48 protein-coding genes, 2 pseudogenes, 1 riboswitch and 1 other annotated feature (1 of these 52 running past the window's edge) are annotated in these 57,671 nt (G+C 39.0%); of the genes and pseudogenes, 18 read left to right on the top strand and 32 right to left on the bottom strand.

Features of this window, described 5'->3' with window-relative positions; translation table 11 throughout:
• Nucleotides 1-128: 128 nt before the first annotated feature.
• The 5 genes and pseudogenes from ACEN4I_RS05510 to ACEN4I_RS05530 form a co-directional block, all read right to left on the bottom strand.
• Complete coding sequence (locus ACEN4I_RS05510) at nt 129-392, bottom strand: DUF896 domain-containing protein (RefSeq protein WP_407102310.1); 264 nt, start codon at nt 390-392, stop codon at nt 129-131.
• A gap of 120 nt (nt 393-512) precedes the next feature.
• On the bottom strand, nt 513-722 hold the full coding sequence (locus ACEN4I_RS05515; protein WP_407102311.1) for a helix-turn-helix transcriptional regulator: 210 nt from the start codon (nt 720-722) through the stop codon (nt 513-515).
• A gap of 15 nt (nt 723-737) precedes the next feature.
• Nucleotides 738-1,046 carry a DUF6442 family protein gene (locus ACEN4I_RS05520; protein ID WP_407102312.1) on the bottom strand — a complete coding sequence of 103 codons (309 nt, stop codon included), beginning with the start codon at nt 1,044-1,046 and terminating at the stop codon, nt 738-740.
• A 591-nt stretch (nt 1,047-1,637) separates the two neighbouring features.
• Nucleotides 1,638-3,356 (bottom strand): annotated as a pseudogene (locus tag ACEN4I_RS05525) (glycoside hydrolase family 3 protein).
• 54 nt (nt 3,357-3,410) lie between these two features.
• Nucleotides 3,411-3,614, bottom strand: a complete 204-nt coding sequence (locus ACEN4I_RS05530; protein WP_407096421.1) for a hypothetical protein — start codon at nt 3,612-3,614, stop codon at nt 3,411-3,413.
• Between the two features lie 753 nt (nt 3,615-4,367).
• On the opposite strand from ACEN4I_RS05530, the gene ACEN4I_RS05535 reads away from it, so the two are divergent.
• The gene (locus tag ACEN4I_RS05535; RefSeq protein ID WP_407102313.1) at nt 4,368-5,132 is read left to right on the top strand and encodes an IclR family transcriptional regulator; all 765 of its coding nucleotides are present in this window, start codon (nt 4,368-4,370) and stop codon (nt 5,130-5,132) included.
• A gap of 96 nt (nt 5,133-5,228) precedes the next feature.
• Here the strand turns inward: ACEN4I_RS05535 and ACEN4I_RS05540 are convergent, their stop codons facing one another.
• Genes ACEN4I_RS05540 through ACEN4I_RS05550 form a run of 3 tightly spaced genes read right to left on the bottom strand, consistent with a single transcriptional unit; the run spans nt 5,229 to nt 7,221 of the window.
• Nucleotides 5,229-5,411 (bottom strand): hypothetical protein, encoded by a 183-nt coding sequence (locus ACEN4I_RS05540; RefSeq protein ID WP_407102315.1) that lies wholly within the window; start codon nt 5,409-5,411, stop codon nt 5,229-5,231.
• A gap of 27 nt (nt 5,412-5,438) precedes the next feature.
• Nucleotides 5,439-6,134, bottom strand: coding sequence for an NAD(P)H-dependent oxidoreductase (locus tag ACEN4I_RS05545; protein WP_407102317.1), 696 nt, complete (start codon nt 6,132-6,134; stop codon nt 5,439-5,441).
• 37 nt (nt 6,135-6,171) lie between these two features.
• Nucleotides 6,172-7,221: a DUF6930 domain-containing protein gene (locus tag ACEN4I_RS05550; RefSeq protein ID WP_407096417.1), complete on the bottom strand. Its 1,050-nt coding sequence runs from the start codon at nt 7,219-7,221 to the stop codon at nt 6,172-6,174.
• Between the two features lie 242 nt (nt 7,222-7,463).
• Here ACEN4I_RS05550 and dhaK point away from each other — a divergent pair, with 242 nt between their 5' ends.
• From dhaK to dhaM, 3 genes are read left to right on the top strand one after another with little or no spacing between them, the layout of a single operon-like run.
• The gene (gene dhaK / locus ACEN4I_RS05555; RefSeq protein WP_407102318.1) at nt 7,464-8,453 is read left to right on the top strand and encodes a dihydroxyacetone kinase subunit DhaK; all 990 of its coding nucleotides are present in this window, start codon (nt 7,464-7,466) and stop codon (nt 8,451-8,453) included.
• A gap of 16 nt (nt 8,454-8,469) precedes the next feature.
• Nucleotides 8,470-9,063, top strand: coding sequence for a dihydroxyacetone kinase subunit DhaL (gene dhaL, locus ACEN4I_RS05560; RefSeq protein ID WP_407096415.1), 594 nt, complete (start codon nt 8,470-8,472; stop codon nt 9,061-9,063).
• Nucleotides 9,056-9,430 carry a dihydroxyacetone kinase phosphoryl donor subunit DhaM gene (gene dhaM / locus ACEN4I_RS05565; protein WP_407096414.1) on the top strand — a complete coding sequence of 125 codons (375 nt, stop codon included), beginning with the start codon at nt 9,056-9,058 and terminating at the stop codon, nt 9,428-9,430. Before dhaL ends, dhaM begins: the two co-directional genes overlap by 8 nt.
• Before the next feature lie 51 nt (nt 9,431-9,481).
• On the opposite strand, the gene ACEN4I_RS05570 is transcribed toward dhaM, so the two are convergent.
• The 4 genes from ACEN4I_RS05570 to glpK form a co-directional block, all read right to left on the bottom strand.
• Nucleotides 9,482-10,936, bottom strand: a complete 1,455-nt coding sequence (locus tag ACEN4I_RS05570) for an MFS transporter (protein ID WP_407102319.1) — start codon at nt 10,934-10,936, stop codon at nt 9,482-9,484.
• A gap of 553 nt (nt 10,937-11,489) precedes the next feature.
• Nucleotides 11,490-12,215 carry an MIP/aquaporin family protein gene (locus tag ACEN4I_RS05575; RefSeq protein ID WP_407102320.1) on the bottom strand — a complete coding sequence of 242 codons (726 nt, stop codon included), beginning with the start codon at nt 12,213-12,215 and terminating at the stop codon, nt 11,490-11,492.
• 37 nt (nt 12,216-12,252) lie between these two features.
• Nucleotides 12,253-13,911 carry an FAD-dependent oxidoreductase gene (locus tag ACEN4I_RS05580; RefSeq protein ID WP_407102321.1) on the bottom strand — a complete coding sequence of 553 codons (1,659 nt, stop codon included), beginning with the start codon at nt 13,909-13,911 and terminating at the stop codon, nt 12,253-12,255.
• A 42-nt stretch (nt 13,912-13,953) separates the two neighbouring features.
• The gene (gene glpK, locus ACEN4I_RS05585; protein ID WP_407102322.1) at nt 13,954-15,474 is read right to left on the bottom strand and encodes a glycerol kinase GlpK; all 1,521 of its coding nucleotides are present in this window, start codon (nt 15,472-15,474) and stop codon (nt 13,954-13,956) included.
• A 270-nt stretch (nt 15,475-15,744) separates the two neighbouring features.
• Here glpK and ACEN4I_RS05590 point away from each other — a divergent pair, with 270 nt between their 5' ends.
• Nucleotides 15,745-16,632, top strand: a complete 888-nt coding sequence (locus tag ACEN4I_RS05590) for a fructose bisphosphate aldolase (protein WP_407096409.1) — start codon at nt 15,745-15,747, stop codon at nt 16,630-16,632.
• A 106-nt stretch (nt 16,633-16,738) separates the two neighbouring features.
• On the opposite strand, the gene ACEN4I_RS05595 is transcribed toward ACEN4I_RS05590, so the two are convergent.
• From ACEN4I_RS05595 to ACEN4I_RS05630, 8 genes and pseudogenes are all read right to left on the bottom strand, one after another.
• Entirely contained in the window at nt 16,739-17,905 is a 1,167-nt protein-coding gene (locus tag ACEN4I_RS05595; RefSeq protein WP_407102323.1) for a cation diffusion facilitator family transporter, read from the bottom strand.
• A gap of 169 nt (nt 17,906-18,074) precedes the next feature.
• Nucleotides 18,075-18,860, bottom strand: coding sequence for a serine hydrolase (locus tag ACEN4I_RS05600; protein WP_407096407.1), 786 nt, complete (start codon nt 18,858-18,860; stop codon nt 18,075-18,077).
• Between the two features lie 217 nt (nt 18,861-19,077).
• The gene (locus ACEN4I_RS05605) at nt 19,078-19,716 is read right to left on the bottom strand and encodes a copper homeostasis protein CutC (protein WP_407102324.1); all 639 of its coding nucleotides are present in this window, start codon (nt 19,714-19,716) and stop codon (nt 19,078-19,080) included.
• Between the two features lie 22 nt (nt 19,717-19,738).
• Nucleotides 19,739-20,347: a hypothetical protein gene (locus tag ACEN4I_RS05610; protein ID WP_407096405.1), complete on the bottom strand. Its 609-nt coding sequence runs from the start codon at nt 20,345-20,347 to the stop codon at nt 19,739-19,741.
• A gap of 163 nt (nt 20,348-20,510) precedes the next feature.
• Nucleotides 20,511-21,296 carry a hypothetical protein gene (locus ACEN4I_RS05615; RefSeq protein WP_407102325.1) on the bottom strand — a complete coding sequence of 262 codons (786 nt, stop codon included), beginning with the start codon at nt 21,294-21,296 and terminating at the stop codon, nt 20,511-20,513.
• Between the two features lie 148 nt (nt 21,297-21,444).
• A pseudogene (locus tag ACEN4I_RS05620) lies at nt 21,445-22,070 on the bottom strand (SDR family NAD(P)-dependent oxidoreductase).
• Between the two features lie 51 nt (nt 22,071-22,121).
• The gene (locus ACEN4I_RS05625; RefSeq protein ID WP_407096403.1) at nt 22,122-22,451 is read right to left on the bottom strand and encodes a MarR family winged helix-turn-helix transcriptional regulator; all 330 of its coding nucleotides are present in this window, start codon (nt 22,449-22,451) and stop codon (nt 22,122-22,124) included.
• Nucleotides 22,452-22,829: 378 nt separating this feature from the next.
• The gene (locus ACEN4I_RS05630; protein ID WP_407096402.1) at nt 22,830-23,366 is read right to left on the bottom strand and encodes an AAA family ATPase; all 537 of its coding nucleotides are present in this window, start codon (nt 23,364-23,366) and stop codon (nt 22,830-22,832) included.
• A 279-nt stretch (nt 23,367-23,645) separates the two neighbouring features.
• Between ACEN4I_RS05630 and guaC the strand changes: the two genes are divergently transcribed.
• On the top strand, nt 23,646-24,620 hold the full coding sequence (guaC, locus tag ACEN4I_RS05635) for a GMP reductase (RefSeq protein ID WP_407102326.1): 975 nt from the start codon (nt 23,646-23,648) through the stop codon (nt 24,618-24,620).
• A 796-nt stretch (nt 24,621-25,416) separates the two neighbouring features.
• Here the strand turns inward: guaC and ACEN4I_RS05640 are convergent.
• The 6 genes from ACEN4I_RS05640 to ACEN4I_RS05665 all read right to left on the bottom strand — a co-directional run bounded on the left by ACEN4I_RS05640 (nt 25,417) and on the right by ACEN4I_RS05665 (nt 32,503).
• Complete coding sequence (locus ACEN4I_RS05640) at nt 25,417-26,292, bottom strand: aldose 1-epimerase family protein (RefSeq protein ID WP_407102327.1); 876 nt, start codon at nt 26,290-26,292, stop codon at nt 25,417-25,419.
• A gap of 76 nt (nt 26,293-26,368) precedes the next feature.
• Entirely contained in the window at nt 26,369-26,893 is a 525-nt protein-coding gene (locus ACEN4I_RS05645) for a biotin transporter BioY (protein WP_407102328.1), read from the bottom strand.
• Nucleotides 26,890-27,870, bottom strand: coding sequence for a biotin--[acetyl-CoA-carboxylase] ligase (locus tag ACEN4I_RS05650; protein ID WP_407096398.1), 981 nt, complete (start codon nt 27,868-27,870; stop codon nt 26,890-26,892). Before ACEN4I_RS05650 ends, ACEN4I_RS05645 begins: the two co-directional genes overlap by 4 nt.
• Before the next feature lie 206 nt (nt 27,871-28,076).
• Complete coding sequence (locus tag ACEN4I_RS05655; protein ID WP_407102329.1) at nt 28,077-28,922, bottom strand: aldo/keto reductase; 846 nt, start codon at nt 28,920-28,922, stop codon at nt 28,077-28,079.
• A 783-nt stretch (nt 28,923-29,705) separates the two neighbouring features.
• Complete coding sequence (locus tag ACEN4I_RS05660) at nt 29,706-31,427, bottom strand: Na+/H+ antiporter NhaC family protein (protein ID WP_407102330.1); 1,722 nt, start codon at nt 31,425-31,427, stop codon at nt 29,706-29,708.
• Between the two features lie 105 nt (nt 31,428-31,532).
• Nucleotides 31,533-31,709: riboswitch (Lysine riboswitch) on the bottom strand.
• Between the two features lie 92 nt (nt 31,710-31,801).
• Nucleotides 31,802-32,503, bottom strand: coding sequence for a hypothetical protein (locus ACEN4I_RS05665; protein ID WP_407102332.1), 702 nt, complete (start codon nt 32,501-32,503; stop codon nt 31,802-31,804).
• A gap of 198 nt (nt 32,504-32,701) precedes the next feature.
• On the opposite strand from ACEN4I_RS05665, the gene ACEN4I_RS05670 reads away from it, so the two are divergent.
• The gene (locus tag ACEN4I_RS05670; RefSeq protein ID WP_407096394.1) at nt 32,702-33,601 is read left to right on the top strand and encodes a DUF368 domain-containing protein; all 900 of its coding nucleotides are present in this window, start codon (nt 32,702-32,704) and stop codon (nt 33,599-33,601) included.
• A 144-nt stretch (nt 33,602-33,745) separates the two neighbouring features.
• Nucleotides 33,746-35,740 carry a type I pullulanase gene (pulA, locus tag ACEN4I_RS05675; RefSeq protein ID WP_407096393.1) on the top strand — a complete coding sequence of 665 codons (1,995 nt, stop codon included), beginning with the start codon at nt 33,746-33,748 and terminating at the stop codon, nt 35,738-35,740.
• Between the two features lie 653 nt (nt 35,741-36,393).
• On the opposite strand, the gene ACEN4I_RS05680 is transcribed toward pulA, so the two are convergent.
• From ACEN4I_RS05680 to ACEN4I_RS05695, 4 genes are read right to left on the bottom strand one after another with little or no spacing between them, the layout of a single operon-like run.
• On the bottom strand, nt 36,394-37,419 hold the full coding sequence (locus ACEN4I_RS05680) for a LacI family DNA-binding transcriptional regulator (protein WP_407102334.1): 1,026 nt from the start codon (nt 37,417-37,419) through the stop codon (nt 36,394-36,396).
• 31 nt (nt 37,420-37,450) lie between these two features.
• A complete protein-coding gene (locus tag ACEN4I_RS05685) occupies nt 37,451-38,473 on the bottom strand; it encodes an aldose epimerase family protein (protein WP_407096391.1) in 1,023 nt (340 codons plus the stop codon).
• Nucleotides 38,451-39,122 (bottom strand): beta-phosphoglucomutase, encoded by a 672-nt coding sequence (pgmB, locus tag ACEN4I_RS05690; RefSeq protein ID WP_407096390.1) that lies wholly within the window; start codon nt 39,120-39,122, stop codon nt 38,451-38,453. Before pgmB ends, ACEN4I_RS05685 begins: the two co-directional genes overlap by 23 nt.
• Before the next feature lie 18 nt (nt 39,123-39,140).
• Nucleotides 39,141-41,426 (bottom strand): glycoside hydrolase family 65 protein, encoded by a 2,286-nt coding sequence (locus tag ACEN4I_RS05695; RefSeq protein WP_407102336.1) that lies wholly within the window; start codon nt 41,424-41,426, stop codon nt 39,141-39,143.
• Nucleotides 41,427-41,721: 295 nt separating this feature from the next.
• On the opposite strand from ACEN4I_RS05695, the gene ACEN4I_RS05700 reads away from it, so the two are divergent.
• From ACEN4I_RS05700 to ACEN4I_RS05720, 5 genes are all read left to right on the top strand, one after another.
• On the top strand, nt 41,722-43,380 hold the full coding sequence (locus ACEN4I_RS05700) for a PTS transporter subunit IIBC (RefSeq protein ID WP_407102337.1): 1,659 nt from the start codon (nt 41,722-41,724) through the stop codon (nt 43,378-43,380).
• A 2-nt stretch (nt 43,381-43,382) separates the two neighbouring features.
• Nucleotides 43,383-44,198 (top strand): endonuclease/exonuclease/phosphatase family protein, encoded by an 816-nt coding sequence (locus ACEN4I_RS05705; RefSeq protein WP_407096387.1) that lies wholly within the window; start codon nt 43,383-43,385, stop codon nt 44,196-44,198.
• Nucleotides 44,199-45,059: 861 nt separating this feature from the next.
• The gene (locus ACEN4I_RS05710; protein ID WP_407102338.1) at nt 45,060-45,857 is read left to right on the top strand and encodes an SDR family NAD(P)-dependent oxidoreductase; all 798 of its coding nucleotides are present in this window, start codon (nt 45,060-45,062) and stop codon (nt 45,855-45,857) included.
• Nucleotides 45,858-45,878: 21 nt separating this feature from the next.
• Complete coding sequence (locus tag ACEN4I_RS05715; protein ID WP_407102339.1) at nt 45,879-47,102, top strand: NAD(P)/FAD-dependent oxidoreductase; 1,224 nt, start codon at nt 45,879-45,881, stop codon at nt 47,100-47,102.
• 489 nt (nt 47,103-47,591) lie between these two features.
• Entirely contained in the window at nt 47,592-49,235 is a 1,644-nt protein-coding gene (locus ACEN4I_RS05720; RefSeq protein ID WP_407102340.1) for a peptide ABC transporter substrate-binding protein, read from the top strand.
• A 99-nt stretch (nt 49,236-49,334) separates the two neighbouring features.
• Here ACEN4I_RS05720 and ACEN4I_RS05725 read toward each other — a convergent pair whose 3' ends face one another.
• A complete protein-coding gene (locus ACEN4I_RS05725) occupies nt 49,335-49,706 on the bottom strand; it encodes a DUF3899 domain-containing protein (RefSeq protein ID WP_407096383.1) in 372 nt (123 codons plus the stop codon).
• A 155-nt stretch (nt 49,707-49,861) separates the two neighbouring features.
• Between ACEN4I_RS05725 and opp3b the strand changes: the two genes are divergently transcribed.
• The 5 genes from opp3b (at nt 49,862) to ACEN4I_RS05750 (ending at nt 56,412) form a co-directional block, all read left to right on the top strand.
• Nucleotides 49,862-50,803: an oligopeptide ABC transporter permease gene (gene opp3b / locus ACEN4I_RS05730; RefSeq protein WP_407096382.1), complete on the top strand. Its 942-nt coding sequence runs from the start codon at nt 49,862-49,864 to the stop codon at nt 50,801-50,803.
• Between the two features lie 3 nt (nt 50,804-50,806).
• Nucleotides 50,807-51,856 carry an oligopeptide ABC transporter permease gene (gene opp3C / locus ACEN4I_RS05735; protein ID WP_407096381.1) on the top strand — a complete coding sequence of 350 codons (1,050 nt, stop codon included), beginning with the start codon at nt 50,807-50,809 and terminating at the stop codon, nt 51,854-51,856.
• Between the two features lie 11 nt (nt 51,857-51,867).
• Nucleotides 51,868-53,034 (top strand): ABC transporter ATP-binding protein, encoded by a 1,167-nt coding sequence (locus ACEN4I_RS05740; protein ID WP_407102341.1) that lies wholly within the window; start codon nt 51,868-51,870, stop codon nt 53,032-53,034.
• Nucleotides 53,018-53,962, top strand: a complete 945-nt coding sequence (locus ACEN4I_RS05745; protein WP_407096379.1) for an ABC transporter ATP-binding protein — start codon at nt 53,018-53,020, stop codon at nt 53,960-53,962. The genes ACEN4I_RS05740 and ACEN4I_RS05745 overlap by 17 nt, the downstream gene beginning before the upstream one ends.
• Before the next feature lie 445 nt (nt 53,963-54,407).
• Nucleotides 54,408-54,679: a binding site (T-box leader), on the top strand.
• A gap of 71 nt (nt 54,680-54,750) precedes the next feature.
• Nucleotides 54,751-56,412, top strand: a complete 1,662-nt coding sequence (locus ACEN4I_RS05750; RefSeq protein ID WP_407096378.1) for a peptide ABC transporter substrate-binding protein — start codon at nt 54,751-54,753, stop codon at nt 56,410-56,412.
• Nucleotides 56,413-57,170: 758 nt separating this feature from the next.
• Here ACEN4I_RS05750 and ACEN4I_RS05755 read toward each other — a convergent pair.
• Nucleotides 57,171-57,671 carry the 3' portion of a DMT family transporter gene (locus ACEN4I_RS05755; protein ID WP_407125923.1) on the bottom strand. The gene runs 393 nt beyond the window's last position, so only the last 501 of its 894 coding nucleotides appear in the window; its start codon lies beyond the right edge, outside the window — the gene reads right to left on this strand; its stop codon occupies nt 57,171-57,173.

Raw genomic sequence — 57,671 nt, forward strand, 5'->3', positions numbered from 1 at the left:
TGTCCTCATTTCAGTAAAAGTGCAAGGTTTTGTTTAACATCCTATAAAAAACCCTTGCATCTATTATATCAATCATTAGTTGTAAAAGGCAGCAGAATAAGCATAGTTTATTATTCAGTAGACATTATTTATTCATAAAATGAATCGGGATTTTTTTGCCATTCTTCTTTGATATCCAGTTTGCCTTGAGCCAGTTTTAATTTGGCTGGCGTAACGTCGTTTCCTAGGATATCCACTACCGTGCTGCTCAAAAGCAATTCTTTAGAGGAGCCCCTGATAACAGTCAAATACTGCTCTCTTAAAGTGGCTTGCTCTATTCTTTCATCTTTAGTTAATCCACTTACTCTAGCTTTCTTAGCCAATTCATTAATACGAGGCAATACTCTAATCATTATTTTGGCTCCTTTCTTAATGTGTAAAATTTTAGTTTTAAAGAAGGACTTCTTATTTAACTTAGCATATCATTTTACTTACTAAAAGTAAATACCTTCCGAATAAAGTCGGCACATCCGTTAAAAATAAAATAACCTTTCAAACTTTTTATCTAGAGCAATACACAATATCAATGCTAACTTTGCAGTCGGATTAAATTGACCGGTTTCAATAGAGCTGATAGTATTTCTGGACACTCCTACGATTTCAGCTAACTCTCTTTGAGACAAACCTTTTTCTTTTCTCGCCTGTTTAATAGTATTTTTTAAAACTAATTCGTCTTTTTCCATAATAACTACTCCAGTTTATATAGTTTGTACGACATACCAAATAAGAAAAGCCAGCCCTACCATTCCAGTGAATAGACTAAAGTATAAATCTCCTTTATCTTTTCTGAGTTTATACCTATAAAATCCTCCTACAGCCATAAATGCAAAAAGGAGTGCCGCAATGTCTCCAAATGGCAAATCATTAAAAATTTGATAGGTCATAAGCAGTATTGCTAAAAAACACATAGCATAAAAACCTTGGTTGTCTGAATAGTCATTATCGTAGTCTTTTCCCTCGTCTTTCTTTTCAGAGCGGTACTTCTCTAATATTTTCTCTTTATCCATTTTCTCTCCTCCATTTTTGCCAAGTTTACTTATCAAAGTTAATTATACATTTGACAAGTAAACTTGTCAAAATTAAGTTTTACAACGTTAGACATTGGTAAGTAAAAAATACGTTTTTTTAATCTAAACCTTTTAAAAACGCATTTCTAGAAATTTCCGGAAGAATATGATGTTGCTTATAGCCATACAAAGGATGCAAAAAAAAGGAAACACTGCGGGCTTACGTCCAAGTGTATTGCTACAATTGAGCCTTTTTATTGGAGGTTGGACCATATCGTTGAGGTTTTTTTATTATATGGTAGTTAAAAGGTTGGTTTGAACCATATGTGATTAAAGAGTTTGAGGATATGGTCGTTGAGAAGCTGGTTTGGACCATATGCCGTTAACTAATTTAAAGATATGGTGGTTAAGACTTTTTTCGGCTCACTGCGGTCCATTAACTTACCATAAGCAACTCAGTAGGCCGGAGGAAATTTCTTTACTAACGCTAGAAGATGAATATCCCAAAACTATACAAAAAAAACACGTACCCCACTAGCCAAAGCTAGTCGAGTGCGTGCAAGAAAGAAAAGAATTTAAACAGGCAATTAATTATAGTTTAGCTTGCCATTTATTAGCCCAAACATTTTCGTTTGGAGTTCCTTTGAATTCTGATTTACCTTCTAATTTGTCGATGACTTGTTTGATTGTTTCATCGTTATTGTGGTATGCATTCACAAATGTTTTCACCATTGTTGCATCATGCAAATGAGTCGTGAAGTTTAGAGATACGAATACAGTTGGTACTTCGTATACGAACCAAGGAACTTCATTAGACATTGCTGTACTCCATTGGATACGGTAGTTGTTTTGTGCACCATAACCAACAATATCAGAAACTTCTAAAGCTAAATCAACGTTTTCACGGTATTCTAGCGTTTTACCTTTCACACGTGTAGAACCATCGTTTAACGTTACTTCATATCCACGAGAAGTTAGCTCATCTGTAATTTTTTGAGCTACGTCAGATCCACCTTCGTAGATTCCGCCTTTTTCACCTTCAAGCAAGTATAAACGAATGCGTTTATGTGTTTCTGGGCTGATCGGCAAGTTGTTTTGAGTATCTTTTACCAAAGTGATTCCTTTATCAGCTGCATCAGCGCGCATTTGTAAATGTTCTTCGCTACCAACAACTTCTAATTCAGATTCATCTTTTAATAAAGTGCCTTCAGCTTGTTTTGTGTGCAAGTTTAACTTAGCTTTCAATCCTAGAACACGTTGTAAAGCATCCGTCATACGTTCTTCAGTGATCACACCGTTTTGGTATCCTTTTAGCATGAATCCAAAGTCTTCATCAATGTCGTTAAAGAATAAGAACATGTCACATCCAGCAGCAATTGCTTTAGGAACATAGTCTTCACGACGCATAGCGGATGTCATACCCAACATGTGAGAAGCATCTGTAATCACCATACCATTGAAACCTAATTTAGTTTTCAATAAGTCTTCGATCAATTCAGGAGCTAATGTTGCAGGTAAGATATCTTTGTCTTCCAATGTTGGATCCAAAGCTTTTTGGTACTCCGGTAAAGCAATGTGTCCAGCCATGATCATTTCAACACCATTGTCGATGTGGTTGCGGTAAACGCGTCCGAATGAATCTTCCCATTCGTCAACAGATAATTCATTGACACCTAATACTAAATGTTGGTCGCGTTCTTCAGTACCATCACCAGGCCAGTGTTTGATACATTTGATCACTTCGCTTTGGTCTAAACCTTCAAGGTAAGCGTTAGTGTATTTGATCACGTCGTCTGCGTTCGTACCGTAAGCACGAGTGTTAACGATCGTGTTTCTCCAGTTTTTCAAGATATCCACACATGGGTCAAAGTTGACGTTTACTCCCATTGCAGCTTCTTCACGTCCTGAAACGTATCCCGCATTGTATCCCACTGTAGTATCGCCAGAAGCTTCAACTTGTGCTCCAGAAGCAATATACGTACCATCATTAGCAGCTCTGTTACCACCTGCGTCACAGTTAGCAGCTACTAATAAAGGAATTTTCGTATCTTTTTGTAGCGAGTTGATCAATTCTTGAACTTGTTTAGCCGTACCACCTTGGTAACGTGCTCCTCCAATGTGGTATTTTTCTAAGATTTCTTTATTCGTCAACGTGTTCCCGCTGAATTTATCTTCTCCGAAAAAGAATAAGTTCGTGAACAATTGTCCAACTTTTTCTTCGTCTCACATGCCAGCGATTGTGTCGTTTACCCATTTGATTTGTTCTTCGTTTAAGTTGTACGGTTTTGCTGTTAAATCTACTTTCGCCATTTTATTGAATCCTCCTTAAAGTAATTACAGTTTCGGTCAAAACTTTACTTCGAATTAAGAATATTGTTTCAATAACTCATCAAATTCTTGAATAACTGAATCTTGGTATTCGCCTGTATAGGTTTTATTTGTAAAGCGTGGAGCTGCTTCACTTGATAAACGTTTCCAAGAGAAGGATTCTTTTCCAAATAAAATCGGGTAGTACAAGACACTGTTTTTAAGCGCTGCAGAAAGATCTCCAGGAGCATCTCCAACCATTAATACTTCGTCATCTGCGTATCCATTGCATCCAGCATTCTTACTTTATTCCTTACCACCTCTAACTAATATTGTGCTTCTCTTACAAACTCGATTGAACTTATTCAGGTCATTTTAACAATATGCCATCGCTTTCAATTGACTTTTGTAGATTACTTCGCATAAAAAAAGTATCATACTTCAGCATCTAGTTCCACATTATGAAACAACTTTCGGTTTTACGAAACATTTTGCCGTATTTTTTCATTAATTTCTCATTTTTCAATGTTTTTTCAGCTTTTACAGAGTTCCGATTTCTTTATCCCTATTTTAATTGGTATAGAAAATTTACATATGTTAGCAGTTTGAGAGAGAACGTCTTTTCACTTTATTGTGCTGTTTTGAACAAATTAGCAGAAAATTATTCTAAATTCTGTTAATCGTACTTTACTATCTTGTATAATGGTTTTCTTTAGTTATGTACTATGAATAACAACGTTTTCTCTTGTCCATCTTTTATACTAATTATTTTTTCACAATATAAGACAAGGTTTTTCATCCGAAAAAGTATACAAGAGGTCTAGTTGTATTTATTCTAGTCTGATATTACCTCTTATTGTCACAATTAGTTCAAATGTAGAATTATTCGTTTCAAAATTTACGTTTATTTCTTTCCATCAACTTGTACATTGAAAAGTTATCTCATATAATAAAACTTGTTAAGATTTGGAACCGGTTAAACAGCAACCCATAATTTTTTAAAGGAGTAATAATATGGCTAATAATTCCCCAGGTAAAGTACAAACCATAGATCGAGCTTTATCTATTTTGGAGATTCTTTCCAATTATGACAATTTAAGTCTAATGGAAATAAGTGAAAAAGTGCAGCTGCATAAAGCAACTACACATCGCTTAGTGAACTCTTTACTTGAAAATGGATATATTGAAAAAGATGCAACTACAAAAAAATACCGTATTTCTTTAAAATTATTTCAATTAGGAAATAGAAGAGTACAAAATATAGATTTTTTAAATGTTGCTAAAAGTATGATTCGTCAGTTATCTCAAGAAATCAACCAAACCGTTCATTTGGTCATTGAGGATGATAACGAAGTATTGTATATAGATAAACACGATTCTCAAGATTCCGAAACTCGGATGCATTCCAGAATTGGTAAAAAAGCACCTATGTATGTCACAGCTGTCGGAAAAGCTATTTTAGCTACTAAAACCAATAGCGCTATTGTTGACTATTGGAATCAAGTTGACATCCAGCCTAAAACTACTCATACCATCACAAATCTTGAAGACTTTTTAGCAGAAATCGATACTGTTCGTCAACAAGGTTACGCGATAGACAATGAAGAAAATGAGTATGGCATCGTTTGTATAGGGGCTTCATTTGCGAGCTACAAGGATTTATCTGCAGGAGCTATCAGCATCTCCTTGCCGCTTTCGGAAGTAAAAAATAAAGATATTTACATCCAAAAAATTGTCGAAACCACTCGTAAGATTTCCAGTTTATTAGGACATTTCTAACGAGAGAAACGTTGTGGTTCACTATAAAAAAGCGGTCAAACCGAGTTGTTTCAATCGGTTTGACCGCTTTTTTTATAAAATACTTAAAATACCCCGCTACTCACTCCAATTTCTTGGACTCCAAAGGGTTCCATCAAGTTCCCCTTCCATTTGCGTTACGCGCAAAGCTTCTTCTTTGATCAATTGTTGAGTCGCAGCAATCAGAGCTTTTTGTTTGTAGTCGCGACTATTTTGAAAAACACGTTCCAATTCTTCCACTATCCACTCATTTTGATCCATACTCTTCTCTCCAATTTATTGGTTTTCTTACCCGTTCATCTCATCTAAAACCATCTTTAAACCATCTATCGTATCCCGATTCTCTTCAATAGCTTCTACCGCGTGTTGTAAAATCACTTCATCACCAGGAGCTAGCGTTTCTTTATCAGTCTTCAACAATTGATCTATCAACCAATTTTCTCTCGTCAGCAAGCTATCATCAGCTGCTCGAGTTAAAAATTGTTGGTATTCGATCAGCAAGGTCATCTTTTGGATTTCTATCATATAAGAAAATTGATAAATCAAAAAGGATTTCAAATAGGACATTCCTGTTTTAACTGCCATGGCTTGAAAAGGTTTCGTCAATTCGTGGATACTGAACGCTTCTCTTCCACCAGCTTGGTATTCAGCTTCTCTTACCCCAATCGACAGCACTAATCCGAACTCTTTCCCTTTTAATTGATGTCCGTTTTTTCCATAAGCAAATCCATCCGTCAATACTTCATCTTGCCATTGCTTCAGCATCGGCGGAGAACTGTACCAGTAGAATGGAAATTGAAATACGATACGGTCATACTCTTTCAGCAACTTCTGTTCAGCAAGCACATCTATCTTTCTATCGGGATAAATTCCTTCTAAATGATGTACTTCTACTGTGTCATTATCTGCAATCGAGCTCAACAAAAATTGCTGGGTTCCCGATTCAGTTATCTCAGGATGCGAAATAATCACCAACGTCTTCATCTGTTTATTATCCCCTCCATGTATTGAATGAATGATGCTACGTGTTTTCAATCTCGTCAAAAAAGTCTACCATATCCTTTTGCACCACAGAAATCAAAGGCAATTTATACACGGGTGTCAATCCAATGCCTAATTTACTCAACATCTCCCCAAATATTCCGGAAATCTGTTTGTAACGACCAATATTCACTACTATAGTTGGCGGTTTTACATTAGTAGCAACTAAAGCTTTAAGAAAAAGGCGCTGAATACGCTCGATTTCATCAAATTCAACCAGTTCACCCAGTACGATCTCGGTGCTTTTGGCATCCACAACCATCAACATGACAGAAAAACGAGGCCGCTCAGTTGCTTCATTTTCTACTGGCAAAGCGACATAATTTAATTCCAATTCCCAAATAGAGCTGCCGATCTTTAAAGATTCTGCCCGTCTCATCTCAAAATCGGTTATTTTAATTTCTTGCTTTTCATACACTTGAACAGCTGTACCTTGTAAAACAGTCAGCGGAACGGAAAATAAATCATCTTTATACTTTCCATTTTTTTGGTATGTACGTAAAAATACCCTCTCTTTATTTTCTTCCGTGTCGTATACATCCAACTTAGAGCGGAAGTCGTGTCCCATCTTCAACAATTTTTCCATTATTTCAATCACAAATGGTATTTCGATTGGATCAACATCGTCAGGATAAAAACCTGGTTTATAATCAATCAACACTGGCCAAGCTTTTTTTCCTCTAAATACAACACCACTGCTTTTTATTCTATCATAATCTTCTTTTTCTAAATCTGAACGATTTTCATACATTAAAGAGATGCCTTTTTGCAGGAGCAAAAAATCTAACGAGGTTTCCAAATCTCTTATTTGAGTCTGCTTTGCCATTTCAAAATAATACCTTAATTCTTCTAAATTACGGTAAAAAAGAAATCCATAATTGCCATCGCTTTTTCCTAAAATAGAGATAAAAACAGGCTCAGTTCTACTTGGAAACTGTAAAGCTAAAATGTCTGTGTCCCAATAATCTTCCCAAAACGCGGCTTGATAGAGGTCTTTAGCTAATTGAAATATTTTGGTCTCCTCTTTCATTTGACACACCCCCTGTAGAACGAAGTTAAATTTCTCGTCACTTTTCTTTATTTGTTGTAAGCTTAATTTATCTTCACTTGTTGCAAGTTTAGCTCTATTTCATTATCTCAATAATTACCTTATCCTACAACTTTATTCTCAAGCTTTTTTGTCAAATCATCTCCAAGTTACTATTTGTCCTTTGCCGAGCAAACGGTTACAATAGAGATGAAATGAACTATATTGAAATGGGAGGAAGAGTCATGAAAAAAATCATTAATGAACCATCCGCAGTCGTCGATGAAATGATCAAAGGGATGGTTTTTACTTACGACGGATTAATTGAACGTTTACCTGAAACAAACGTGATTCATCGCAAACAGTCTCAAAATGGAAAAGTAGGATTGGTTAGTGGTGGTGGTAGTGGTCACGAACCTTCACACGCTGGTTTCGTAGGCAAAGGTATGTTGTCTGCAGCTGTATGCGGAGAAGTCTTCACCTCTCCTACCCCAGATCAAATTCTAGAAGCCGTTAAAGCCAGTGATGAAGGAAACGGCGTCTTTATGATCGTTAAGAATTACTCGGGCGATATCATGAATTTTGAAATGGCTAAAGACTTGGCAGACATGGAAGACATTCCTGTCGATTTCGTGGTTGTTGATGACGACATTGCAGTTGAAGACAGCACCTACACTGCAGGAAAACGCGGAATCGCAGGTACTGTATTAGTCCATAAAATTCTTGGTGCCGCTGCAGAAGAAGGTGCCTCTCTGACAGAAATCAAATCTTTAGCGGACAAATTAGTTCCCGCTATCAAGTCTATCGGAGTTGCTTTAACACCAGCTACTAACCCTGAAGTAGGTAAACCTGGATTTGATATAGCAGACGATGAGATTGAATTTGGCGTGGGTATTCATGGTGAACCCGGTTACCGCCGAGAAAAACTGCAACCTTCAAAAGACTTGGCAGCTGAATTAGTGAAGCAATTGAAGAAAGAATTCCAATGGTCCGCTGATGAAGAGTATGCTCTGTTGATTAACGGAATGGGTGCTACTCCATTAATGGAACAATTCGTTTTCACAAATGATGTCCATCAATTATTAGAACAAGATGGTTTAAAACTGCCCTTTAAAAAAGTTGGCGATTACATGACTTCTATTGATATGGCTGGACTCTCCGTTACTTTAGTCAAATTAGAAGATACAAAATGGTTAGATTATTTAAACGCACCAGTGACAACGATCGCTTGGTAAGAAAGGAGCTCACAATATGCTTTCAATTGAAAATGTAACTAAATGGATGGATCTATTTATTGAACAACTACAAGAAAATAAAGTTTATCTAAGTGAACTGGACACCGCAATTGGTGACGGAGATCACGGCAACAATTTAGCTCGCGGGGCTGCTGCGTTGAAAGAGAAACTAGCAGATAATGAATATGAAGCTTTAACTGATTTGTTAAAAGACATCGGTATGGTTTTCGTCAGCAAAATCGGCGGAGCTTCAGGTCCTCTATATGGATCTGCTTTTATCAGTATGGCTAAAGCCAGCAAGGACAATGACGGACTAGATTTAGCTGAATTATTGGAAGCCGGTTTAGATGGTATTCAGAAACGAGGCAAAGCTGTCGCTGGAGAAAAAACCATGGTCGACGAATGGATTCCGATAGTAGACGCTGTCAAAGAAAATTCCTTAACCACCGAAATCATTGAAGAAGCTGCAGCGAAAACAGAACAAATGAAAGCTACTAAAGGCCGGGCCTCTTACCTAGGCGATCGTTCCGTTGGTCATTTAGATCCAGGCGCCATGTCCAGCAGCTATCTTTTCAAAACTATGCTAGAGGCGGGTGTATACAATGGGTAAAGAAATTGGTATTTTATTGGTTTCACACGTTGAAGAAGTGGCGCAAGGCTTAACGAAACTATTAAGCCAAGTAGCAGCTGATGTCACAATCAAACCTGCTGGCGGTACAGAAGATGGCGAAGTGGGAACTAGTTTCGACAAGATTTCTGCAGCTGTGGAAGAATTTGAAGAAGATACGATCATCGCATTTTACGATCTTGGCAGTGCTAAAATGAATCTGGAAATGGCGATTGAAACTTCAGACAAAAATATCACATTATACGATACAGCGTTTATTGAAAGTGCGTATACAGCAGCTTCTCTCTTGCAAGTGGAAGTTCCTCTGGAAGATATCGATAAACAATTAGCTGAATTGAAAGTGAAATAACGCTATAAAGAAATAGGCTATCTCAACTGAGACAGCCTATTTTTTTATATCTTATTCCCCAGCTGCACGACGTTCTTGTAAGATACGTGTGTTTTCTTCCACTTGTTTTTTGCCTAAAGGATAGATGAAGGCTAAAGCAAGAGCTACCATCAAGTAACCCAATGCAGGAACTCCAGTTGCCACTCGGTAAATATTATCTGCTACTGCTTGTGATTGAGCAGCTGCACCAGAAACAAAGCCAATAGCCGTCAATGCAAAGCCCCCTAATCCACCAGCAAATGCTTGTCCAATTTTACGAGAGAAAGAGTAAACTGCATAAATCGTTCCGTCTTCATGATTGCCAGTACGTACTTCTTGGAAGTCAATGATATCGGAGATAAATGCCCAGATAATGATGTTGAAGTAGTTCATACCTAAGTTCCCTAAGAATGAAAATGTTAAGAAAGCCCATACATTATCCAGTTTTAAGAAGAATAAAATTCCATACATTACAGCACTGAAGATCAAAGCGATTGTACCGGATTCTTTTTTCCCAAAACGTGCAGCGATTTTACTTGCAAATGGAGCCAGCAATAATATCCCTACCGTTCCAAGAACACCCGCAATAGCAAGACCTGAAGTATTCGTAAAGTAAACTGTATATAGGTAAGCATTCATTGAACCTACTAACAATTGTGCCAACAATAAGAAAATGGCCGCAGTAATGATTCCCAATAAGGCTCTATTCGTTGTCAATCCTTTAACGATGGTTTTCATTTGCTCACCCATCGACTCAGTTTCAGAAGCATCTTTTTCCGGGAGTTGGATTCTTTCCGTAGACCAGAAGTACAAAAGCGCATACAATACTAAAGCAATAATAGCAAATACACCAGCAACCATTGTAAAGCGTTCAGGAATAATCACTTGATTACCAGAACTATTGGTTGTATAAACAGCTAATGGAACAGCAAACGAGATAACGATAGATGCAATACTTGCTCCAACACTACGGAATGTAGATAAAGCCGCACGCTCTTCTGCTTTGTCACTAATAACTGAAGCCATTGAACCATAAGGAATATTGATACCAGTATAGCAAAAACTACCCCAAAATAAGTAAGTTGCATAAACGTAAATCATTTTAGCTGGCATAGACCAATCTTTTACGACATAAACAAACATCAAAAAACCACCAATAACTGCAAATGGAGCTACCCGACGTATCCATGGTCTGAATCTGCCATCTTTTGCCGGTTTAAAAGTATCAACGATGCGTCCCATCCCAATATCTGTAAAAGCGTCTACAATTCGTGCTACTAAGAATAAAGTTCCGACTGCTGCTCCGCTAATCCCTAAAACATTTGTATAGTAAACCATCAAGAACGAACTAGCAAATATAAAGAACATATCGTTGGCCATATCCCCTGCCATATATCCGATTTTATCCTTCATCCCGAAAGGACGTACATCTTTTTTTGCCGCTGTAGCTAAAGTACTATTTTCTTCTACATAACTTTCTTTTGCCATTTTATTTCCTCTTTCCTTTGTGAGTGTTATAGAATACTTTTGTTTTGTAGTATCACAATGTAATACATAGCATCATCAAAGGAAACCCTTTACAAGATTAATATCTCAAAAAAGAATCCGCTTTTTTATTTTTTTGAATAAAATATGTCTTTCTTGTGCACAGAAACACAATCAAAACGTTGCTTTATCAATGATAGCGCTATTTTTAAAAACTTCAAAAATCTAAAAGAATTTTTTTACCAGTTAGTTTAGTAGTCGAGTTTTAGTTTGGAACTTTATCGAGAAAGAAATAGTCTCGGTATTCAAGTTGTAAACTTCATCATCTAGGCGGCCTAGTTGATGTTAATTCTCTGCACTTCATCGTTAAAAAGAAACCTGACAGGAAATGTTTCTCCCTGTCAGGTTTCTTTTTAATATTAGCTGACCGCCTTCCTTTTACGCGTTGCACAATTCAGCCCGCGCTGCTTATCCTACTGAAATATAAACGACGAGAGTTAGGTAAAGAACACCTAATTCTCGTCGTTTATATTTTTTTAACGCCTTGCTTAACTTTCTATCCTAATGGTAATAATTGGTATAATAACGCGGCTACTGCTGCTCCGACTAATGGTCCTACGATGGGAACCCATGCGTATCCCCAGTCAGAGTCGCCTTTATTGGCGATCGGCAAGATTTGGTGAGCGATTCTTGGACCTAAGTCACGGGCTGGATTGATAGCATATCCTGTTGTCCCCCCTAATGAAAGTCCAATAGATACGATCAATAAACCAACTACGATCGGGTTTAATCCATCTGTAAATTCACCTTGTGTGAAAGCCAATAATCCAAATACTAACATACCCGTACCGATAGCTTCACTAACGATATTGGAAATTGGACTTTTAATTGCCGGACCTGTTGAGAAAACACCAAGGATTGTTTCAGAGTCTTCTGTTGCTTTCCAGTGAGGCATATAGTGAATCCAAACGAGTACTGCTCCAACAATACCTCCTAATATTTGTGCACCCATATAAGGCAATACTAAATCCCAGCTAAATTCTCCTGCTATAGCCATTCCTAATGTTACTGCTGGGTTAATATGCGCCGGGCTTAAAAATCCTGATGAGAAAACAGCTATTGTAACCGCTAGTCCCCAACCTAATGTGATCATCAGCCAACCTGTATTAAATCCTTTTGTTTTATTTAATACAGTGCCCGCCACAACACCGTCCCCTAGTAACACTAAAATCATTGTTCCAATAAATTCTCCAATCAACTGTTGCCATAAAGTTGTGTCCATTCTCTTTCCCTCTCTTTCAATTCCATAGTTTGAATAATTAAGACCGATTTACTTCATGTATCATATCTTCCAACTCGTCACTCATCTTCCTCTTTGTTGCTTCATCCCAGTGATAAAAATCAGCCATGATTTTGATTACCGGCTCTTTGATTTCCTGTAAATGAGGATGATCAAACAATAGTGTATCTGTTCTGCGAGAAAAATAATCAGTGGGAGTCAAAGTCATTTCGTTTTCTAAAGAATACTTCAGTGATAAACCTTCTCCGTGATTTAGTCCGTATAATTCAGTAAACGGCTCCGTTTCATTAAATATGATCTCTGCATTTGAACCATACCACTCTACTAATCGTGCGGCTTCTAATTTGGACAATCCTAACTTCGCACCTCTAGCAGAGAGCTCTTCTACATACTCTCCAAAGCCACCACCTAATGGAACATTCCCGCCAGAAAGCTTGATCGTTTTCGTTTCTACTTCTGGAAATTCTTTGCTGTTTTTTTCTTTCAAGCGTTTTTCGATCAATTTGATTGAACCCTCGGCCATTCGGCGATAATCCGTTAATTTGCCTCCAGCAATTGTCAATAATCCATCGTTTGCTTCTTTCAAAGAACTTCCGCGCGATACCGCAGAAGGGTCTTTGCCTTTTCCTTCACTGATCAAAGGTCTTAACCCTGCCCAACTAGCTTCAATATCTTCCTTGGTCAAATGAACTTCTGGAAAACGCTGGTTTACAGCTTTGAGCAGATACTCTACATCGTCATCGGTCACTTGAGGATCAGCGATATCCCCTTGATAATCCGTATCTGTGGTGCCGAAATACGTTTTGTTACGCCTTGGAACAATAAATATCATACGATTGTCTTGTAAACCAGTATCAGTATAAATAGGTCCATTTACAGGCAATCGGTTCTTGTCCACTACTAAATGAACACCTTTCGTGGGCCGCATTCGACTTTCTGTTTCCGGCAAACTCATTTTTCTTATCGTGTCTGACCAAGGTCCTGTGGCGTTGATCACCACGGTCGCTTGAATCTCAAATACTTCGCCAGTCAGTACATCTTCTGCTTTCACTCCACATATTTGATTCTCTGTATCGTAAATAAAAGCGAGAGCTCGAACATAATTTGCAATGACAGAACCGTATTCATGGGCTTTTTTCAATAATTCAAGCGTTAAACGAGCGTCATCAGAAGTGTAATCCAAATAAACACCGGACTCCAATAACCCTTCCTTATTCAGAGCTGGTTCTCTACTTAAGGTCTCTTCTCGATCCAAAAAGTAATGTTTGTATTCTTCCTGCACATCCGAAAGCTCATCATAAAGTTTTAACGCCACCTTTGCTGAAAAAGAATCAAATGAAGCTCCATGTTCATCATAGATCGGAAGCGTCATTGGAGCTGGTTGGACAATATGAGGCGCGTTATTGTAGATGATTTCTCGTTCTTGAGATACATCCGCTACCAATTCAACCTCAAATTGCTTTAAATAACGCAAGCCGCCATGAATCAATTTCGTAGAACGACTGCTTGTTCCTGCAGCAAAGTCTTGCATTTCAATCAATCCATTCGAAATGCCTTTTGCTCCAGCTTCCAACGCGATACCTGCCCCGGTGATTCCTCCACCGATGATTAATAAATCTAGTTGTGTCTGTTTCAAGGTTTCTATATTTTCTTGACGAGTCTTTCCTGAAAATGCCATGTTTCCATAACCTCCTTAAAGAACAACGTCGTGTTTCATAGTTTAGTCTTCGCTTTTTCTTAACGGTTTGTGTTTGAAGACTTTTGTAGCCTCAACAGCATTTTGCCATCCTGCATATAAGTCTTCACGTTTTTCAGCATCCATTTTGGATTCGAATGTAGCGTTCTTTTCCCAATATTTTTTGATTTCTTCTTGGCTGTTCCAAAATCCAGTTGCTAACCCTGCTAGATAAGCAGCACCTAATGCTGTAGTTTCACTCACTTTAGAACGTTCGATCGTTACATCCAGAATATCCGCTTGGAATTGCATCAAGAAATCATTGTTTGCTGCTCCACCATCAACGCGCATAGTCGTTGTTTCGATGCCAGAATCTTTATTCATCGTATCGATTACGTCTCTTGTTTGATAAGCTAACGACTCCAAAGTAGCTCTGATAAAGTGTTCCTTGGTTGTTCCACGTGTAACTCCGAAGACTGCACCACGTGCATCTTGATCCCAGTGAGGGGCACCTAATCCTGTAAAGGCTGGGACAACATAAACATTGTCCGTAGTATCTACTTTTTTAGCATATTCTTCTGATTCTGGAGATGATCTGAACAGACGCATACCATCACGAAGCCACTGAATAGCAGATCCAGCTACAAAAATACTTCCTTCTAAAGCATAAGTTACTTCTCCATTCAAACCGTAAGCAATGGTAGTTAACAGTCCATTTTTAGATTTGATAGGTTCTTTTCCGGTATTCATAATAATAAACGCACCTGTACCATAGGTATTTTTGACCATACCTTTTTCGTATCCTGTTTGCCCAAACAGTGCAGCTTGTTGGTCCCCCGCAATTCCTGCTATCGGAACTTGCTCTCCATAGAAATGCTCTGCGATGGTTTTTCCGTAAACTTCAGAAGAAGATTTTACTTCAGGAAGCATAGCTTCAGGAATATTTAAAATTTCTAAAATCTCTTTATCCCATTCTAAGTCATAAATATTGTACATCATCGTACGGCTGGCATTAGAATAATCGGTAACATGAACAGCACCGCCAGTCAGCTTCCAAACAAGCCATGTATCGATCGTTCCAAATAACAATTCACCTTTTTCAGCTCTTTCTTGAGCTCCTTCAACTTTATCCAACAACCATCTAACTTTAGTAGCAGAGAAATAAGAATCGATCACTAAACCAGTTTTTTTGTGGATCATATCTGTGTAGCCGTCATCTTTTAACTTTGTAGAAATATCATTGGTTTGTTTTGATTGCCACACCACTGCATGATAGATTGGGCGGCCATTTTCTTTATCCCACACCACGGTAGTTTCCCGTTGATTGGTGATTCCGATACTATCGATTTCACCGGGTCTAAGTCCTGACTCGATCAAAGCACCGGCAATAACCGTCAACACAGAGATCCAGATTTCATTTGCATCATGTTCTACCCAACCTGGTTCAGGAAAATATTGAGTAAACTCTTTTTGGAAGGTCCATTTCGGGTTCCCTTCCTTATCAAAAATAATAGCTCTGGTACTGGTCGTTCCTTGGTCGATCGACATGACATATTTCTTTTCCATTCTCTTGCCTCCTAAATTTTTTTCGCTTACATTCTTTTAAAATGTAAGCAGTTACTTTTAAAACTACTATAACGTTCTTTATTTAAGGAGTAAAATAATAACCTTCTTATTAGGAAAAGTTTTTTTCTCTGTCACAAATGAGTCATAATGGTTATCTTTTTACGATTTAGTGTTTCATTGTTATAATCTATATGAAGAAGTTAACGGTTGAAATCAATATCCATTCGATAAACAACTTTTTCAAAAAAAAAACAAGGAGCTGAAAATATCGTGAATAAAGCACAGGTAGACATTATCAAAAATGGCAAAGGTTTTATCGCTGCACTGGACCAAAGTGGTGGAAGTACGCCGAAAGCTTTAGCACTTTACGGTGTGGATGAAAATTCATATTCTGATGAAGATACAATGTTTGATCTTGTCCATGAAATGAGAACACGTATTATTACCTCTCCATCATTTAATTCAAATTCGATACTAGGGGCTATTCTTTTTGAGCAGACTATGGACCGTAAGATCGAAGATGACTATACAGCAGATTATTTATGGGATAAAAAAGGCATTGTCCCTTTCTTGAAAATCGATAAAGGTTTGGCAGAAGAAGCTGAAGGCGTTCAATTAATGAAGCCCAATCCAACTTTAGATGACTTATTGAAACGCGCAAACGAACGAAATATTTTTGGTACGAAAATGCGCTCTGTTATCAAAGAACCCAATAGAGACGGCATCCATCAAGTAGTAGACCAACAATTTGAAACAGCAAAACAAATTCTCAATGCCGGTTTAGTGCCGATTATTGAACCAGAAGTCAATATTTACAGTGAAGACAAAGAAAAATGCGAAAGTCTTTTGAAAGAAGAACTCTTAACGTACTTGGATCAACTGGATGACTCTCAAAATGTGATGATCAAGTTATCTATTCCAACAGTCGCTGATTTTTATAGAGAATTGATCGAACATCCTCGCGTTCTGCGAGTAGTGGCTTTGTCTGGAGGTTATCCGCGCGAAGAAGCCAACGAAAAATTGAAAAACAACACCGGCTTGATTGCCAGCTTCTCTCGTGCTCTATCTGAAGGACTATACGCTAATCAATCGGAAGAAGAATTTGATGCGATCTTAAAAGATTCTATTCAAGAAATTTATGATGCATCTGTTTCTTAATTTAAAACCAATAAAAGCCCTTTTCACTAGTCAGTAGTGGAAAGGGCTTTTACTGTAGGATGAAACAAGCTTTGCTCTTTTCTTTAAAAGTACTCTATTGAATGAGTTACTTTTTCAGCAAGTACAGGCGATCAAATTCAATGGCTACTTCATAGGCTCCGACTTCTTCTTGGATTTTCTTTTGGATAGAGGCGTGGAGGGCTTGGTTAGTAGTCTTTTCAATATTATCAGGAACTACTAAATCAAAACGAATAATAGCTGTTCCATTTTTTTCTTCCACACGAAAATCATGGAACTTAAGATTCAGTTGATAGGATTGCAAGATGCGTTTGACTTGTTTGTAAATGTTCGTTTGTTCCTCATTCTGGATTGCGATCGGGTCCAAATGACACACCAACTCTACCTCTAACTGTTCTTTAAATTCTTTTTCAATAGTATCGATTACGCGATGGGCTTCTGTCAAACTCCAGCTGTCATCGATCTCGATATGAATAGTAGCAAATGTTTTGTTTGGGCCATAATGGTGGAGCAGTAAATCATGGTAACCCACGATAGCCGTATAATTGTCTAAAAACTGCGTGATTTTTTCTATTTCTTGTTCATTTGGTCTTGGACCAAGCAAGTCATCAATTGAGTCGCGTATGATTTGGATTCCATTGTATAAAATATACACCGCAATCAATGTACCAGCATAACCGTCTATTTGCCAGCCAAAAAGAACTTCTACGATGGAGGCACCTAACACAACCAATGTGGTGTAAACATCGTTGTAACTGTCTTGAGCCGCTGCTTCAATAGCATTGGAATGGATCGTATTTGCTACTCGCTTATAGAAATACCCCTGACACACCTTTATCATCACTGAGACTATCAACAGGATAAAAACAAGCGGTGTCGTGGATAAAGGCTCTGGATTCAAGATGCGTTGAATGGAAGTTAATAAAAATTGAAATCCCACAAACATGATCCCGATGGAAACCATTAGTCCGATGATGTATTCAGAACGTTCGTGACCGTATGGGTGTTCTTTATCTGCAGGTTTGGCAGCCATATGAAAACCAAATAATGTAAGGATAGAGGACGCGAAATCTGCCACGCTATTGATTGCATCTCCTATAATAGAGACGCTTCCAGATATCCAGCCTGCACTTAATTTAAACAGAAAGAGAAGCAGGTTGGAAAATAAGCCTATTTTACCAGAGAAAATCCCAATCTGAGAACGACTCCCTTTTTTTAGCTGCTGATTAAGGTAATAATCTATCCATTTTTTCATCGTTTACAAGACTCCTAAAATATAGTATTCGTCCATTATAACAAAAGAATCGAATTTTTCACGTCATTTTTCAGCTCAGATGGTTCCTTTTTAACAACAATAAAAGAATGAGAACTTTTAGTAACCCAAAAGTTCTCATTCTTTAACTGTTGTCAAACTTAGACCACATTCAGCGTTCTTCGATTTTCTGGAAGATCAATTTTCCGATGTCCTGCATCCAAGCATACATTTGAGCTTCATCTTGGACGTCCATAGCAAGAGCTGCGATATACACTTTCTTGTCTTTGTAGCGGAATAAAGCCACATCATGCAAGACAGTGTTGTCTTCATCTGTTTTATTTAATATTTCCAGAATAGGGATATTTTTTTCGGTTAATGATCCAGGCAATCCGTTTCGAAATTGTTGATTTACTAAAGGAAATTCAATTTTTTCTTGCCACTCCAGATTCTGTTCTCCTAATTGAATGATGTCTTTCATCACTGCAATGGCTCCCTTAGGAGAGATTTCATTGGTCAAGCCAGAAGCATAATCCATCAAGTAACGTCTTAGCTTCACATCTTTTTTCCATTCTTTTGTTTCGATCCATTCTTGAATCGTTCTGAGCCCAACATGGGCGATCAATTGGTTGGTCGCTTCATGATCTGAAACAGCGATCATCATTGTCAGCAAATCTTCTATGGTCCATTTTTCGATTCGGGGCAGTAAATGCAGTACCCCTTTGCCTGCGATCCGTCTTTCCGTTGGTACAATGATTTCTTCCAGCAGATCCATTTGCCCACGAACAGCTTTTTCATAGTAAAATAAATAGATGGGCAACTTGGTCAGATTCGCTGCTGTAAACAGCTTTTCTGCTTGCCACGTTACCATTTTATCCCCTACTGAGACCATCAAGCCTTTAGTGTCTAAGGGCGTATACTGCTTGTTCACAGCAATGAGTTCTTTTTCCCATTCCATAAAGATCCCTCGCTTTCACAGAAATTAGGTGTTCCTATTTAGCTACCTAACGAAGTTCTTCCTGACACAACCATTACTCTGACTGCATTTTACCTGTTGTTTCCTCACTATCATCATATAGCTTTCTTGTCTTAAAAGCCACTGATTAGTCATCGCTCAATTTACTAACTTAGGGCAACAAAAAGTGACCGCATTCCTTTAACGGCCACTTTCCTGCTTATAATATTCCAACGACTTTTGTGCCATGTACTTCTTGCACCGCTAATTCTTGTTGGATTTCTTCTAAATTATCTTGCGTGATTCCTCCACCGGGCAAAATAATGATCCGGTCTCCAGCATAATTGATCCCTTCTCTTAATTTGACAAAATGCTCTTCAATCGGAGTAGTCAAAGGACCTCCGTGTGTTAAAATACGTGAAAAGCCTGCGTCACATAACCAATCGATAGTTTTCTGCTGAAAATCTTCCGCAATCTCATCAAATGCCATATGGAATGTCTTCTCCATGGAACCGCCATACTTAACGACTTGACGTAAAAAATCTTTGTCCAGCTCTTTCTTTTCCGTTAAAGCTCCAATAACAATGCCATGAACCCCAGCATGTTGAGCCAGTTGAATGTCTCGCAGCATAATAGCCTTTTCGATATCGTCATATACAAAATTACCGCCACGAGGACGGATGATGGCCATAACCGGAACCGCCTTGGTTTTGCAATAAGCTATTGCTTGTTCCATTACACCTAAACTGACCGTTGTTCCCCCAACAGCCAAGTTATCACACAGTTCAATTCGATCGGTTCCTTGTTGAATAGCTTTAGGAATCTTGGTGAAGTTTTCTACGCAGACTTCTTTTAACATACTATCTCCTCGTTCCTTTTGATTATCCTACTAACCGTTTTTGGCAAAGCTTATAAAAATGATGTAGTGTTCCTGTTAAACCAGCTTCTCGAGAAAAATCAAACATAGGATTTTCTTTGACTAAATACTCCTGAACCGTTCCTTCATAAATCAATTCGACTTGTTCAAGTTGTCTAAAGTCATCCGGTGTCGTCAGGTGCGGAGCTTTATCATGCAGCTGAATATCGGCTTCTTTCAGTGCATGAGCTACAAATTGTGAGCAAAAATAAGCATTGTCACGATTAAAGTCTCTGTGCAGCACGATCGCTAACAGGCCTAAAAAGTTGTACTTATATTTGTCTTTGTCTTTCTCAAATTGACTCATCATAAACTGCAGCTGTTTGTATTGCAGTGGCGTGACCTCTAAACTGTAGAGCTCACAAAAAGCTTCGTTTAATAGATGTGCTGTCACATCTTCTCGAACAAAACCTCCAAAAAACGGATTATAGACATTCTTTCTTGCGAAACTGTAAACTTGAGTCAACTGATTGTCTAAAGCTAAAGAGGCATGATTGTAAGGTTTACGTGTATATTTTTTAATCGCTGTATTCAAAACAGTTCCTGTATCCGTTAAAAGCAAGTAAATTTTCATTTTTCCCCTCTGTTTTTCATTCTATGATAGTATCTTACTACTGATTATGTACTGCTTATTCGATGCGTTCTGTTCTCTACATCTAAATTTTAGTATAGCACAATTTTTTCGTGACGCGAGCACAAAAAAACGACGATTATTCGTCGTTTTTAGGCTTATTTTATTAAGGGTAACGGATATATTGTTGCTGCCCTATCATTTGCTCGACATTTATTTTAACTCCGTAATCGAAATTCAGCTGCAGCATCTCTTCACGATTTTCAGCTTCAATTAAATCTAACGTATGTAGACTATTCTTCAATCTTTCTTTATTTTTTGTTAGTTCTTTAACAAAATACCGTTGATTTTTAGTCAACTTCTTCCATTCTGCAGTAGTTTCTAAATACGCTACATAGGCTTCTATTTCAGCATTTTTTTCCAATAACAATTTGAGCGTATCGTATTGGTACAGATTGACTATCGCAGCTGTTTTTTGTGTCTTTCTAACATCGTCTACGGTAATCTCTTCCCGAATCAATACATCTTTTTCATAATAGTCCTTGTATTCTAAAATGCATTGATTGTATTCCTGGTGCCACTCCCACAGTTTTTGGTAGGCTTGATGTCCTGCAATGACCTCTGATAGTTCACTATCCACAGGAATCGCTAAAGGAAGCGTATAATAATCTAGATCGATTTTCAAGTGGTCTTCTCCAATAGAAAAAATATTTTTGCTGATATCGGCAAATGTAGACAAGTATGTCTGTGCTTCGTAAGCTTCAGCTTTCACTTCTTCTCCATCCAAAGTAAAATAAGCTGTCCCTACACTTTCTCCACCTTTAGTAAATCCTGTCATATAATACAATTTTCCATTTACACGGTAAGAAATCGGATTGATAAACGTTCCTTCTGTCCATGTTCTGAATTTCTTCATTCTTTTTGTTAACTGTTTAATGGTATTTTTATCCATTTTTTTCTCCTCATACTTTTTTTCTAATTGAATTCCAATCCAGTATAGCAAACTTTTTACTGGTAATCGTCAAAAAAGCACCGAAAGACTTCGCTGCTTTTTCACCGATAGTTATAAAATTACTATTTTGTTTGTTGGAGAGTCTACATTAATAAGCAGTTAATCCGCCATCTACAATAAACTCAGAACCTGTTGAATAGCTGGATTCATCAGAAGCTAAATACAATACAAGGTTGGTTACTTCCTCAGACTGAGCAACTCTTTTCAATGGAATTTGTTTTGCAAAAGCCTCTATAACAGCCTTTGTATCTTCTTGAACCACCATCGGAGTTGCAATCACACCTGGATGCACTGAATTAACACGGATACCATAATTGGCACATTCTCTTGCAGCAGCTTTTGTCAAACCGCGAACAGCAAATTTAGTATCAGTATAGCCAACAGCTCCCCCAACGATACCGTTCATAGAAGAGATATTCACAATAGAACCGCCACCGGCTTTTTGCATAGACGGAACCACTGTTTTCATTCCTAAGAATACAGAAACTTGATTGATCTCCACAATGCGGCGGTAATCTTCTTCCGTTGTGTCTAGTAGAGATTTGCCATTGTGATGCCCGTATTGTTGACTAAGACATCCACTGGTCCAAATGTTTCTTCCGTTTTAGCAACAACAGCAGCCCACTCTTCTGCAATAAAGCGTCTTGCATGAGACTCACCCATACCTTGAGCAGCACCAGTAATAATGATAACTTTTTCTTCTAAACGAGCCATAAAAAAACTCCAGTTCCAGTAATAAAATCATTTTTATTTTTTAATGTTATTTCAATAAACCCTAGCTTCTTTCAGTGCTTCCGTACCTTTAGGAGTAATTTCTAAATAAATCGCTCTACAATCATTCTTATCATACATCCGTTTTACCAATTCAAGCTTGGCCAGTTTTTCTGCCATTTTTGTACTCGTACTTTTGGAATACCCTAATGGTTCAGTCAAGTCAATGTGCTTTACCGGACCTTTGGCTTCTATCTTACTTAAAACACTAATGGTTGATATGCCAATAGGATAAGAAAAATCTTTAGTAAATCGAACAATATTTCCATTGATTACCTGTTCAATCATATGAGTTAGTTTGAAAATATTCGTTGCATTCTCCATTTAAACCTCCTATGAAGCTATAACCTGCGTACTAATTTTGACCAGTTTCCACGGTCAACTAAATACGCTTACAAAATAACAGTAGAGCAATGATTGTTAGGAACTTCAGACTGGTTGACCCTCCTTTATAACTCAATTGTTTCTATGTAAACAATTTAATTTAGAAGTATCTAGCTAAATTAAATTATTTGTCCTATATTTTGAGGTTCCATATTGGCACATATGCAATTAGAAGCAGATGAATGCTTTATACATTCCCCTGCCTCTAATACCCTATTTCTTTTCACATCCATACGTCACTTTGATAGCCATCTTTATGCTCTAAAGAATGTTTTACTTTTGCAGGTATTCTGTCTGTATTTCCTGCTTGAAATAACTTTAATGATATTCATCCAGAATTTGTTGGGTAATCTCTTGGGGCGTTCCGCTGGAAATAATTAAATCTGTATCTTCAGGCGATTCCAGCTCTTTAGTTGCTTGACAGAAATCGATTCTCTTTTCAATGGATTCTAAAGTATCGCCTCTATTTTTCATACGTTCTATCATTTCTTCTTCGGTAATTTGAAAAAAGATCACTTTCGTTTCCTTTGCAAATTGTTCCTTCATCACACGAGCGCCATTTTTATCTAAGGTCACTTGCACTGTGTCGTACTTTCTCAACTTGCTTTCGACTTCTCTCACAGATAAACCATAAATATTCTCAGCATAAAAAGTTTGTTCAATAAACGGTTCTTCCTTCATTTGTTCGTTGGTTCGGAAATAATAATGGATTCCATTCTCTTCTCCTAAACGCGGCTTTCTTGTCGTTGACGTTACCAATTTAGGGATACCTTTTTCGACCAGCAAATCACTCACGGTTGATTTCCCGCTGCCGCTCGGTCCAACTAAAACCAAAATCCTTTTCTGACTTGGCATTTCCTTCCTCCTTGTTATTTCTCGATAGTGTTTTTATTGTACCAAAAAAGACTTGAAAGGTTGATTAATTTATATTAAAAATCAAAAAAGAAGAGATTATGGCAAATCCATCTGTAAACAGGAAGAGACCAGTTTTTTTCTGCGTTTTTCCTTTGACAAAAGAATAAATATAGTGTAAATTGTTCTAGGTGCGAATTTTAATTAGATGCAAATCTTTAAAAGTTCGTGTTTTTTTGTGTGCTAATAGAGCAACACTAAATAAAGAAACGAGGAATAATCATGAAAATTTTTGATTACGAAGACGTTCAATTGATCCCTAATAAAAGTATTGTAAGAAGTCGTTCAGAATGCGACACTACTGTTACTTTAGGAAACCATACATTTGCATTGCCTGTTGTTCCGGCGAATATGCAAACTGTTATTGATGAAGAATTAGCTGAAAAATTAGCGGCCAACAATTATTTCTATGTTATGCACCGCTTTGATGAAGCCAGCCGTATCCCATTTATTGAAAAAATGCACGCTAAAGGTCTTTTTGCTTCTATTAGTGTAGGAGTAAAACAAAACGAATATTCATTTATCGAAGAATTAGCTGAAAAAGCATTGATCCCAGAATATATCACGATTGATATTGCTCATGGTCATTCACAATCGGTTATCGATATGATCCAACACATCAAAAAACATTTGCCAGAATCATTTGTGATCGCTGGAAATGTAGGTACTCCAGAAGCTGTTCGTGAATTGGAAAATGCTGGAGCAGACGCTACAAAAGTCGGCGTGGGTCCTGGGAAAGTTTGTATCACGAAATTAAAAACTGGATTCGGTACTGGCGGTTGGCAATTAGCGGCTATCAATTGGTGTGCTAAAGCTGCGCGCAAACCGATTATTGCTGATGGTGGAATCCGTGATCACGGTGACATCGCTAAATCAATCCGTTTTGGTGCTTCAATGGTCATGATCGGTTCATTATTTGCAGGTCACGAAGAATCTCCAGGACACACGATTGAAAAAGACGGTAAAAAATACAAAGAATACTTTGGTAGTGCTTCTGAATACCAAAAAGGCGAACGCAAAAACGTCGAAGGTAAGAAAATCATGCTTGAACACAAAGGCAGCATCAAAGATACCTTAGTTGAAATGAAACAAGACTTACAATCCTCTATTTCATACGCTGGCGGAAAAGATCTCGAAGCCATCCGTAAAGTAGACTACGTACTGGTTAAAAACTCAATCTTTAACGGAGACCGCTAGAGAGCGGAACAGAGCGTTCAGACCACTGGCTATAAGAAGGAGCAGTCCAGTTGGTGCTTTTTATCAACAGGACTGCTTCGGCTTATAGACATGTGGTCTGCTCTGTGCAGCTCGTCTTAGATAGAGAGAGTGGAGCGCGGCGTTTAGATTACCGGCTATAAGAAGAAAAGGGTCAGTTAGGTGAACTTTCCTAACAGACCCTTTTCAGCTTATCGACGTGCAATCTGCCGCGCGCAACTCGTCTAAAGAGAGCGGAACAGAGCGTTCAGACCACTGGCTATAAGAAGGAGCAGTCCAGTTGATGCTTTTTATCAACAGGACTGCTTCGGCTTATAGACATGTGGTCTGCTCTGTGCAGCTCGTTTTAACTAAAGAGTGGCTAAAAGTAGATTCTACAATATTTGACATTGGTAAGTAGAAAATACACTTCTGTTTAACTCTAACCCCATTAGAAACTCATTCTTAGAAATTACTGGAGGAATATGGGGTTGCTTATAGCCATGAAAAGGATGTAAAAAAAGGAAACACTGTGGGCGTACGCCCAAGTGTACCATGCTTGTAAGCTGCTGAAGCAGCAACAATCATGGCTTTCCATAAGCAACCCTATAGGCCGGAGGAAATTTCTTTACTAACGTTAGAAGATGAAGATCCTAAAAGTAAAAACATCAAGGAGAACCTCCTTGGTGTTTTTTTTGCAAAATGATACTACCTATCTTTTTAACTCTTCCATTGACTAGTAAAAAAAGAGGTTCTAGCCGCAATTAATCGCAGCCAGAACCTCTTTTATTTGCACAGCTTAAAATGTATCAATCGTAAAGCTGATTTGTTTCGTGTCTCCTGATTCCAGTAAAATAATGCCGTCTTTTTCTTCTAACGTGCCTATTTCACCAGCAATATCTGGAAGTCCAAAGAAGGGCTCGATACAAATAAATGGTGCGTCGATTTGTTCTTTTGTCCATAGACATAGATATGGGAAGTCACTGACGTTTAAGGTTACCCCATGTTCTTCAGGACTAGTCAAGGTAATTTGATTCAATTTTGGCTCATCAATAATAATCAAACCGTCACGGAATGTTTCATGATTCATTTGCATCACACCATCGCGCATTTCACGAAGCACTTTTCGGTTTCCACTACGATAAGGCAGTGGGTTGCTTTCGAAGTATCTAACCTCTTCTTTTGGACTGATCGTAATCGTGTAATCTTCGTAGTTGCCGGCTCCGTTTAACGGAACGTTGAAAGCAGGATGACCTCCGATAGAAAACGGCATGCGTTCTTCTGAATGGTTATCCACTTTATAGCTCACAGAGACTAGTGAACCGATTAACGTGTACTCAATGGTCAATGTAAACTTATAAGGATACATTTCCGCTGATTGTTCGTTGTTCTGTAACGTGAATACCGCTTTTTCATCCGATTCTTTGATGGCTTCAAAGTCCATTTCCTTCGCAAAGCCATGTTGCGGCAGCTCGAAGACAGCGTCGCCTTTTTTGTATTTGTACTCATTCAAACGGCCAATGATCGGGAACAAGTTCGGCGCGTGGCTGCCCCAGTATTCGGGATTTCCATTCCAAAGGTAGTCAAAACCTGCTTTCTTATTGTAAATCTTTTGCAATTCTGCTCCTTTAGATGAAATCTCAACAAGCAGTTCTTCATTTTCCAATGTAATCACGTAAATCCCTCCAAAAATAAAATCGTTTTTCTTTTTCATCATAAATCTTTTTCTACTTTTTAGCTAACAGAACATTTTAATTAAACAGAGGAATGTGTCTTCTTATTCTCATAGCGATCAAAACAGCTAACCCGGCTTTTACCAAATCGCCTGGTATAAACAAGCCCATTCCTGTCCAAAAGACTTGTGTAATGGAATAGCCTGCTCCTAAGTAACCATTTAAAATCAGAGCCATGTAAGGCATTCCAATCAAGTAAGTAAGGAAAGTCCCGACTATCGTTGCTTTCGCGTAAGAAACCATGTTGTTTTCCCACTTGAGCAACATCCTGCTCATTGCCCATGCTGCTAAAATAAAGCCGAACAAAAAGCCAAAGCTGGGACTCAGTACTGATTGACCTCCGCCAAACACTAATTTCAGCACCACATGCAGCACTTGCGTCAATAAGGCGGCTTTTGGTTTTAACAACAGACCTGTCACCAGTACAAAAAGAGTCTGCAGAGTAAACGGTACGGGTCCCATCGGAATAAGGATAAATCCGCTTATAAACGTCAAGGCAGCCATCAGACTGATTTGCGTAAGGTCTCTAACCGATAAAGTCATTTTTCATTACCTCCCACCAATCGAATGCTGATTTCTCCATAACGCAAGGTCTTCATTTGTCCATCGTTCAGTTCCACAATTAATCCGCCTTCGTCATCAATCGCTCGCGCAGTCCCGCTCATGACTTTCTGTTTGTCTGTAAACGAAACTGCCTGACCCAAAACGAAACAGCGTTTCCGGTATTCGTCCAAATACTGGATACTGTCTAAATGTTGGTATATATCATCTAGCTGGTTGATAATTTCTGCTGCTAGATGATTGCGCGTCAACGTTACTTCTTGCTCTTGGAATAAAGCGCCGATAATGGATCGAAACTCTTCAGGAACTGAATCAGAAACTTTAAAATTCAATCCGATCCCTATGATAATGGAATCAATCGTTCCCGTTTCAAAATTCAGGATTCCTTCTGTCAAAATACCGCAAATTTTGCGTCCGTCAAGAAAGATATCGTTCACCCATTTGATTACGGGTTGTTTACCAGTTAGTTTCTCAATCGCTTGACATACCGCTACTGCTGCTACTGTAGTGATGGAAGCTGCGTTCAACTGGTCCTTATTTTTGTAGATCAAGCTCATGTACAGACCTGTTTGGTGAGGAGAGTAAAACTGTCTGCCTAAACGACCTCTTCCTTTTGTCTGTTCTTCCGCTAATAAGATTCCTTTGTTGATAGAGCGCTCATTAATGATGTTTTTAGCTTCATCATTTGTGGAACCGATTTGCGGATACACTTCAATGAAATCCGGTTCTTCTTTGAGCAGGGAATGCAGAACGGTTTTAGATAAAATATCCGGCTCATTGGTCAAGAGGTAGCCTTTGTTGGTAGTGGCTTCTATTTGAAAGCCTTCTGACTGCAATGATTTGATCGCTTTCCAGACAGATGTTCTTGAGACAGCTAAATGGTCGGCTATTTCCTGACCTGACACTGCTGATTCTTTATGCTGGTTTAAATAATCCAATACACGATTTTTTGTTGCCATTTTTTCACGCTCCGTATGTCATTTCTTATCTTCAGTTTACTTTTATTCCGCTCGTTGTCAACCATATTTTTTTAAAGGGTAACAATAAGCATGAACAATCCTAACGTTAGACAGCTAAAGAAACAAATTTATTCAACGTATCGTTGGTTTGGCTATTATTCAAAAAAAACTGCAATCTTCTATATAGAAGATTGCAGTACTATTTGCTATTCAATATCCAAAGGCACTCTTTTTGTTGGAGCTGGAAATGCTTGATCCAGTCTGTCCAACTCTTCTGAAGTCAATTTGATATCTTGAGCAGCGATGTTTTCTTTCATGTGTTCCAGATTTCCGGTACGTGGAATAGCAATGGTATTTTGTTGATGAAGAATAAAGGACAAAATTACTTGCATTTCGCTTACTTGATGCTTTTTAGCGATAGCTTGAATCGTATCGTTATGCTGCAAGCCTGAATTTAAATTACCGCCTTGTCCCATTGGGCAATACGCCATCACAGGTATGCCTATACTGTCCATATAAGGTTTCAAAGCAACCTCGATACCGCGTGAGCCTAGGTGGTACAATACTTGATTGATTTGATTTTGGTCACCATCAGCTTTATTCCGCAATGATGCTACTTCTTCTAAATCAAAATTGGAGATTCCCCAAGCTTTGATTTTACCTTCTGCTTTTAATTCTTCAAAGACTTCGATCGTTTCTTGCAGCGGCACTTGTCCAAGCCAGTGCAATAAATAAAGGTCCAAATAATCTGTTTGCAATCGTTCCAAGCTGGCGTTTAAACTTTGACGCATTCTTTGTTTACTCGCATTTTGAGGCAATACTTTTGATACTAATTTAAAACTTTCTCTGTCGATACCTTGAATCGCGTCACCCACTAACTTTTCAGAATTTCCATTACCATACATTTCAGCTGTATCAATTAACGTCACACCATGTTGCAGCGCATATTGAATCACTTCTTTTTCTTGCTGGTGATTCTCTTGTCTATCCCCCAAATGCCACGTCCCTATGCCAAATTTAGGATATTCTTCCCCATTTGGTAATTTAACCATTCTATCCCTCCTTGTAGACTTACTTTATCAAATCAAATCAGGTATAGGAAACTGGAACGCGTCAGCGTGGAGAAAAAAGTTTGTTCCCTCGGAAGTATTCATCAAGTGGCACTGTATTTTGGTCTCACTTGATCACTAAATCCGCTTTATTCTTCAAGTGACGCTTCTTTTGTACCTCACTTGATCACTAAATCCACTTTATTCTTCAAGTGACGCTTCTTTTGTACCTCACTTGATCACTAAATCCGCTTTATTCTTCAAGTGACGCTTCTTTTGTACCTCACTTGATCAGTAAATCCGCTTTATTCTTCAAGTGAGGCTTCTTTTGAGACTCACTTGATCACTAAATCCGCTTTATTCTTCAAGTGACGCTTCTTTTGTACCTCACTTGGTCACTAACGCCACTTTATTCTTCAAGTGACGCTTCTTTTGTACCTCACTTGATCAGTAACGCCACTTTATTCTTCAAGTGACGCTTCTTTTGTACCTCACTTGATCACTAAATCCACTTTATTCTTCAAGTGACGCTTCTTTTGTACCTCACTTGATCAGTAAATCCACTTTATTCTTCAAGTGACGCTTCTTTTGTACCTCACTTGATCAGTAAATCCACTTTATTCTTCAAGTGACGCTTCTTTTGTACCTCACTTGATGAATAAAATACACCAGTCTTATCTGCTTCGCTTTGCAATTAAAAAAGAACCCGTCACCGAGTTCTTTTCTTTCAAAAAATTGATTCAGATACTTTTCGTTTTCGAAAAGTTCACCTATTAACACTCATTTCTACTCACCCAATTGCGCCTCTGGTTCGTCTACTGATTTCCCGAAGAAATATAGGAAAGCTGCTGTAACGATCATAGACACCGGCAACACGATCCAAATCGGCAAACCTAATCCTGCTGGCAGGAAACCAAAGAGAACAGAAATGATCCCAACAACAATCGCGTACGGCAGTTGCGTTTGCACGTGGTCTAAGTGGTTTACACCCGCTCCCATAGAAGACAGAATGGTCGTATCCGAAATAGGCGAACAGTGGTCTCCAAAGATCGCTCCAGTCAATACCGCTCCTGCTGAAATTACAATAAATTCCGGGTCTCCAGAAATCCCTGCTGCTAATGGAATCGCTAACGGCATCAAGATCCCCATCGTTCCATAAGAAGTTCCTGTAGCAAATGCAATAACGGACCCCAATATGAAAATAATAGAAGGCAACAAGAACGCTGGTAAAGAATCGGATAGTAAAGATACCAAGAATCCAGCTGTTCCTAAATCAGTGATCGAAGCACTTAATGACCAAGCCAACAGCAAAATAGCTCCTGTAATGATCAGCGACTTCATTCCATTGATCCATGTATCAACAGCTTCTCCCCACGTAAAGGTTTTTTGTTTCACACCCATTGCCATAGCCACAAGACTAGCCAGTAAAGCAGCTTGGAACAACACGATGCTGGCGTCAGAAGCACCAAACGCTTCTTGGATAGCCGAAAAAGAAATGGGACTGCTTTGCATAGATTGGATCAATTCGGCGTTTTCTCCCGCCATGATTGCATTGTATCCATTAAAGTAAAATCCGATCAATGATGCTGCAATCAATGTACCTATCGGAATGATGGCATTCCAGATACTTAATTTGACACCTTCTACTGGTTCCATTTCATCCAACTCACTGGAAGAAGGACTCGGGTTGATCTCTTCTATATTCGTTGGATCAAATTTTCTCGCTCTTCTTTCTGCCTTGAGCATCGGTCCAAATTCTTTTAAAAATAGGGCTGTACAGACGACAAACAATAGCATCAAAATGTTGTAGAAGCGGTAAGGAATCGTTTCAATAAAGACACTATAGGCATTCACCGATTGTCCGATTGCTTCATAACCATCTTGGATCAAGCCAACTTCATACCCAACCCATGTAGAGATCAACGCAATTCCGGCAACTGGAGCGGCTGTGGCATCGACAATAAAGGCCAATTTTTCACGCGAGATTTTCTTTTCATCTGTTACGGGACGCATGACCGGCCCAACGATCAACGCATTGGCATAGTCGTCAAAAAAGAGAAATAATCCCAATAACCATGAAATCACTTGCGCACTGATTGGGCCTTTAGCTTTTGAAGCCAGTGCATTTGCTACCGCTCTGGTCCCGCCCATTTTAGTCATCAAAGCGATCAAACCGCCGATGACCAATACTTGCAGAATGATTCCGGCATTATAACGGTCAGCTAGTGAAGATAAAGTATACTCCACAATACTTAAAAATGACTGAACGATTGCAAACAACACATTTCCATCCACTGAATGCAGCACCATTGCTCCTGCAAAAATCCCTAAAAATAAAGATATGATGACATTTTTTGTTACGAATGCCAGCAGTATAGACACTACAGGCGGAACTAATGAAAACCAGCCAAACTGAATGGCGCCATCTGCGCCAGTCGTAAAGTCAGCTGAAAAAGTAATAAACACAAACGCTAACGCAATTATTCCAATAACTATATTTTTTTTCACTACTAAACTCCCTTTCTTTTTGAGCACAAAAAAAGCGATACCTAGAGCTCTAATCAACTCAAGGCATCACTTTTGTACATAGCATTATATACATTATTTGACCTTTTTGCTGATAGTCCTCCACAAATTTTTGTAAATTTATGACAGTGATCAGCATATTCTGCTGACCCCCAGCTTCCAATATTTGGCCATATTGCAAACTTCGGCGATTCATCCTTTCTAGTCACTTCATCGTGCCATCTCTGTGACTGTACTTTTAAAAATCGCGCCTCTATCTTTTTTTGTATTCCATGCTATATTACACAATATTTTTATGGGTTGCAACCCATGTGCGGTATTTTTTCAGTGGACTTTCTCTTTCGGTGATTCGTACATTAATTTCTTGGTGCCTTTCTCTCTTGTTTTCTAAGATTAAGAAATCCAGCAATACACACTACAAGAGCACTTAATGCGTCTACGATCAGATCCTCCATCGTATCGACCAAAGCATCACGTCCAACCAACACCGTTCTATCCGCTGTAATAAATTTCTGCATGTTGGTTCCTAAAACAGTATCTGCTAAAAATTCATAAATTTCCCAAATCGTTCCTGCCGCCAGTGCAAAACAAAAAGCAAACAAAGCGACAAAAATCGGGCTTAAATGGATGTTCACTTTTTCTGAATCGTTAAAGAAACTGACTACCACAAAACCTAAAGCTCCTAGCATCGCTCCGCTAAACATGTGAAGAATCAAGTCCCAACTGGGAACACGATAGTAAAAATCTCGTACTTCTCCTAAATAGATTGCACAAAATAAGAATACAAAGTACATAACTTCCATGATATCAGGGATGTTCACCGAAAATTTCCGTTCAATGAGTGACGGAATAAACATGACGATCACACCTACTAAACATTGCAACAATGTCAATACATAATCACTTTTTACTTTTTCGTATCCGTTGTCTGCTACGCCTGAAGGAGCTGTAAACAACATATATACAGCATAAATAACGGATAATGCCAATAATACCAACACAACTCTACCAACTATATCTTTCCACCTGGCTGATTTGTCTTCACTTTTATGATTCACTCTTATAACTCCTCCAAAATAATCTATAAAATCTTATTTTACCACACGAATAGTACCAGAACCTATCAATTTGATAAGATTTACCTTATTTTTTGACACTTAAAAAAATTTAAAGAAAACCGAAGAAAGATTGCTATCTATTTGGTATTTCCGTACAATTATGAATGTATTTATTATCACAACATAAGGAGATTAATAATGAGTTATATATGGATGGTTTTAAAAGGTATGTTAATGGGAATAGCCAACATTATTCCAGGGGTCAGCGGAGGAACTATGGCGGTTTCACTAGGGATTTACGATGACTTGATTTATTCGATTACACATTTAGTTAAGGACTGGAAGAAAAGCTTCCGCATCTTGCTTCCTTTAGGCGGGGGATTGGTTTTAGGCATTATTGGTTTTTCTTATTTAATCGAAGTCTTGCTTAGCCAATACACGTTGCCCACTGCATTAGCCTTTATTGGATTGATATTAGGTGGGATTCCGATCTTGGCAAAATCTTTTTTACTCGCTTTACGTCAAGAACAAAAGAAAGTTTCATTTTTCCACATTGCATTATTCATTGTCTTTTTTGCTCTTGTTGTCAGTCTTGCACTAGTTCAAGCAGAAGGAAATACGATGTCAACTATCACTCTTTCATTTGGATCAGTCATCACCATGTTCTTTATCGGGGTCATTGCTTCGGCTACTATGGTCGTACCAGGCGTTAGTGGATCACTGGTACTTATGGTCCTTGGTTATTATTATGGTATTCTAAATTCGGTCACCGGCTTTTTTAATGCTTTAACTTCCATGGATATGGGGCAATTATGGCATTATACAGGAATTTTGTTCCCGTTTGGCATAGGTGTTCTAGCAGGGATTTTCCTAATCAGTAAATTGATTGAGTACTTGTTTACAAATCACCCTACTTTAACTTACAGCGGAATTCTTGGATTAGTTTTAGCTTCACCATTTGCTATCCTGTATAACACCAACGCTTTAAATGATCTTCAAGGTTCAAATGCTCTGCTATTTTTAATTCTTGGATTGATTCTTGCAGTAGTTTGTTTCTTGTTGACTTATTATTTAGGAAAAACGGAAGAACCTGCATAGTCGTAAAAAAACATGACTTGAATTTTTAAAAATCCAGGTCATGTTTTTTTAGAAAGCTTTTCCATCCTAAAAATGCTAAACTGTGGGTAAGAATTTTATACGCTGAAAAACAAACGGATGTTAATTTTGAAAGGAAGATACTTGATGGAAATCCATGTGATGACTCTTGATGAAAAGTTAGCTTATTTAGAAAGTAAATCTTATTCTGGAAATGATCTGGGAGTGACGTATACAAAAAATAAGACGACCTTTAAAGTTTGGTCGCCTCTTGCTGAAAAAGTTGTGGTAAATCTTTACCAGACTGGAGACAGTGCCGAGAATTCATTGATCCAATCTTACCCTTTAACGCATGAGAACAATGTATGGACCGCCAGCTTAGCAGGTGATTTCGAAGGCCTCTTTTACACTTACACCATCACCGTTAGCGGCACATCCAACGAAACGATGGATATACATGCAACAGCAGCTGGTGTGAACGGGAATCGTGCAGCGATCATCGATTTTGATAAAACCAATCCTGAAAACTGGTCTGAAGATGATCATGTTACCCAACAACAGATAACCGACGCTTTTATTTGGGAAGTCCATGTAGCCGATTTTTCTTCGGATGAACATTCTGGAATCAGTCTGGAAAATCAAGGAAAATATTTAGCTTTTACGGAACTGGGAACAACTTACAAAAACGAAAAAGAATTCTCTACAGGCGTCGATCATTTAAGCAAACTGGGCGTGAATTATGTTCATCTCTTACCTGTTTTTGATTTTGAAAACGACGAGGAAGGTTCAGATTACAACTGGGGCTATGATCCTAAAAATTATAATGTCCCTGAAGGCCGTTATTCTTCAGACCCGCGCGATCCCTCAGCACGTATTCGTGAATTTAAGCAAATGGTCCAAAGTCTGCACGCACAAGATATTGGTGTGGTGTTGGATGTAGTCTACAATCATACGCTTGAAACCGAAGATTCCAGCTTTAATTTGACCGTTCCCGACTATTATTACCGCCAAACGGACACTGGTGAATTTGCGGATGGATCAGCTTGCGGGAATGAAACAGCCAGCGATCGCAGTATGATGCGCAAATATATGGTGGATTCTATTTTATATTGGGCTTCAGAATATCATTTGGATGGTTTCCGCTTTGATTTGATGGGGTTGCATGATGTTGAAACAATGAATGCGATCCGCACAGCATTAAACGAAAAAGGCCTGCAGCATGTGATTCTTTACGGAGAACCTTGGGACGCCGGAAGTAATGAGATCAAAACACCCAATATCCCTGCCAATAAAGGGAATGCATCTCATTTCATGGATGGTATTGCCATTTTCAATGACGATTTTAGAGATCCTGTAAAAGGTTCGGTTTTCAACAAGACTGATGGAGGTTTTCTGCAAGGTCAAAACGGGATTGATTTTCACGATGCAGACGTCATGGCTGGAATCAGTGCCAATACGATTGGTGCTGCTGCTTCAGAATATGAATTGGCTGACAAGACTTGGGCCAGAAACCCAGCACAAGTGGTGAGCTACAATTCTGCTCACGATAATTTAAGCCTTTATGACAAATTGGTGGAAAGTACTTTTGATGAGCCCTATTTTGGCAGAAATGACTGGGTCATTCAAATCAATAAATTAGCTGCTGCCTTGCTGTTTACTTCTCAAGGTACCTTGTTTATGCAGGCAGGAGAGGAATTTGGCCGTACTAAATTTGGAGACGAGAACAGTTTCGTGTCTTCTATTGATGTCAATAAGCTGGACTGGAGTCTGCTTAAAACGAATAGCGACCTGGTGGATTATTACCGAGGGTTGAGTCAGATTCGCCGCAAATTTACTCCGTTAAGAGACGCTACCGCACAAACTGCGAAAGCTATGGCTTTTTCTCGTGACTCTATTGAAAATCTAATTGCTTATACGATTCCGAATTCTTACGCAGGAGAAAGCGATTGGAAATGGATGGCAGTCATCTTGAACTCATCTGGTGAAACACATGAGGTTACTTTGGAGAGCCATACTGATGAATTACCTACTCATTGGACTATTGTCGCTAACAAAGACCACGCTGGATTAGAAGCGTTGGGAACGGTAGAAGGAAGTACGATGACGATAGAACCGCACAGTGCTTTGATTTTAGTTTCTTAATAGTTGAATGTTCACTTTATGGTGTTGGAAAAGAAATTCCTTCCGAATTCGAGGTTGCTTGGTGAGACCCATGGGAACGCTTGGAAGGTACAACCCCAAAAAGTTAGAGTAAAATCTAATTTTTTGGGGTCTTTTTTTATGACAAAGTATAGTGTAGTGAAGAATTTAAGCTGCAATTGTTCAAGAATATTTTGGCTATCATTTATTAACGAAGAAACAGGAAGTTTTCTCCTCACCCTATCTTTAAATGCTGCACGAATAGGAAAAAACGAGTCTGAGACAGCCGTTGGCACTGTTGTTTTATTTTATTACTCAAGTGAGACTTAATTTAATGTCCACTTGAAGAATAAACCCATTTTATTACTCAAGTGAGACCTTAATTTTATGCCACTTAATAAGTAAACCTACTTTATTCTTCAAGTGGGGACTTATTCAATGCTCACTTGAAGAATAACCTTCATTCACTCATCAAACGAATATCTCTTTCACGCTGAATAGAGCATCCCACTGAAAGAAGACATTGATATTATCAAAGAACACTCCAAGAGTCGTACCAATATTATATGATGAAAAAACCAATAGATTAAATTTCCAAGAAAAACCCGCTCTCTTCGGCAATCAATTGTTGAAGAGAGCGGGTTTTTCTTATTCTTCTAGTGACCTTTTCTTTTGCACGATTGCCGTTCAATAATCTGATGCGGCAAGATCATCTTGACCGCCAATGTTTGTTTGCCTTCCATCAATTCAATCAGCTGATAAACAGTTTGTGATGTCAGCGAATCAGTATGTAGATCGATAGAAGTCAGTTCAGGTTGAGATTTTTCCGCAAAAATCGAGTTATTGAATCCAATAATCGAGACATCTGCCGGGATTTTCAATCCAAAACCACTGAGCATATAGCTCATATTCAATGCGATCAAATCATCGCTGGACACGATACCGGTCGGAAAATCGCTGCTGCTAAACAGCTGCTGGATTTTTTTGCGGTAAGCTGCTTCAGGAAGAGTCACATCTAGCATCAAATCCGGATCAACGGCCAATCCTGCATCTTCCAACGCCTGCCCATAACCTTTTAGTCGCTCTCGAATCACCATTTGTTTTGTATCTTCCCCGATAAAAGCAATCCTTTGGTGACCTAGTTCCAACAGATAGTTGGTCGCATCTTTTCCGGCAATCACATTGTCGTTATCGACATACAGCATTTCATTTTCGTATTTATACGGTTTACCGATCATCGCATACGGCACTTTTTCTTGGTGCAGGTATTCGATAATAGGGTCATCTTTTTTGGAATACAACACGATAAAACCGTCTACTCGTCCGCCTTTGGCCATCGTTTGAATACTTTCCAACAGCTCTGCTTCCGTTGTTCCCGAAGCGATCGACACCATATACTTCTTCTCGTTACAGGCTTTACTGATCCCTCGAATCATGCTGAGAAAAAAGGTGTTCTGAAAAGCTTGACCTTGGGAGACCGGCAAAATAACTCCAATCGTTTGAGTGGTCTGATTGACTAAACCGCGCGCGGTCAAATTAGGCCGATATCCGACTTCTTCCATGATGCGCCGAACGTTTTGCTTCGTTTTTTCACTGATACTTGGAGAATCCTGGATGGTACGCGATACAGTTGAAGTGGCAACTCCAGCTTTTTTTGCTACATCTTTGATTGTGACCGACATCTGCGCACATCCTTTCTGCCTTTATTTTAAGCTATTCCGTTGGTGTTGTAAACGTGTACTTGGTAAAGGACCGATGCATTCTCCCTGGTTCCAAGATGATGGATCGAAATTCTGGATGGTGTACGGCATCCGGAAATTCTTGTGTTTCTAAGGCTATTCCGCGGTGGCTGCTCATTTTTTCTCCATCCACTAAATAATCTTCGTCCATTCCTGTCGTTGAAAAGACAACGACTGCTTCGCGATTCGTTTCGATCTTCAAAGAACGTCCGCTTTCTGGCTCACACAACCGAATCGTTTTTGCTCCAGACAATTTGAATGGCGTATCGAACCCTTCACGCCGTTCATTGATCGCATCTGCCAGCCTTTTCGGTTCTCTAAAATCAAGCGCTGTCTCTGCAACGGGAAGTAAACGTCCTGTTGGTATTTTGGTTTTGTCCGTTTCCGCATAGCTTTCTGCATCCATTTGCAAGGTGTGTTCCAATATCTTGCGTTTGGTGTTGCCGCTCAAGTTAAAATACGTATGATTGGTTGGATTAAACAGTGTTGTTTGATCCGTTTCTGCGGTAACCAGCATTTCCCATATATTGTCATTGGTCCAATAATAGGTCACTGTTACTCGCAGATTCCCCGGATAGCCGTTGTCTCCATCTGGACTCATCAATGAGAAAGCGACACCGATCCTATTGTCTTCTTGAACGATTTGACTGTCCCAAACAAGCTGACTGAAATTGTGCTCTCCGCCATGCATATGATGCTTTCGATTGTTTTGAGTCAATTGATAAGTTGACCATGTACCATCAGCGATCCGTCCCGCTACTCTTCCGATAAAAGCCCCAAAATAAGGCGAATCCTTTACATAATCCTCCAATTGCTTGAACCCTAAAACCACGTTTTCCTTTTTTCCCCATTGGTCCGGTACTTCGATCCCCGTCACTACTGCCCCATAATTGATGCAGCGAAAAACCGCTTGTTGATCATTCGTCAGGACATATTCAAAAACTTCCTGACCTTCATACCAGCCATAGTGTTGTTTACGCGCGTCCAATCGTTTCACTCCATACATTTTCCAATAAAGCGACAGTCAGATCAGCCGTGCTTGGGACAACTTTTGCAGCTTTTCCCAAATTTTTGCTTTCACCCACACCGATAGAAACCATATTAGCCGCATTGATAGAGTCGATTCCGGCAGCTGCATCTTCCACACCCACACATTCGCTCACATCAACGCCCAACTGTTTAGCGCCTGTCACGAAAATTTCTGGATCCGGTTTACCAGCTTTTAATCCAGCTGGGTCAACAATCTCATCAAAATAGTCTGTGATTTGGAGTTTATCCAAAATGGTTGGACCATTTTTACTAGCAGAAGCTAAACCTAATTTGATATTGTTTGCTTTCAGTTCATCCAACAAGGCTTTAATGCCAGGCAATAAGTCGGATGGCGACATTTTTTCAATCAACGTTTTGTACAAATCATTTTTTTCAGTAGCCATCGCTTCTTTTTCAGTTTCTGAATAAGCGTCTTGTTTGTTGCCTTTTTCTAAAATGCGGTTCAATGAATCCGTACGGCTGACTCCTTTTAATTGTTCATTGAATTCTTCGTCGATTTCAATCCCAATTTTAGTTCCTAAGGCTTTCCACGCTTCAAAATGGTAAGCCGCTGTATCCGTAATGACTCCGTCTAAATCAAATAGTACTGCTTTCATAAGCTGGTTGCTTCCTCTCTATTGGTTCATATTTTGTGGTGCTTTGGTTTCAGTCGTATAAACGTCATTTAACACTATGGATTCGCCGTAAACAGACATTTCCAAGGTTTCGCCTTCAAGCAACACGATCGCTACTTCTTCGTTGGTCACCGAAATTTTCAATAAGCGTCCACGGTAATTGATGTGGAAAGCATAATTCGTCCAGTTTTCCGGCAAATAAGGTCTAAAAGACAAGTGTTCATGAACGGTTTGCATTCCCGCAAACCCTTGAACGATTGTCAGCCAGCTTCCGGTCATCGAAGTAATGTGCAAGCCGTCTTCCGTATCATTGTTGTAGTTGTCTAAGTCCAAACGAGCTGTACGCGCATAGAATTCTACGGCTTTGTCCATTTTACCAAGGTCTGCTGCCAAAATCGCATGGATACTCGGAGACAAACTAGATTCATGCACGGTCATTGGTTCGTAAAAATCAAAGTTGCGTTCGATTTCTTCCATCGTGTAATTTTCTTTAAAGAAGTAAATTCCTTGCAAAACATCCGCTTGTTTGATGAACGGTGAACGCAAGATTTTATCCCATGACCATTTTTGATTCAATGGTAAGTCGGCTGGGTCCAATTCAGAAACTGGGCGCAAATCTTTATCTAAGAAAGTATCGTGTTGCACAAAAACTTGCTCTGTTTCATCATAAGGATAATACATTTTATTGATGATGTCTTGCCATTTTGCTGCTTCTTCTTTGGTTACTTGTAAAGTGGCTTGTTTTTCTGAAGAAAGTGTTAAAGATTCTAACGTATACTTCAATGTCCAAGCAGCCAATTTATTTGTATACCAGTTGTTGTTGACGTTATTCTCGTATTCATTCGGACCTGTTACTCCATGTACCATGTATTGATCTTTTTTGCGGTTGTAATGCACACGGTCTGCCCAGAAACGACTGATGCCGACTAAAACATCCAAACCTTTTTCTTTCAAATACGTTTGGTCGCCTGTATAGTTCGTGTAATTGTAAATTGCATAAGCCATCGCACCATTCCGGTGAATCTCTTCAAAAGTAATTTCCCACTCATTGTGGCATTCTACCCCGGTGAAAGTGACCATTGGATACAACGCACCTTTTAGGCCTTGTTGGTGCGCATTGTGTTCCGCTTGAGGCAATTGATTGTGACGGTACGACAATAAGTTTTCGGTTATTTTGGGATCTGCTAAAGCTAAATACAACGGAACTGCATAAGCTTCTGTGTCCCAGTAAGTTGCGCCGCCGTATTTTTCACCCGTAAAGCCTTTAGGTCCAATATTCAAACGAGTATCTTCTCCATAGTAAGTAGAGAACAATTGGAACAAGTTGAAACGGATGCCTTGTTGAGCCGCAGGATCGCCACCGATTTCAATATCAGCTTTTTTCCAACGTTCCAACCAAAGCGATTCATGGCGCATACGCAATTCTTCAAAAGACAACTGATCCACTACTTCACTGATTGTACGGCTTTGTTTTTCTACATCCGCTTTAGCGTAATCACGAGAAGTCGTCAACACGATGCGTTTTTCGATGACCGCTTTCTCACCAGCTGCTAACGTTCCAGCATACGTTTGGGAGACTTTCATCTCAGTCACCAATTCGTCTGTCTTTTCCAAATTAGTCACGTGGTTAGACATCATAGCGCCTACGGTAAATTGCTCGATCCCGAAGTTATTTGGTTTCGTTTCGATGACTAAGCTGTTTTTCGCTTGAGAAACAGGAAGCCAGAATTTTTCATCGTAATTGGAATCTTCATTGGTTACATTTCCATCAAGAGCAGGAATTAATTCTAGTGTCACATCATCAGTCAAACTGGTTACTTCCATTTTAACGGCACACAGTTCTTTTTGGTCTAAGCTGACAAATCGTTCAACAACGACTTGAACTTTTTTACCAGCTTTTTCTACTATATAACTTCTTTTCAAGATTCCGTGCTGCATATCCAATTCCATTTCAAAATCCGAAACAGTATCTGTATACAAATCAACTTTTTCGCCATCCATTACAATATCTAATTGAATAAAGTTCATTGTATTGATTACTTTACCAAAATATTCTGGATAGCCGTTTTTCCACCAGCCAACACGTGTTTTGTCCGGATACCACACGCCGCCAATATAACTCCCTTGATGGCGGTCCCCTGAATAAGCTTCTTCAAAGTTCCCGCGCATTCCCATATAACCGTTTCCAATACTGGTCAAGCTTTCTTGCAATCTTCGTTCATTCTTGTTTAATTCAGTTGTTTTTATTTTCCATTCATCTACTTCAAATAATCGTGTATCTGCCACTTTATTTCCTCCTGTCGCTGGAATTGCGTAAAACGAAATTATTGCAATCCATGCTTTCTTTATTCGCTAACGCAAGTTTAAACGCAAACGATTGCATTGTCAATTTGAAAGGGGTTCATTTTTCGATCTCCGTTTAGTTATAGTTATAAAAAGCTTGATATAAAGGTATTTCATATTCTTGTTACCGGTAACAATTTTATCGAAACTAAAAACGCTTGCATTTTTTTAAGGTAGGACTTATATTTAAAGCAATCGTTTGCATAAGCAAATTGAATATTTTAAAGGAGGATTTAAAATGAAACAATTATTTTCATTTGATTTTTGGCAAAAACTAGGTAAAGCGTTAATGGTCGTTGTGGCTGTTATGCCTGCCGCCGGATTAATGATTAGTATTGGAAAAATGATTGCCATGTTCAGCGGAGATGTTACTCTTGTAATGACCATTGGGAGTGTCATGGAAAATCTTGGATGGGCTGTTATCAACAACCTACATATTTTATTTGCAGTGGCTATTGGTGGTTCTTGGGCTAAAGAACGTGCCGGCGGAGCATTCGCTGCTGTCTTAGCTTTTATTTTAATCAACATGACTTCAGGTGCCATCTTCGGTGTAACTTCCGATATGCTGGTAACTGAAGGTGCTACGACAAGTACGCTATTCGGACAAGTAATTCCTGTAGATGGTTACTTTACTTCTGTTCTTGGGGCTCCTGCTTTAAACATGGGTGTGTTCGTCGGAATTATTTCTGGATTTGTGGGAGCTATTATTTTCAACAAGTATTATAACTACCGCAAATTACCGGAAGCCCTTTCTTTCTTTAATGGAAAACGTTTTGTTCCTTTCGTAGTCATTTTATGGTCCGTAATTATTTCAATCGGATTGGCTCTTGTATGGCCGGTTATTCAAACAGGAATCAACAACTTCGGGCAGTGGATCGCAACTTCTAGCGAAACTGCTCCTGTATTTGCACCATTTATTTACGGAACATTAGAACGTCTACTGCTTCCTTTTGGTTTACATCATATGTTGACAATTCCAATCAACTATACTGCTCTTGGTGGTACTTACACGGTTTTAACTGGCTCTGGTGCTGGTGGACAAGTATTCGGACAAGATCCATTGTGGTTAGCTTGGGTCAGTGACTTAGTGAACTTGAAAAACGCTGGTGATACTGCTGCTTACAATGAATTATTGACTACTATCACTCCTGCTCGTTTCAAAGTCGGACAAATGATTGGTGCTGCTGGTACATTATTAGGAATTGCCTTTGCAATGTACCGTCGTACTGACAAAGAAAAACGCCCTAAATACAAATCTATGTTCCTTTCTGCTGGTTTAGCTGTTTTCTTAACAGGTGTTACTGAGCCGCTTGAATTTATGTTTATGTTTGCTGCACCAGCTTTATATGGAGTATATGCTGTTCTTCAAGGAATCTCATTTGCGTTGGCTGATATCATTACATTGCGCGTTCACTCATTTGGTATCCTTGAATTCTTGACTCGTATCCCAATGTCTATCAATGCCGGATTAGTCTGGGATGTTGTCAACTTTGTCATCTCTTGTGTGGTCTTCTTCTTCTTGGCTTACTTTGTTTCTTACTGGATGATCGGCAAATTTAAAATTGCTACTCCAGGTCGTTTGGGCAACTATATCGAAGAAGGAAATGCTGACGGTGAAGTTGCAACTGAAGGAGTTCCCGCTGCAACAGGCACTGCTGATGCACAAGTTACTGGAATTATCGAAGCTTTAGGTGGAAAAGACAACATTTCAGATGTAGATGCTTGTATGACACGTCTTCGTGTAACGGTTAAAGATCCTGAAGTCGTTAAAGATGAAGCCGCTTGGAAAAGACTTGGCGCTTTAGGTTTGGTGAAAAAAGGAACAGGTATCCAAGCCGTTTATGGACCAAAAGCTGATGTCTTAAAATCAGATATCAATGATATATTAGGAGTGTAGTTTTGAAATTTTTAACCTTAAACACGCACAGCTGGATGGAAGAAAATCCTTTAGAGAAATTGGAAGACTTATGCGACGCAATCATTCGTCACGCTTTTGATGTGATTGCATTGCAAGAAGTCAATCAGCTCATGACGTCTCCCCTCGTGGAATCGTCTGAACTGACTGCTTTTTATGAAGCCAATAAGGAGTATCCCCTCAAAGAAGACAACTTCGCTTTTCTATTGCAGCAAAAGTTGAAAGAAAAAGGACTGGCTTACTATTGGACTTGGGAACCTTCTCATATCGGGTACGATATCTATGATGAAGGACTAGCCGTCTTGAGTTTGCATCCGATCCAAGAAGTTTATTCGTTTTTTGCTTCAGAAAATACAGCTTACGACGATTACAAAAGCCGCAAAGTAATCGGTATCAAATCAGCCGATCACTGGTTCTTTAGTTTACATTTGGGCTGGTGGCATGATGAGCATGATCCGTTCCCAGCACAATGGGAGAAATGCACTGCTGTTTTTGATCGTTTAAAAGCGCCTGTCTTTTTAATGGGAGATTTCAATAATTCTGCTCAAGTTGAGCAAGAAGGCTACGAATTGGTCACCCAAACTTGGTTCGACACCTATCATTTGGCAAACCAAAAAGACGCTGGATTTACCGTTGCAGAAGCTATTGATGGCTGGACAGATAACCAAAGTGGTTTGCGCATCGATTATATTTTTTCCAATCGTCCCGTAAACGTGCGTTCTTCTAGAGTGATATTCAATGGTGTCAATGAACCGTTCGTTTCCGATCATTTTGGAATTGCTGTAGAAATCAAAAAATAACAATTGAAACGTGTTTCCACATTTACCCCTTGTGAAAACTAATGGCTAGAATTTTACAGACTAACATAATCAACTATAGAGACTGACCTAAATTCGATTATTCCTCGATTTTAGGTCAGTCTTTTTGGCTTATCCGAGCTGCTTGGCGTTCTTCCTATCAGAGTCGACTTCTCATTTTATATCCTCAAATAGACATTGCCAAACAAGTTAGAGCCATTTGATCCTCTCCTATTACCCTAAATGGATGCTACTGACCAAGTTAGAGCCATTTGGTCCTCTCTTATCACCCTAAATGGACGCTATCGATCAAGTTAGGGCCATTTGATCCTTTCCTATCACCCTAAATGGATGCTACTGACCAAATTAGAGCCATTTGATCCTTTCCTATCACCCTAAATGAACGCTAACGATCAAGTTAGAGCCATTTGATCCTTTCCTATCACCCTAAATGAACGCTAACGATCAAGTTAGGGCCATTTGATCCTCTCCTATCACCCTAAATGGACGCTACTGACCAAGTTAGAACCATTTGATCCTCTCCTACCACCCTAAATGGACGCTACTGACCAAGTTAGGGCCATTTGATCCTCTCCTACCACCCTAAATGGACGCTACTGATCAAGTTAGGGCCATTTGATCCTTTCCTATCACCCTAAATGGACGCTATCAATCAAATTAGCACCATCTAACCCTTTTCTACCACCTCAAACAGAACCTCCTCAAAAACATTACAGCCTGCGCTTCACTCTTCTTTAAAAGCTAAAAGCGGATTAATTGAATCTGTTTCGGTGAACGTGTACCATTTTATATACAGAAGAAAAAACGTGTCCAAATGATTTAACTTAAAGGGAGGTTCTTCACATGGATTTAGGGATCAAAGAAAAAACAGCTTTAATTGTCGGAGCTGATTCAGGTCTTGGTTTAGCAACTGCTAAAACACTCTTGGAAGAAGGTGCGACCGTCATTATCACAGGGATAGACCAAGAAAAACTCGACCGAGCTGCTGAAAGCTTAAGCGACCAATCAAACGTGCACCATTATCTTGCCGATGTGACGAAAAGCGAATCACTGAAAAAATTGCATCAACAGATTCAACAAGATATTGGTATAATCGATATTTTGGTACACTCAGCAGGCATTTCGGGTGCAAGCGGTCTTTTCCATGAAATCGATGAAGCAGACTGGCGAGAGACGCTGGATGTCGATTTGATGGGTGCTGTGCGTACAGTCAAAGAATTTTTGCCAGATCTAAGAATAGGTGGCTGGGGTAGGCTCGTCATGATCTCTTCTGAAAATGCTGAAGAAGCTTATCTGGATGAAATCCCGTATGACTGCGCTAAAGCTGGTATGCTGGCGTTAGTCAAAGGACTCTCCAAAACTTATGCCAAAGAAGGACTTTTAGTCAATGCTGTCTCACCGGCCTTTATCGAGACACCTATGACAGACACTATGATGGAAGAGCGTTCAAAAGAACTGAATGTCTCAAAAGAAGAAGCTATCCAATCATTTCTGGATAATAAAAGACCCAATATCGAGCTGAAGCGTCGTGGACAACCGGAAGAAGTCGCGGCAGTGATTGCTTTCCTTTGTTCAAACAAAGCTTCTTTCGTGAATGGTTCTAATTACCGCATTGATGCTGGTTCAGTTTCTACGATTTAATTTGGAGAAGGAGGAATAAAAATGGCAGAAGAATTAAGTGATATCCAAAAAATGCAGCAAGCAAATCAAGCATATGATTATCTGATTATTGGTGGTGGTATGGTTGCTGGCTATGCTGCTAAAGGGATTCGAGAGCAGGGCGGTACTGGGTCAATCAAAATTTTATCCAACGATAAAGACGTTCCTTATACGCGTCCGGCCTTGACCAAAAAACTGTGGACAGACGACTCTTTTACTGATGACCAAGTCCCCTTAAACACCACCGAAGAAACAGGTGCTGAAATCCAATTGGGAGCTGAAGTTACAGCCATCGATCGAGCTAGACATACGGTCCAGCTAGCAGACGGATCAGTGATCGGTTATCAAAAATTGCTGTTGGCAACTGGTAGTGAACCGACTAAAATCGAAGGTCCCGAATCGGATCAAGTGATTTTTTTCAGAAGTTGGGAAGATTACCGCAAGTTACGTGCTCTTTCGGGTAACGACCGACATATTTTAGTAGTCGGCGGCGGTTATATCGGAGCTGAATTAGCAGCTGGTTTGATTCATAATAATACACGCGTCACCTTGATCTATCCAGATGGAGTATTAGGCTCCAGCCAATTCCCTGAAGAGATCGCAAATGAATACGAAGCAGCATTCAAAGAAGCTGGTGTTGAAATGGTGAGCGGCAAACGCGTTGAATCTTACCGAAAAGAAGATGGTGAATTTGTCTTGACCCTTGATGATGAAACAGAACTAAACGGAGATGCTGTTGTATTTGGTCTAGGTGTTTCCCCACGTGTTTCTTTAGCTGAAGAAAGCGGGTTGAACGTAGAGGACGGTGTCGTGGTAAATGAATTCCTAAGAACCGATGATCCTGATATTTACGCAGCTGGAGATATCGCTTCTTATCCTGACCCTATTCTAGGCCGCGACCGTATCGAACATGTGGACCATGCCCGTAATTCTGGAGAAGCTGTCGGAAAAGCCATGGCGGGTTCAAATGAACCTTATGACTATACACCTTACTTCTACTCTGTCGTGTTTGACATTTCATGGAAAGCTATCGGAACACTGGATCCTGAATTAGATACGTTGATTGATGAAGTAGATGATGGAAAAGTTATTTACTATCTGAAAGACGATAAACCAGTCGGAATTCTCTTGTGGAATGTTGAAGCAGATTTAGATGATGTCCGAAAAATCCTCAGTGACCCTCCTGCTGATTCTTCTGCGCTAAAAGGAGCCCTTCACGAAAAATAAAACGTTTAGTCAATTAAATAACCTCTTTCTGCTGTCTCAGCCGCAGAAAGAGGTTATTTAATTTGTTCGTATCATATGGACAATACTATAGAAGAAAGAGAACCTAGAAACTTTTTTCGTGTTTATTCTACTTTTACAACTGGCAAATTCTATTGTGGATCATTTGCACAGCTCACTATAAATAACGCATCTAATCCGGTGGCTAAATTTGTTCATTTTTTCTTATCCATTGCTTTTCTTCTTTTTGCATACCATTTTTAGCGTAGCAGTCTCTAAAAAAATGGTCAACAAAACAAAATTTTTTTCTTTGTTCAAATAATACATTTCTCCAAAGATTCCCTATTTTAAAGCATTTTTTGAATATTCAGAATATACAACATTGTACATAATATTAAAAATGAGAGGTTTTGCTAAATTCAAACTTGTTTTTAATAAAGAGTGCACTTATACTAATACAGTATTAAAAAATTTGAATGGAGGAAATAATTAATGATAAATAAAAAATCTACTTTGTTATTATTATCATTGTGCACTGCTTTTGTATTAGCAGCATGTGGCGGCGGTTCAGGCGAAACCTCCGAATCTGGAGAAGAACAACAAGTATTGAATTTAGTCGAAACTGCTGAGATCCCTACTATGGATTCAACACAAGCTACGGATACTGTTGCTTTTACTGTTTTGACAAATGTAAACGAAGGTCTTTATCGCCAAAAAGACGACGGCTCTTTAGAATTAGGTATGGCTGCTGAAGAACCAACTATCAGCGAAGACGGCTTGACATACACATTCAAAATTCGCGAAGACGCTAACTGGTCTAACGGAGAACCCGTAACAGCAAATGATTTTGTTTATGCATGGAAAAAGCTGGTTGATCCGGCTACAGCCGCTTCTTACTCTTACATGATGGACGGCGTTATTGCTAATGCTTCAGAAATCATTGGCGGAGAAATGGCAGCTGACGAACTAGGCGTTACAGCTGTAGACGATAAAACGTTGGAAATACAATTGGTTACCAATCTTCCATACTTCGAAGATTTACTTTCTCTAGCTATGTTCTACCCTCAAAACCAAGCTTTTGTGGAAGAACAAGGTGACAACTACGCATTATCTAGTGATGCTTTAGTTTACAATGGTCCTTTCTTACTTGAAGACTGGACAGCAGCAGGATTATCTTGGACATACGCTAAAAACCCAGATTACTGGGATGCAGCAACAGTTGCTCTAGACCAAATCAATGTAGAAGTTATTAAAGAAACTTCAACAGCTTTGAACTTATATGACACTGACGCTACTGACCGTATCTTGCTAAAAGGTGAATACGTAGCTCAAAGAGCTGGTGATGCAGAAATCCACACTATGCCAACATCTTCTGTATTCTATTTGAAATTTAGCCAAAATGACCCTGAAAGCCCATTAAACAATGAAAACATTCGTAAAGCATTGTCAATGGCATTTGATAAGGAAGCTTACTCAAAAGTTGTATTGCAAGATGGTTCTATCCCAGCTAACGCTTTAGTACCTCAAGGCTTGGCTACAGACCCAGAAACTGGCGAAGACTTCCGTGAACAAAATGGCGACTTGTCAACTTATGATGTAGCTGCTGCTCAAGAATTCTGGCAAGCTGGTCTGGATGAATTAGGTGTAGATTCTATTGAGTTAGAATTATTATCTGATGATACAGACAACTCAAAACGTTCTTCTGAATTTATCCAAAGTGAATTAGTGACTAACTTACCTGGATTGAGTATCAACTTACGTAATGTACCGTTCAAAGTTCGTTTAGCTTCTGATAACTCTGGAGATTACGATATCCAATTAGCTGGTTGGGGTGCTGATTACGCTGACCCGATTAACTTCTTAGAATTGTTTGAAACAGATAACGGAAACAACACTTTAGGTTACTCTAATCCAGAATACGATGCTTTGATTCAACAAGCTCGTGCTGAAGTAACTGATTTAAGTGCTCGTTGGGATATGTTATTGCAAGCAGAACAAATCTTGATTGAAGATGGCGCAATTGGTCCTATCTATCAACGTGCAAATGCAGTTTTAGAAAAAGATTACGTTAAAGGTATTGCAGAACATTTAGTAGGAGCACAATACACTTACAAATGGGCATCTGTTGAAAAATAATTTTTTTAACCGTTTAATCAATCTTTGATGAAGGAACAAAATAAAGCAATCATCCGCCTCCGTAATTTTGAGTTGGCTGATAATTGCTTTATTTTATGATTATAATAAGTAATCCCATAAGGATAGTATGCTGAGAGCTAGAAGAATGATTCCAATCGTTAGAACAGATTGATAACTTTTTCCTACTGACTTAGACAGTGCGTCTTGACTGTGGTTATCTTCTATTTCGTCTGAATCTTGCTTTCTTTTTCTCAGCCTGGCTATTCTTTTCATGCTGTAGTGAAAAAAATCAAAGGTCCCTTTGGATAGAACGAAACCGAAAAGGCCGATGATCAGCAGCGGCAATGCCGCTAAAAACAAGCTGTTGGATAATTCAATCCATTGGATGGTTTGATGCTTAAACCACTGATAAAGCACAATCGCACTAACGAAAATAAATGAGATCAACAGATTTTTTTTAGTGAATTTCATGATTTGTGAATCCTTTCTTTGAATGAACATTTCTAATGTAACTAAAAAATACGTTAAATACAATTCAATTATACAATTCTGAGTTATTTTTTTTACTCTACTGATATGATACACTGTCATCTATGAACAAATTTTATTACGGAGGTTGGATCACAATGAAGAGCTATACAAAGTACATTGGAAAACGCGTTTTATATATGCTTCTTACTTTGTTCCTAATTGCTTCGATAACATTCTTTCTCATGAAGCTCTTACCTGGTACTCCTTATAGTAACCAAGATAAGCTAAGTGAAGAACAAATTTTTATTATGAATGAAAAATATGGTTTGAACGAACCTATTATCGTGCAATATGGAATTTATATTTTAGGACTTGTTACAGGTGACTTAGGAACTTCTTTCCAATTCAATAATACTCCTGTTGCAGAATTGATAGGGTCAAGGATAGCCCCATCTGCTCAAATTGGTATACAGGCGGTAGTCGTCGGAACGATTCTGGGGATTGTATTGGGTGTCGTATCCGCCATGAAACAAGGAACGTGGGTCGATACCACGTCAACATTAACCGCGATCGTCGGCCGCTCCATCCCTAACTTTGTGTTTGCAGTATTGCTGCAATTGATTTTTGGTGTTTGGTTGGGTTGGTTCCCTATCGCCTTATGGACAGGCTTTGCATCGTCTATTTTACCATCTATTGCATTAGCGATTTCCCCGCTGGCCGATTCGGCACGATTTATGCGGACCGAGATGGTAGATGTTTTAAGTAGTGATTATGTAGAATTAGCAAAAGCCAAAGGCCTGAGCAAATGGGAAGTTGCCTTTAAACACGGAATCCGGAACGCCTTGATTCCACTAATTACTCTTTTAGGACCAATGGCTGTCGCTTTAATGACCGGTTCTATGGTAGTGGAAAATATTTTTGCGATTCCTGGTATTGGAGAACAATTTGTTAAATCGATTTTAACTAATGACTACCCAACGATCATGGGTGTGACAATGCTGTATTCATTATTATTAGTTTCAGTTATTCTATTGGTTGATATTCTTTATGGAATTATTGATCCTCGTATTAGAGTAGCTACAGAAGGAGGAAAATAATTTATGGTGAGCAACAACAACTTTCACTCTGAACCATCACTGCCTGAATTGACACCAGACTTATTTGTTAAAGCAGATAGTTTAGATGTTCAAGATAATGAAAAAATCACTGCCCCTTCTCTAAGTTTTATGCAAGATTCCTGGCGTCGTCTAAAGAAAAATAAAGTCGCTATGGTCAGTATGGTTCTTTTGATTATTATCACTTTATTGAGTATCTTCGCTCCAATGATTGCTCCTCAAAGTCCAAATGTTCAAACCATTGAACATGCGAATTTACCGCCTAAAATCCCTGGTTTGGATATCAGCGGTTTGAATGGAACAATCAATCAAAATGGAACACGTGTAGATAAATATGAACTGCAAGGCGTTGAAAGTGACGTATATTACTATTTGGGAACAGACAGTCTTGGTCGCGACTTATTGTCTCGTATTTTATATGGTACACGAGTATCCCTATTTATTGCTTTCGTAGCTGCCCTATTGAATCTGATTATCGGGGTAACTTACGGTCTATTATCCGGCTGGATTGGCGGAAAAGTAGATACCGTGATGCAGCGTATTCTGGAAATTCTTTCTGGGGTACCTAACTTGGTTATCGTGATCTTAATGTTATTAGTATTTGATCCTGGTATCATGTCTATTATCATTGCCTTAGCTTTAACTGAATGGATCTCGATGGCACGTATCGTTAGGGCACAAACCCTTAAATTGAAAAACCAAGAATATGTCTTAGCGGCTAAAACACTTGGACAATCTTCTTTAAGTATCGCCTTTAAACACATTATGCCTAACTTATTGGGTATTATTATTATTCAAGTTATGTTTTCAATTCCGTCCGCTATTTTCTTTGAAGCTTTCTTAAGCTTTATCGGTATCGGTATTCCAGCTCCTGATGCATCATTAGGTACATTGATCAATGATGGATACAAAACGTTCCGTTTCTTGCCTCACTTGATGTGGTATCCTTCTGCTATTATGAGTATCATTATGATCAGTTTCAACTTATTAGCAGATGGTTTACGAGATTCGTTTGATCCAAAACTGAGAGATTAGGAGGAAGCCTGATGGAAAATATATTAGAAGTAAAAGATCTGCATATTTCATTTGATACGTATGCAGGACAAGTCCACGCCATTCGTGGAGTGAATTTCGATTTGAAACCTGGTGAAACACTGGCCATCGTTGGTGAATCCGGATCAGGAAAATCAGTTACTAGTCGAAGCATTATGCGCTTGTTAGCTAATAATGCCAATGTCGACAGCGGCGAGATTCTTTTCAAAGGTGAAGACCTTGTTAAAAAATCAGAAAAAGATATGCAAAAAATTCGTGGTTCAGAGATTGCTATGATCTTCCAAGATCCTATGACTTCTTTGAATCCGACTCAAAAGATCGGCAAACAAATTGCTGAGCCTATTTTAAAACACCAAGATGTATCTAAAGAAGAAGCTTACAAAAAAGCAGAAGAATTATTGCGTTTGGTTGGTATCCCAAATCCTGAAAAAAGAATGAAGCAATACCCTCATCAATTTTCAGGTGGACAACGTCAACGTATTGTTATTGCGATTGCGTTAGGATGTAACCCAGATATTTTGATCGCTGATGAACCAACTACTGCTTTAGACGTAACGATTCAAGCGCAAATCTTAGAACTAATGAAAGAATTGCAACACAAAATCAAAACGTCTATCATCTTTATCACGCATGATTTAGGTGTAGTAGCAAACGTTGCTGACCGTGTAGCGGTTATGTATGCTGGTAAATTCGTTGAAGTAGGAACTGTTGACGAGATTTTCTATAATCCGCAACATCCATACACTTGGGGACTATTGAGTTCTATGCCTACTTTGGAAACAAGCGGCTCTTTATACGCTATTCCTGGAACCCCTCCAGACTTGTTGAACCCTCCTACAGGGGATGCATTTGCTCCTCGTAGTGAGTATGCGTTAAAAGTAGACACGATGTATGAACCACCTTTATTCAAAGTGTCTGATACGCATTTTGCAGCTACTTGGTTACTGCATCCAGATGCTCCAAAAGTTACACCGCCAGCTGAAATCGTTGCGCGTCAGAACGGTTTCCGTGCTAAAAAATTGCAGATCCAACCTTCAGACGACTTGTCACAATTGAGTGGTCAAGACATGGAAGGTACACAAGATCAAAACAATCTTTCTGTTGACGAACTAACAACAGATCGGGATGGGAAAGGAGAAGCAAATGAGCCAAGATACTAAACGTAAAAAGATCTTAGAAGTTAAAAACTTAAAACAGTACTTTAACGTAGGAACTAAAAACGAAGTTAAAGCCATTGATGATATCTCTTTTGATATTTACGAAGGAGAAACGTTAGGACTTGTTGGTGAATCCGGTTGTGGTAAAACCACTACAGGACGCGCCATCATTCGTCTGTACGATCCTACTGATGGTGAAATCTACTTTGACGGTACTGAAGTCCACTCGTTAAATGGCAGAAAAGAGCAACTTGATTTTAGAAAAGATATGCAAATGATTTTCCAAGATCCATATGCTTCTTTGAATCCTCGTATGAAAGTAAGAGATATCGTTGCTGAAGGAATCAAGATCCACAAATTAGCCGACAGTGAAGATGAAATCGACGCTCGCGTGGAAGAATTATTGGAATTAGTTGGTTTGAATAAAGACCATTCATCTCGCTATCCTCATGAGTTTTCAGGTGGACAACGTCAACGTATCGGGATTGCTCGAGCTTTAGCAGTTGATCCAAAAATGATCATTGCTGATGAGCCTATCTCTGCTCTTGATGTTTCAATCCAAGCTCAAGTTGTTAACTTGTTGATGGAATTACAAGAAAAACAAAAACTGACTTTCTTATTTATTGCCCATGATCTATCTATGGTGAAATATATCAGTAACCGTATTGGCGTAATGTACTTTGGTAAATTAGTTGAATTAGCTCCTGCTGACAGTGTTTACAACAAACCGTTACACCCTTACACAGAAAGTCTTTTATCTGCTATTCCTCTTCCTGATCCTGATTATGAACGCAGTCGTACACGTTTTGCCTATACACCGCGTCCTTCAAATAGCGAAGAAGAAAAACTTAGAGAAATTGCACCCGAACACTTCGTATATTGTCGTGAATCTGATGTACCAAAACTTCAAGAAAAATTAGCGAAATACTAATTTCAAACGATTATTGTGCTTATCCCCTGCTATTCAGCGGGGGATTTTTTTAGATTTTCATATTTTAGCGTTGGTAAAGAAATTTCCTCCGCCCTATGGGGTGGCTTATGGAGCGCCATGGGAACTCCTGGAGCCGAAAACCACGTCTCCAGGCTTGCAAGCTTCAAACTTAGTGTAACGGCTAAAGCCTAACACTAAGTAATTCCCATTGCATCCTTTTCATGGCTATAAGCCACCCCATATTTCTCCAGAAATTTCTAAGAATGAGTTTCTAGCAGGGATTGAATAAAAAATAATTTCCGTTTTACTTCCCAACGTCATAGCTCGTAGAACCATTTTTTTATTTGGTAGACTTTTTAGTGAGTATTGATTAAATTTTTGCTAGTTTTTTTGTTACCTATATGATAAACTATTTATCAGTAACTAATCAATAGTTAATAAATTAAAAAACGCAATGATGAGAAGAGTACAGTATCCATTCCTTTTGTAGAGAGCTTGGTCAGGTGAAAGCAAGCATTGGAATGCTACTCGAAGATGGTCTCGAAGCGGCTGGTTTGAGGATAACAGTGAACGTTATCTTAGAATCAGACGGGTCCTCCCGTTACAGCGGAACAGTATACCTTTTGCATTAAAAAGCGTACTGGTTGAGGCAAAAATAGCGATATTTTTGCGAAGATAGGTGGTACCACGAATCGATTAAACTCATTCGTCCTTCTTTTATACGTTTCGGCGTATAGAAGAAGGACTTTTTTTGTTATTAAAATTATATAGGAAAGAAGGAATCAGTAATGAATAAATTTGTAAAAACAGGTCTTGTTGCCTTAGCTTCAGTCTTTATTTTAAGTGCTTGCGGAGGAAACTCTAATGCTTCAGATAGTAATTCTTCAGACAGTAATGGTAACGGATTAGCCGAAGTACAAGAAATAGCAGTGAGCGTTCCTGCGAGCATGACCACAATCGATACTACTTATACTACTGACAAAAACACGTTTACCGTAGCACAGCATCTTTATGAAGGATTGTATCGTTTAGATGAAAACAGCACTCCTGTTCCAGGCTTAGCCGCTGAGGAAGTAGAAATCAGTGAAGATGGACGCACTTATACATTCACCATCCGTAATGATGCAAATTGGAGCAATGGCGATCCTATCACTGCTCAAGATTTTGTTTATGCTTGGACAGAACTAGTTGACCCTGCTGCTGCTGCTCCTAATGCTTACTTGTTGGATGCAGTCGTAAACGGCTATGAAATTCGTACGGGTGAAACAGATCCTTCCGAATTAGCCGTCGAAGCTGTATCGGACAAAGTATTCAAAGTTGAATTAGTGGAACCTCTGCCTTCTTTCTTAACATTAATTTCAGTTGTTTGGTTGGCTCCAAAAAATGAAGCTTATGTAGAAGAACAAGGTGAAGCATATGCAACAACAGCTGAAACAGGTGTTTACAGCGGCCCATTTGTATTGTCAAACTGGGAGCAAGGTAATGAATCATGGACCTTGGAACCGAATGAAAACTACTATGCAGCTGACGAAGTACATTTGACAAAAATCGACTTCACTACGATCAAAGAAGAGCAAACGGGAATCAACTTGTATGCCTCTGGTGAGTTGAACTTAACTAAAGTCAGCGGCCAATATGTAGCACAATATCAAAATGAAGAAGGTTTTGTCTCTCACAATGATATCGCTAATCAATTCATTGATTTCAATAAAGAACCTGGTACTTCTTTAGCCAATGCTCACTTACGTAAAGCGATCGCTTTATCGATTAATAAAGAAGGCTTAGTAAATACCGTTTTAAATGATGGCGCAGTAGCTTTAAATGGATTGGTTCCAAACGAATTGTACCAACATCCTGAAACCGGCGAAGATTTTAGAGAGTACAGTGGTGACTACAACACGTACAATTTGGAACAAGCGCAAGAAGAATGGGCATTGGCGCAAGAGGAGCTTGGCGACTCAGTAGAAATTTCTTTACTTGTGGCAGAAGACACTACTTCTACGCGAACAGCTGAATATGTTCAAAGCCAAATCCAAGAAAACTTGGAGGGCGTTACTGTAACGATTGATAAACAACCGAAAAACAGTGTTAATCAATCACGTTCCGATTCAAACTATGAAATGTCTATTTCTGGATGGATTGCCGGTGATAATAATTTAGGCTACTTCTTCAACTTGTATGAAGACGGATCAGCTTACAATTATGGCGGTTACAATAACGAAACATACAATCAGTTAGCTGCAGAAGCGAAAACAACTTACGCTAATGATCCAGACAAACAATTTGAAAACTATCAAAAAGCAGAGCAAATTCTCTTAGAAGAAGATGCAGCTCAAGTACCGTTATACCAAAGTGCATCAAACTATTTGATTGATCCCAAAGTAAAAGGAATCGAATTCCACCGCTACGCAAGCTACTTCCACTTCAGAACAGCCTATTTAGCTGAATAGAGAGCGGAGCAGAGCGTTAAGGATTTCGTAGAGTTCGATTTTGACCTGTAATTGGCGTTCTTTGCCAATAACAGGTCAAAACGAAATCATAGGAAGCCTGCTCTGCGCAGCTCGTTTTGAATAGAGAGCGGAGCAGAGCGTTAAGGATTTCGTAGAGTTCGATTTTGACCTGTAATTGGCGTTCTTTGCCAATAACAGGTCAAAACGAAATCATAGGAAGCCTGCTCTGCGCAGCTCGTTTTGAATAGAGAGCGGAGCAGAGCGTTAAGGATTTCGTAGAGTTTGATTTTGACCTGTAATTGGCGCTCTTTGCCAATAACAGGTCAAAACGAAATCATAGGAAGCCTGCTCTGCGCAGCTCATTTTGAATAGAGAGCGGAGAAATGCCTTTAGGTGACCGAAGATAAGAACAAAATGACCAGTAGGCATTCTTTCCTAACTGGTCATTTTTAGTTTTTTGAAGAAATTCCTTCCGGAATCTCTAAGAGTTTTTATTTAAAATATATCTCTTTATAATAACCCCCCTATTTCCTTGTAAATATTCAGGAAGAAATAAGGACTTTTAGTGTAAATTGAATGCACACTTCTCTCATCAAGTTTCTACTTTGAAATAGGCTCTAGTTAACAATGTTAGTCTGTTCACCTGCTCTGTTGTGAGGTGGTTTTCTCAACTTTCATTTGATTGACTGGGGATAACGTATCAAATGCCATCATTTCCCAGCAATAAAAAAAGAAGCACTTCTGCCTCTTTTCGTGATTTATCTCTCTTTTATTTGCTCAGTTTTTTGTCCTTTTCCTGTAAAATACTCATTCATAAAGGTTGCTGCTAAGACTAGTGCACCGCCAAATAATTGCAACCCGGAGATCGGCTCTTTCAGCACAGTAGCTGAGATGATGACCGCTGTTAACGGATCAATATAGCTCAGTACCGCGAATGTCTGCCCTTCGATTTGTTGCAAACCTGAAAAAACAAAAACATACGCGATTCCCGTATGAACAATTCCCAATACCAGCAAAGACAGAAGTGACGGCATGGTCAGTTGGCTCGTTCCAAGTCCAGTGGTCAGCAATACATACGGTAATAAAATGACGGTAGCGATGATCAAGGTTAATGCGGTCAAATGAAGGTCGCTAAGGCCTGTAACTTTTTTATTAGAGATAATGGCAATAGCATAAAACAAAGCTGCTGTCAGGCCAAATCCGATGCCTAACGGGTGGTTGTATCCCATAGAGCTGCCACTGAATCCGATAATAAAAAC

Origin of the sequence: Desemzia sp. FAM 23990, from assembly GCF_045528485.1 — a bacterium.
GTDB lineage: Bacteria > Bacillota > Bacilli > Lactobacillales > Carnobacteriaceae > Desemzia.

Coding starts and splice junctions, on each gene's coding strand:
- ACEN4I_RS05510 (WP_407102310.1), bottom strand. CDS start 392: ATGATTAGAGTATTGCCTCGTATTAATGAATTGGCTAAGAAAGCTAGA.
- ACEN4I_RS05515 (WP_407102311.1), bottom strand. CDS start 722: ATGGAAAAAGACGAATTAGTTTTAAAAAATACTATTAAACAGGCGAGA.
- ACEN4I_RS05520 (WP_407102312.1), bottom strand. CDS start 1,046: ATGGATAAAGAGAAAATATTAGAGAAGTACCGCTCTGAAAAGAAAGAC.
- ACEN4I_RS05530 (WP_407096421.1), bottom strand. CDS start 3,614: ATGGTTGGAGATGCTCCTGGAGATCTTTCTGCAGCGCTTAAAAACAGT.
- ACEN4I_RS05535 (WP_407102313.1), top strand. CDS start 4,368: ATGGCTAATAATTCCCCAGGTAAAGTACAAACCATAGATCGAGCTTTA.
- ACEN4I_RS05540 (WP_407102315.1), bottom strand. CDS start 5,411: ATGGATCAAAATGAGTGGATAGTGGAAGAATTGGAACGTGTTTTTCAA.
- ACEN4I_RS05545 (WP_407102317.1), bottom strand. CDS start 6,134: ATGAAGACGTTGGTGATTATTTCGCATCCTGAGATAACTGAATCGGGA.
- ACEN4I_RS05550 (WP_407096417.1), bottom strand. CDS start 7,221: ATGAAAGAGGAGACCAAAATATTTCAATTAGCTAAAGACCTCTATCAA.
- dhaK (WP_407102318.1), top strand. CDS start 7,464: ATGAAAAAAATCATTAATGAACCATCCGCAGTCGTCGATGAAATGATC.
- dhaL (WP_407096415.1), top strand. CDS start 8,470: ATGCTTTCAATTGAAAATGTAACTAAATGGATGGATCTATTTATTGAA.
- dhaM (WP_407096414.1), top strand. CDS start 9,056: ATGGGTAAAGAAATTGGTATTTTATTGGTTTCACACGTTGAAGAAGTG.
- ACEN4I_RS05570 (WP_407102319.1), bottom strand. CDS start 10,936: ATGGCAAAAGAAAGTTATGTAGAAGAAAATAGTACTTTAGCTACAGCG.
- ACEN4I_RS05575 (WP_407102320.1), bottom strand. CDS start 12,215: ATGGACACAACTTTATGGCAACAGTTGATTGGAGAATTTATTGGAACA.
- ACEN4I_RS05580 (WP_407102321.1), bottom strand. CDS start 13,911: ATGGCATTTTCAGGAAAGACTCGTCAAGAAAATATAGAAACCTTGAAA.
- glpK (WP_407102322.1), bottom strand. CDS start 15,474: ATGGAAAAGAAATATGTCATGTCGATCGACCAAGGAACGACCAGTACC.
- ACEN4I_RS05595 (WP_407102323.1), bottom strand. CDS start 17,905: ATGAAAAAATGGATAGATTATTACCTTAATCAGCAGCTAAAAAAAGGG.
- ACEN4I_RS05600 (WP_407096407.1), bottom strand. CDS start 18,860: ATGGAATGGGAAAAAGAACTCATTGCTGTGAACAAGCAGTATACGCCC.
- ACEN4I_RS05605 (WP_407102324.1), bottom strand. CDS start 19,716: ATGTTAAAAGAAGTCTGCGTAGAAAACTTCACCAAGATTCCTAAAGCT.
- ACEN4I_RS05610 (WP_407096405.1), bottom strand. CDS start 20,347: ATGAAAATTTACTTGCTTTTAACGGATACAGGAACTGTTTTGAATACA.
- ACEN4I_RS05615 (WP_407102325.1), bottom strand. CDS start 21,296: ATGGATAAAAATACCATTAAACAGTTAACAAAAAGAATGAAGAAATTC.
- ACEN4I_RS05625 (WP_407096403.1), bottom strand. CDS start 22,451: ATGGAGAATGCAACGAATATTTTCAAACTAACTCATATGATTGAACAG.
- ACEN4I_RS05630 (WP_407096402.1), bottom strand. CDS start 23,366: ATGCCAAGTCAGAAAAGGATTTTGGTTTTAGTTGGACCGAGCGGCAGC.
- guaC (WP_407102326.1), top strand. CDS start 23,646: ATGAAAATTTTTGATTACGAAGACGTTCAATTGATCCCTAATAAAAGT.
- ACEN4I_RS05645 (WP_407102328.1), bottom strand. CDS start 26,893: ATGACTTTATCGGTTAGAGACCTTACGCAAATCAGTCTGATGGCTGCC.
- ACEN4I_RS05650 (WP_407096398.1), bottom strand. CDS start 27,870: ATGGCAACAAAAAATCGTGTATTGGATTATTTAAACCAGCATAAAGAA.
- ACEN4I_RS05655 (WP_407102329.1), bottom strand. CDS start 28,922: ATGGTTAAATTACCAAATGGGGAAGAATATCCTAAATTTGGCATAGGG.
- ACEN4I_RS05670 (WP_407096394.1), top strand. CDS start 32,702: ATGAGTTATATATGGATGGTTTTAAAAGGTATGTTAATGGGAATAGCC.
- pulA (WP_407096393.1), top strand. CDS start 33,746: ATGGAAATCCATGTGATGACTCTTGATGAAAAGTTAGCTTATTTAGAA.
- ACEN4I_RS05680 (WP_407102334.1), bottom strand. CDS start 37,419: ATGTCGGTCACAATCAAAGATGTAGCAAAAAAAGCTGGAGTTGCCACT.
- pgmB (WP_407096390.1), bottom strand. CDS start 39,122: ATGAAAGCAGTACTATTTGATTTAGACGGAGTCATTACGGATACAGCG.
- ACEN4I_RS05700 (WP_407102337.1), top strand. CDS start 41,722: ATGAAACAATTATTTTCATTTGATTTTTGGCAAAAACTAGGTAAAGCG.
- ACEN4I_RS05710 (WP_407102338.1), top strand. CDS start 45,060: ATGGATTTAGGGATCAAAGAAAAAACAGCTTTAATTGTCGGAGCTGAT.
- ACEN4I_RS05715 (WP_407102339.1), top strand. CDS start 45,879: ATGGCAGAAGAATTAAGTGATATCCAAAAAATGCAGCAAGCAAATCAA.
- ACEN4I_RS05720 (WP_407102340.1), top strand. CDS start 47,592: ATGATAAATAAAAAATCTACTTTGTTATTATTATCATTGTGCACTGCT.
- ACEN4I_RS05725 (WP_407096383.1), bottom strand. CDS start 49,706: ATGAAATTCACTAAAAAAAATCTGTTGATCTCATTTATTTTCGTTAGT.
- opp3b (WP_407096382.1), top strand. CDS start 49,862: ATGAAGAGCTATACAAAGTACATTGGAAAACGCGTTTTATATATGCTT.
- opp3C (WP_407096381.1), top strand. CDS start 50,807: ATGGTGAGCAACAACAACTTTCACTCTGAACCATCACTGCCTGAATTG.
- ACEN4I_RS05740 (WP_407102341.1), top strand. CDS start 51,868: ATGGAAAATATATTAGAAGTAAAAGATCTGCATATTTCATTTGATACG.
- ACEN4I_RS05745 (WP_407096379.1), top strand. CDS start 53,018: ATGAGCCAAGATACTAAACGTAAAAAGATCTTAGAAGTTAAAAACTTA.
- ACEN4I_RS05750 (WP_407096378.1), top strand. CDS start 54,751: ATGAATAAATTTGTAAAAACAGGTCTTGTTGCCTTAGCTTCAGTCTTT.